Origin of the sequence: Sulfurospirillum diekertiae (genome assembly GCF_002162315.1) — a bacterium.
In the GTDB taxonomy this organism is placed as follows: Bacteria; Campylobacterota; Campylobacteria; order Campylobacterales; family Sulfurospirillaceae; genus Sulfurospirillum.
Map to the genome: position 1 here is coordinate 2,362,476 of NZ_CP021416.1, position 55,576 is coordinate 2,418,051.

The window sequence follows — 55,576 nt, forward strand, 5'->3', positions numbered from 1 at the left end:
CAAAATATGATCGCCTATGGAACCGATACATTTACGGTCAAAGAATTTATTAAGACGGGTATTCCACTTACGATTATCGCTTATGGCTTGATCTTGTTGCTCGCTGCAACGTATTGGAAATGGATTGGACTTGTTTGATAGACAAGAGATAGTTTTTAAAATTATTACAAAAATCTAAAAAATCTACGAACCACAAAATTTTTATACGAGTTGGTAGATTTTTGTTGTTTTAAAAATAATAGACTTTTAGATCATTAAAAAGGAGATACATGTTACCTAAAAAACTCATTCTTTTAGCACCGCTTATGCTGTGTGCTACCAACTGGCAAGATGCGGTCAACACGGCAGTTAGCGCTACTTCTACCCAAAAACAAGCCACAACCAGTAGCCCTACATCCACTCAAAGCAGTGCGACTTCCGGTGTGAAAGAAGCACTCAGTCTTGGAGCACAACAAGCCGTTTCGCTTTTGGGAAAAGAGGGAGGATTTTTAAACAACAGTGCTGTCAAAATTCCACTGCCTGCATCCATAAAACCCGTTGCGACTGCGGCGGAAAAACTAGGTGGTAAGAGCTATGTAGACGACTTTGTCAAAACGATGAACAGTGCTGCATCAAAATCAGTTCCAAAGACAGCTTCTATCTTTAGCGATACGATTTCATCCATGAGTATTGAAGATGCGAATGCCATCGTAAAGGGTAGTAACACCGCGGCAACCGATTACTTTAAAACTAAAGCGGGGACAAAACTTCTCAGTGCCATTATGCCGATCATCAAAGAGAGTATGAATGAGAGTCAAGTGATGAGCTCTTATCAAAGTCTTAAAGGTTTTGCAGGAGGTAGTAACCCAGTAGCAGGCGCTTCAAATAATGCTTTAATGGGACAAGCTTCATCTATTGCAAAAGGATTTGGTATGGGCGATGCAGTGCCTAGTGGTGATGAGAGTATTGAAGATTATATTGGTCGTAAAACACTGGATGGTCTTTTTTATATGATTGAGGAGAAAGAAAAAGCACTTCGTAGCAATCCACTCGCAAGTGGAAGTTCAATCATTCAACAAGTATTTGGAAAATAGTTATGCTTCGGGTAAGAGAGGGTGAGGAATACTTATCCTCTTTTCATCAAACGCCAATTTTACTTTTTCAAAAATATCGAAACTTACCACAGAATAGTCTTCCGTTTTAACCCATACACGCACAATGAGTTTCACACTGTTTTGCGCTAATTCACCAACAGCAACGAATGGGGAAGGTTCAGGAAGGACTCTTGGCTCATGATCAACAATCTCCTGCAATGTCACCTTAGCAAGGCGAAGATCATCTTCGTAACCAATATTAAAGGTCATATCAATACGTCTGGTTGCTTTAGCAGAAAAGTTGGTTATATTTTTACCAATCACAGCAGAGTTAGGAATGATAATCTGTTTATTATCCGCTGTTTTAAGAATGACGCTAAAGAGGTTCAACTCTTCAACTGTGCCATTTTCACCAGCGATTTGTACAGAATGTCCGATTTTGAAAGGACGAAAGAATACCAGTAAGATACCAGCACCCACATTAGAGAGTGTACCTTGCAGTGCTAAACCAATCGCAAGCCCTGCGGTACCAAGAACAGCAAGAAAAGAGGTGGTGTTAATGCCTAGGTTGCTTAGCGCTGCTAGGATTATCACCACCAAAAGACCAAAATAGATCACATTGGAAAAGAAGCTGGTAATCGTCTCATCAATCTTTGACTTGCGCATCCCTTTAACAACAACGGTTGTTAGAAGAGAAGCTATTTTTTTACCGATAAAAAAGATCAGTAAAGAAGCAAGTACTTTTACACCATAAAGCGTAACAAAATTGACAACAACGGTCCAGCTCAAATCCATATGCACACTATGATCCTAAATTATTTTTTGAAAACGGCGTCAACTCTTCTGTTTTCAGCACGTCCAGCGTCTGTGTCGTTTGTAGCAACAGGTTTACTCTCACCAAATGCTTCTGTTGTCACTTTAGCTGCTGAAACACCTAGACTTTCAAGTGCTTTTGCAACTGCTTTTGCACGTTGATCAGAAAGTTTCATGTTGTAAGCATCGCTACCTTTAGAGTCTGTGTGACCTTCAAGAACAACACTGTAACCTGGGTTTTGTTTCATAAAATCAGCTACTTTTTGAATCTCAGGCATAAACGCTGGTTTTACAGTTGATTTGTCAAAATCAAATTGTACATGTAAACGGATGATTTTTGGACAACCATCTGCATCAACAACGGTACCTTTTGGAGTATTTGGACATTTATCTTTATCATCGTATACACCATCATTATCACTATCAACTGGAGCTTTTACTACAACTGGAGCTGGTTTTGGCTCAGGTTTAGCCGCTGCAACTGGAGCAGATTTTGCACCAAAAGGAATCGTAAAGCCAAGGCTGTAGAACATGTTGTTATCGCCACCTTGGAATTTAATAGCATGACGAACTTCAGCTTTAAGCGCAAAATTATCAGTTACCCAATATTTTACACCACCACCGTATTGTGCAAACATGCTATCTCTGTTTTCAAGTTGCGCATTTGTTACATCTTCATAACCAAGACCGACTAAAGCATACAATGCAGCTTCTGGAGTAATTTTATACTCTTTAACCAAGTTAGCGTAGTAACGGTTAAAATCTGTACTGTCTGTTCTACCCGCTTTATAATCAACATTGTCAGATCTATCGTAACCAAGTTCAACTTGATTGATAATAGTATTGTCAAGGTTGATACCAAATCTTAAACCATAAGTCAATTGACTTTTAAGATCAAGATTGCCCTCTGGTAAAACACCACCAATGGTTGGTGTTACCTCGTAATTGTATGCAGTTGGTGCTGCAAATGCCAAAGATGCTAGTGCCGCTAATGAAAATAAAGTTTTTTTCATTTTTATTCCTTTAAACTAATATTTCTAAGATTTCATGTGTGAAGACCCGAATTATAACACAAGTTTTGGCAATTAAGTCTTAAATTTACGGTTTAATCCAATCAATGGTATTGTGCATAACCCCAATTATAGAGGTTGAGACAGGTGTGATCTCTTTATTCACCACTGTAATAGAATTGGGAATCACTAAAAAAAGGTAAGGATTATCTGCAACAATTTTAGCAAAAATTTCTCGATAAATGGCATCGAATTTTTCTTGATCAACGATCTGTTCCGCTTGTTTAATAAGCTGATCGACCTCGGTATTTTCATAGCCTATAAAATTGAATCCGCCTTTGCGCATAGATTCACTGTGCCAAATGCTGTAGGCGTCGGGTTTTAGCCCTAATGACCACCCCATCAAAACGGCTTCAAAATGACGCGGTGTGATGACCGTATTTAAAAACGCTTGCCACTCCATAATACGAAGTTTCATTACCACACCTGCTTTTTTGAGTTGATGCTGAAGAATTTGTGCAGAGTAACTACCACTACCATTGGCACTCGTGCTCAGTTCAAACTCAAAGGGATGCGCCTCATCATACCCTGCCTCCTTGAGAAGTGCTTTTGCTTTTGCAATATCAGGTTTTGGTGCATGGACTGCTTCATTAAAAGCTCCCGTTCCTGGTAAAAAAGGTCCTGTACACACTTTTCCATGGCTAAAATAGAGAATATCGACGAGCTCTTGACGATCAATGGCTAACGAAAGCGCTTCACGTACTCTGGGGTCTTTAAATTTCTCAGATTTTAAATTAAACCCCATATAGGAAAAATTATGAGCAATATCTTCATAAATACTGTAGTGGGCTTTAAAATCTTTATCAATTTGGCGTTCTAGCTGTAAAGGAGAGAGTGAACCAACGTCCAGTTTTTGGGACTTAAGCATTAAAAACTCAGAAGAAGGATCAGGTAAATAGTGAAAAATCATTGTGTCGAGAGTGGGCTTATGAACAAAATAGTTTGAATTAGCCGCTAACACAATATCTTTAGAGATGTTAAACTGCGCCAAAGTATAAGGGCCTGTACCAATGGGCGCTTGATTGAATTTGCTGGTCATTAAATCCGCTTCATTTTTAAGCAAATGCTCTGGCAATATCTCCATCATCCAGACTTCTAATGCTTTAAAATAAGGATATTTGTATTTTACTTCTACCGTAAACTCATCCAGCATCTTTACATGTAAAATGTGCATAAAGCCTGAAGAGTATGGTGTAAAGATTTTAGGAGAGATAATCGTCTCGTAAGTAAATAGCACATCTTTAGCCGTAAAGGGACTCCATCGCTCCATGTAACGTCTTTTTTTAAGTTCAAAAATGAGTGTTGTATCGTCCACAAAATGGTAACTTTGTGCAAGGTCTGGAATAATATTCGCATCTTTATCGTATTTGATGAGTCCATTAAAAATCCACTGTGCAACATCAGCGCTGGTTTTATCGGTTGAGACAATAGGATTCAGACGACTCGGATTTGCTGAAATAGAAAGATGTAGCGTACTGGCTAAGACATTACATGTAAAGAAAAAAAGAATGAGTAAAAGTGTTTTCATGGAATGATTATAACATAGTGAAGAAAAATAATTCTGATGACATGGTCGTCAAGCTTTTAAGAGAAACATCAGGCATTGCCCTTGTTTTGTGATTCAGTGGCGAACGTAGTAAAAAGAGTTTTGCATTTTTTGCGTGTTAAAATAAAATCAGCTTCCAGACCGGGCAATCTGGAAGCTGATTTTTAAAGTTGTTAAGTGATACACAAAAAGGAGGTAATTGTCTTGGTAGTGAAAGTATAGGGGAGTTATTTAAACGCTCTGTTAATCTTTCGTAAATAAAAAGTTAATAGGAGTTTTTTTCTCTCTTTTATACTGTTTTCTTTTCACTTTTAACGTTGATAGTATGAAACCAATGTTGCTTTCGCGATCGTATTGGCATTGAGCATAAAACCAACGAGTGCAGGTGACGCTTTTTCATCAAGGTCTAGTGTATCCACACTCAGAGCATGCACGGTAAAAATATACCGATGCGCTTTATCGCCTTTAGGCGGACATGCTCCACCAAATCCTGTCTTACCATAATCAGTGATGCTTTGAATGGCAACAATAGTCGCGGGTTTATTTACATTGCCAAAATCAGTCGGCAAAGCATTGATGGATGAAGGAATATTAAAAACAACCCAATGCCACCAGCCACTTCCCGTTGGAGCATCGGGGTCATAGACTGTCACGGCAAAACTCTTCGTACCTTTAGGGGCATTACTCCAATGCAGTTCGGGGGAAATATTGGCGCCATCGCATCCAAAACTTGAAGCCTCCTCTGTTTTAGAAAGTTGCCCAGAGAGGTCATTGCTATAAAGGGTAAAGCCTCCTGCTAAAAGTGTGCTTCCTGATAATATGAAGGCAACAATCCACTGTATGATTTTCATCTCTAATCCTTTTATCGAAATTTTAAAGATTATTTTACATGTAAACAGCGTCTTGGTGTTAGTCTCTAAGGTTTGACATTTTGCCTATAAGGTTTTTTGGAGAGTGCTCATGTTGTGCTTTAAAGAGACGCGTGAAATGAGACTGGCTTTTAAAGCCTGCCTTAAATGCCGCTTCGCCAATACCAAGGCTACCTTTTTCGATTAAAAAACGTGCACGCTCGACTCTCTTTTGAAGTATCCATTTCATAGGCGAGGTCTGAAACTGGGAGGCAAATTCTGCTTTAAATGCACTCAAGCTTCGTCCACTGCGCCTTGCAAACTCAGCAATACTCCAATCTTGCGTAAAATGCTCCTCCATAAAAACCTTAAGATCAATACCACGTGGAAGTAATGTTTGAAAGTATGAGATAAGTTTTGCTCCCTCAGAAGAGCCCAAAAGTAAGAGTAATAGCTCTTGCAATTTTAAGATCAAAATCGTGTCAACAAATGCTGGTTTTTGTTCGATAAAAGGCAAAAGGGAAAGCGCTGTACTTTTCATGATTGGAGTCAATTCTATCTTGCAAAAAGGCTCAGAAGTATGCTTGAGCATCTTTACATGTAAAGGTATTTTTTCTAAAATAGGCGATAACCAATTCCCAATGATCTTCTCATCAAAAAAGATGAGCAAACAGGTATAGTTTCCACCTTCACATACTTCGCTCATCACATATTCACCCCTCGAGAGGAAAAATGCCTCACCCGCTTTGACCTCAACATCACCTTTTTTCGTATGAAGCATTTTTTTGCCTTCCAAAATAATATTAAGAAGATTTTGCTCCATATACGCTTCGGCTCTGTAATGATCTTCTACCACAAAATAACGCGCTATTACCACGCCATTGGCTTCGATCGCATGCTCTTTATAATTTTTTTTAATGTATTCAAGTACGTGGATAGACATTGGCATTTCCTGTTCGTTAACTCTATTGCGTTACAATTTTAGCACATACCTCTTTGAGGAGAAGAAAAATGACACAAAACATTTCACGTTGTGGCTGGGTAAAACTGAGTGATGCTACTTACGTGGCATACCACGATGAAGAGTGGGGAAAACCTCTGCATGATGATCGAGCCCTCTTTGAACTTTTTTGCTTAGAAACTCAATCAGCTGGGCTTAGCTGGCTTACAATTTTAAAAAAACGTGATGGCTACCGCAATGCTTTTGCTAGTTTTGTTCTTGAGAAAGTGGCTCATATGGGGGAGATGGATGTTGAACGCATTTTAAGTGAAGGCGAAGTCATCAAAAGTCGCCCTAAAATCGAAGCCATCCTTCATAATGCCAAACTTTTTCAAGCCATTGCTCAAGAATTCGGTTCACTGGATACCTACTTTTGGAATTATGTAGGTGGCAAAACAATTGTCAACGATGTGAGCGATTACAAAACTGCCGCATGCACTTCGACCATTTCCGATACTTTAACCAAAGATCTTAAAAAACGAGGCTTCAAATTTGTCGGATCCACCACGATTTATGCGTTTATGCAAGCGTGTGGTATGGTAAATGACCATGAAAACAGTTGTAGGTGCAAATAAAATGACGTTTGAAATCCTCAATAACTACTGCCTCAGCCACATAGGTGCAATCAAAGAGTACCCCTTCGATAACACAACTGCCGTTTATAAAGTCGGCGATAAGATTTTTGCATTAATTGATGAAGCGAGCAATACTCCACGCATCAATCTCAAATGTGACCCATACTATGCAAGAGAACTCAGGGAAATGTACGAAAACGTCATTGCAGGCTATCATATGAACAAAAGACATTGGAATACAGTCATTTGTGAAGACGAAATAGACGAGACTTTAATTTTTGAGTGGATCGACGACTCATATGACCTTGTCTTTAATTCATTGCCTAAAAAATTACAAATTTTTATCCGCAATTCTTAACAGGAGTTTTCATGTTTATTATCGCTTTAACCTATCACAAATCCCTTGAAGAGGTCGATGCTCACTTAAGCGCTCACGTAGCATTTCTCAAAGAGCACTACGCGAAAGGCATCTTCTTAGCCTCAGGACGTAAAAATCCTCGCAATGGCGGTATTATCTTAGCCCTTGCACCCTCTAAAGCTGAAATTGAAGCGGTCATCGCGCTTGATCCTTTTTACATTCACGATGTTGCAACTTATGAGATCACCGAATTCACACCCTCGATGACTTCTCCTGAACTGGCTTTTTTAGCCAATCGCTAAAGGAATTTCATGACAGAGACACTGAACGCTTACCTTCAAAGCTCCTTCGTCATTGATTTTGAACACCCTTCGATTTTAGAGAAAGCAAAAGAATTAAGAGGAGATACCCAGAAGGATGTTGACATTGCCAAAAACTGTTTTACCTTTGTGCGCGATCATATTCGTCATACGGGAGATCATAGAGATGCCATCATTACATGTAAAGCCAGTGATGTCTTAGCCTTGCAAACAGGATGGTGCTATGCCAAAAGCCACCTCTTGGCAGCTTTGTGTCGTGCCAATAGCATTCCTACAGGCTTTTGTTACCAACGACTCAGCCTTTTGGGCAATGGTGACGAACCTTATACACTACATGGACTCAATGCCATTTATCTGAAAGACTTTGGCTGGTACCGCGTGGATGCCAGAGGCAATAAAGAAGGGGTCAATGCAGAGTTTTCTCCACCGCTCGAACAACTTGCCTTTAAAGTTAAGGCGTCGCATGAAATCGACTTTCAAGAGATCCTGAGTGAGCCTTTAAGCATCGTCATCACCGCCTTGCAAACGTATACAAGCTTTGAAGAGTCTTTGAAGCATTTACCCGATTGCACAGAAATAACGCGACTTTAGCCGTTACATGTAAAGATTTTGTGCAGGATTAGGCAAGAATTCTACGAAAATGTTCTATTGCATTTTCTCTCTTTCGCTCTATAATAAATACTACAAATCAAAGGAAAACACATGGTTAATTTTACCTATCAAAACCCCACAAAAATCGAATTTGGAAAAGGCAAAGAAGAACTCATCGGTACAGCTATCGCGGAAGACAACATCACAAAAGTGCTACTTTGCTACGGTAGTGAGCGCATTAAAAGTGATGGACTCTACGAAAAAGTGACTACCCGTTTAAAAGAAAAAGGCATCGCTTGGGTGGAACTCTCTGGCATCATCAGCAACCCCATTCTTTCCAAAGTACACGAAGGCATCACCATCGCCAAAGCAGAAAAGGTTGAAGCCGTCCTTGCCATTGGGGGTGGTTCTGTTTTGGACAGTGCTAAGAGTATCGCAGCAGGTGCTTTATACCATAGCGATGTTTGGGACTTTTTTATTGGCAAATCCGTCATTGAAAAAGCGCTGCCTGTTTATGCCATCATGACCTTAGCGGCAACGGGAAGTGAGATGAACGGTTTTGCTGTGATCACGAACGATACGATACAGCAAAAATACAATATCGCCTCCCTTCATGTCTATCCAAGGCTCTCGATTCTCAATCCTGAACTCACAAAAAGCGTGCCTAAAAATTACCTCGCCTACTCCGCGGTTGACATCATCGCGCATGTGATTGAGGGCTACTTAACGGCAAATGTTCAACCTCATTTTCAATCACGCATGGTGGAAGGCATCATTCAAACTGTCATGGAAACCACCGAAATTTTGCTTCAAAATCCTGAGGATTACAATGCAAGGGCTGAGTTTACTTGGGCAGCAACTCAAGCACTTAACGGTGTGACAACAGCGGGCACAAACCCATCTGTTTCCAAATCACATGATCGAACACTCACTCTCAGCACTGTTCAACATTGCTCACGGTGCGGGTTTAGCGATTGTGATTCCTGCGTGGATGACATGGTTTCATACTCAAAATCCCGCACAATTTAAACGTTTTGCAGAGAAGATTTTTGGGAAAAGCAGTGCGGAAGAAGGTATTGAAGCGCTTAAAAGTTGGTTTGCCAAAATTGGCGCACCGGTGAGTTTAAAAGAAGCGGGTATCGGTGCCGATTCTATTCCTGATATTGCAGCCAATGTGTTCTTAGCCGCTGAGAGACAAGGCGTACAGAAAGTTTACACTCCAAAAGTCATCGAAACGATTTTACATAACGCATAATCACCAAAAGCAAAAAGGGATTTACCCTTTTTGCCTCCAAAACGCTTCGGCTAAAGCCAATTCTTCTTCACTAAATACTGCAATGCCATTTTCTCGCAACAGTTTACATGTAATGCCAGAATCATTTACGCGTGTGCTTGTAAAGGTGCCATCGTAGATAACGTCTTTGCCGCATGAGGGGCTTCTGGCTTTTAAAATCGCCATGCACACGCCCTCTTCTTGAGCTATTTTCAAACTCTCACGTGCTCCTTTAGCAAATGCCTCACTAACATCTTCACCGCTCTTGCACACAACTGTATTTGTTCCTTCGAGCACTTCACACGGAGGTCTAGGAACACTGAGCCCTCCAAGCACTTCAGGGCACAACGGAACCAAAACACCCTGCTCTTTCCACGCTTCGAGCATCTTTACATGTAAAGCATTATTGCCACCATCATATTTGACATTTTCACCCATCAAACACGCACTGATGAGGATTTTTCGTTCTCTATTCAAAATCATCCTTTGCATTTTTAACTTGCCAGCGCAACCGTTTATAACGCAGGCGATTTCGAAGGCGTTTGACTTTATCAATATCTCGCATGTCAATGCTAATGGAGGTATCTTCAAGATCATTACCCTTTCCAATCGTGATATTATCCGCCTTTTTAAGAGCAAGTTTTTGTGACTGAAAGACGCTACGATGCCCTGTAATCAAAAAAGCAATGACGACACTGAGTGCCGCATAGTTTGCCATATGTACACCAAAAAGCTCCACCGCCATAATAATGGACGCTATGGGCGAGTTCGTTGTACCTGCCAAAACACTGACAAACCCAAGTGCAGCAAAAAGAGCTATATGTCCCCCTGTAATATGTCCAAAGACAACACCACTGGTCGCACCCACGTAAAAAACAGGCGTAATAATACCCCCACTTCCCCCTGAGCCTAATGTCATCGCCGTAAAAATGGTTTTTAAAATAAAATCGTACCAATGTACATTATTTGAAATTAACGCATTAGGGCTGAGTGCATCACGAATCGTTGCAAGCCCAAGCCCAAGGTAACTCTCAGAGAGAAAATAAGAGATCACGACCATGACTAAACCCGCGACAAACGCTTTTAAATAGCGATTGTAAGGAACCCTTTTAATCGCTGTTTCTATTTTATTGACTGCGGTAATAAAAAGGTCTGAGACAATTCCAAAAAAGACACCAGCGACAACGACTTGTCCAATCAGTCCCAGATCAAGGCTAAATGCACGATACATATTGATGTCATAATATTGATACGTCACACCCAAAAATTGCGCGGTGGTAAACGCGGCAAATCCTGCAATAAACGAAGGTAGCAGAACATCGTACATAATCACACCAATAATAAGCACTTCAATTCCAAAAATAGCACCCGCAATCGGTGTTCCAAACACCGAAGCAAAGCCTGCGCTAATACCGCAGATGACCAGTTTTTTACGATCAGACTTTGAAAATTTGAGTAATGTTGCCACAAAGGATGCCGCTCCTGCACCAATTTGTGCACCAGGACCTTCTTTACCCACAGAGCCACCTGAAAAGATTGTTAGTACTGTGGCAACGAGTTTGACAGGAATGACTTTAGCATTGATGTAACCGTCGCGTTTATGCACCGCTTCAATAACTTTTTCCGTCCCATGTCCTGTGGCATTTTGGTCAAACGTTCGTACGATCCATGTCGTCAGCATCAAAGCAAATGGAAGGGTGAAATAAAAGGGAAAAGGAAGAAGGCTTCTCGTCTGCTCAGCAGTTGTGAGAATTTTAATAAAGACGGACATCAGTCCGCCTATCATAATACCAACGGCTGAGGAGAGGAAGAGCCATTTGGAAACGCTAAAGAAAATCACCGTCTGTTCAACAACATGTTTATTCATAAAATCTCTTTAAGTTTGGGCTTATTTCATTATAGCCCGCTTTTATAAATTTTTTATAAATATTTATTTTAAAATTATTTTAGAGGTGAAATTAACCAACGATCGACGCAATAATCTCCTTAGCGCGCTTCTTTGCTGCTTCCACTTCATCCAAGACCAATGCAACAGCCATACGACGACCCACATGGCTCACGGGTTTACCAAAAATGCGCACATAGGAATTTTTAGAAAAAGCCGTTTCAGGAATCGTGAGTGTTGGCACATGCTCTTCATTTGAGCTTTTAAACGCGCCACTCGCACCCGAACCGTAAAAGGTAAAATCAAGCGGTAAGCCAAGAACCGCTCTTACATGTAACGCAAATTCGCTCTGAGATTGCGTGATCATCGTGACCATTCCCGTATCGTGTGGACGGGGGCTCAGTTCACTAAAATAGACCTCATCGTCTTTGACAAAAAATTCTACGCCAAAAAGACCACGACCACCCAAGCCATCGGTCACTGCTTTGGCCATCACTTGCGCTTTGGCTAAGACTTCGGGTTTCATCGGCACAGGCTGCCAACTAAGCACATAGTCACCGTTTTCTTGGATATGCCCGATCGGTTCACAAAAGACGGTTTCTTTGCCATTACGAACGGTTAAAAGCGTGATCTCATAGTCAAATGGCACAAACGCTTCAACGATGAGTTCACTCGCATCACCGCGTGCCTCTTTGGCGATCTCCCACGCTTTTTGGATGTCCGCCTCACTTTTGATGACGCTTTGTCCATGCCCTGAGGAGCTCATAACAGGTTTAACCACGCAAGGAATCCCAAGCTTTTGAGTCGCTTCTTGCAATGCTTCAAGTGTTTTTACAAAGACATAACCGCTGGTTTTAAGTCCTAATGTTTCTGCGGCAAACTCACGAATGTTTTTGCGGTTCATCGTCTTTTTGACCGCATCCGCGTTAGGAATGACGCAAAAGCCCTCTTTCTCTGCCTCTATCAGCGCTTCGATGCTCAAAGCTTCGACTTCGGGCAAGATGAACGTTGGCTTTTCACGACGAATAACCTCTAAAAGTTCCTCTTTGTTTTTCATATTGATGACATAACTTCGATTGGCGACCAAGTGCGCAGGTGCTTGTGGGTACGAATCCACCGCAACGGTTTCAATGCCCAAGCGAGAGGCTTCGATAACGACCTCTTTGCCCAGTTCACCGCTTCCGATCAACATAATTTTCGTGCTATTGCTTTTAAGGGGAGTTGTAAAGTGCATGATGTCCTCTTTGTGTTAGTTTCAATGATTTTACACAAAAACGGTTTAAGAAATCATGGTTGATGCATATTTTTCTTGCCAAGCAACCAAATACTAAGCAGCAACAAACCACCTCCTAGCCATTGCAATGCGCTTAAGCGTTCCTCTAACAATATCGCCGAGAGAACGACCGCAGTGAGCGGTTCAAGCAGCGTTGCGATGGTAAGTGCGGTGGGTTTAAGCCGTGCCGCACCCCAACTAAAGGCGAGCAAAGCAAGTGCGGCAGTGACCACGCCTAAGTACAAAAACCATACTTGTGGCGGTATAGCGCTAGGCCAAATCAAAGGCTGCGTAAACGCGAACAAACCCATGACCAGTGCGGCGACGATGCTTAAATAAGCGGTGGAGACGCCCGCACCCAATGCAATGGAGAGGCGCCCGCTAATCATAGAAAATCCCGCATACAAAAATGCCGAACCAATAGAAAAAGCGATGCCCAATAGCGTATTATACGCATCGACATTTTTTGCACTCCCGCCATGACTCGTAATGATCAAAACCGATCCAACAATAGCGCCAAAAAGCACCCAAAGAAGAGAGGCATTTGCTTTTTCATGCCCCCGAACAATCGCAACTATGGTCACGATCACAGGCGGCAAACACAGCGCAATCAACGTCGGAATGGAAGCGCCTATTTTTTCGATTCCGAAGAACCACAACAAGACATAACCTGCCATCGCGATGCCACTGAGCAAGACCGTTAACCACAGAGCCTTTAACCTCTGCCACACCATACGACGACCAAACACGATAGTTAAGATCACCGCGCCGATGACAAAACGCCAAAAAGAGATATTTTCAGGGCGGAAGCCGTGTTCCACAACCAGCACATTTACAACAAGTGCGCCTGTTCCCCACAACATTCCTGCACCGCATGCCGCCAACAGTGCCAGTTTGGATGAGCGATGGTGTGCTGATGTGTGCATCAAATGACTCGTATGGGAGGAGTTAAACGTGTTAGAAGTACCATAAAAACGCTCCAAGCTGATTTTAACCGTCATTCTACACAAAAGTGCTCGAAAAAGTCTAACGCTTGTCATTCATGATTGGTATACGGAAAATTCATTTTACATGTAAAGGTGCGTGATGGATTTTTTGGCTTAAACCACGCACAAAACAAAAGCCAAGCCCTCAAAAAAAAACGGCGAATCACCTCAAGCAAATCAACTTTGTTTTTCATTTTGATGACATAGCTTTTATTGGCAACCAAGTACGCAGGCGCTTTGGTTTAAGAGTCCATCACATCTTTTTCAATGTCACGCAAAAAAGCTTGCGAGGCAATCCGCCCTCTTCAAATTTTTCCACGTGAATCAATTCAAAGCCTTTGGTGAGGGATTGTACTTTTTCGGAAGAGAAAAAATGAACGATAAAACCACCCATTTCATACATCTCTTCGCCTCGGTGAATGCCTTGTTTGTAGTGAGAATCCTCCATATGGCGCACCGTGTAGATGTTATAGCCGCCCGGTTTCAAAATGCGACAGATCTCGCCATTGAGAAACTCCAAATCGGCCGTTGATAAAGGCATACAGTAGAGCATATGCGAAAAGCAGGCATCAAAGCTCGCATCTTCAAACGGAAGGGGTTTTCGTACATCGTGTTGGCACAACGAGAGAGAAAGGTTCAGATTTTTAGCCCTGTTTGCAATGGCATCTAGCCCTTTTTGTGTGTAATCAAGCGCGCTTACATGTAAACCATTATGCGCGAAAAAAAGCGTGTCGCGCCCTTGCCCAGCGCCCAACTCAAGAAGTGAGGAAACACCTTTTTCGTGAAACAAAGCCGTTGCGTAATATGCAGGATAACTAGCTTCTAAGCCAAACATTTCACTATTTTTACCAAACATCGTTTCCCAGTGATTTTGCTGGGCATCTAATACTGATTGCATCTCAAACTCCCTCAATATAGTGGTAACATTATAGAAGAAGAGAGATTAATCGTCCATTTAGCCCCGCAAATATCGCTCTAAGCCAAACGGAGATAAAATCTTCAACATAAATTATTTTAGATTCCAGTACAGCTGACTCTTTTTACATGTAAAGGTTTTTTGTGGAAAATTTTTTGAGCATTATCGCTATCATCATACTTCTTGGCTTACTATTTTTTGTACTCAGCCCCAAAAAACAGGCAAAAACAAAAAGCACAAAAACAAGAGGAAATACGAGAATTCTACCGACAGAAATTGAAAACAGAACTATCACACATTGAAAATGCCGATACACGCCAAAAGCAAAAACTGGTTTTACTTAAAGCCTTTGCGAAAGAGTTGGAGTTTAACCTTTTCTTTGATAAAGACGAAGTTAAAGTGTTGATTCAAGAATTGGCGAGTTATTAACGAAGTGCCGTTTCGTCTGCAATCCAATTTAAGTACGCCTCAAATCCTTGTTCTATGGGAATTTGAATCAATTGTGGTGTTGTGTAGGGATGATGCTTTAAAATTAACGCTTCGATCGTTTTAAACAATGAACTCCTCGTCTTAATCAGAAGTAATTGTTCATTTGATTCACATAGTTTGCCTTCCCAACGATAAAAACTCTGAACGGGCATCATCTGAACGCATGCGGCAAGTTTTTGCTCTAGCAAAAGATGAATGATGGTTTTTGCACTTTGTTCATCAGGGTATGTTGTGGTTATTAGGCAAAAAGTGTTCATCATTTTACTCCTAATGTAACGAAAGAAGTATTATAACGATTTTAAGTGAGGAAGTTTTAAAGAGGAGAAATGCAAGGGAAAATCCCTTGCATAAAGTACAAAAGTCTGAGCGACTTTTGCAAAGAAATCATTAACGTTTTCAAGGAAACGTTGAATGATTCCCTGAAGGAAATCATTAACGTTTTGAGAATTGTGGGCTACGACGTGCTTTTTTGCGACCGTATTTTTTACGCTCAACGATTCTTGAGTCACGAGTCAATAAACCATATGGTTTAAGGATTGCTCTAAAGTCAGCGTCCATTGCTGCAAGTGCTTTAGAGATACCATGACGAACGGCATCCGCTTGAGCTGAATAACCGCCACCTTGCGTAGAAGCTACGATATCAAAACTTGCTTCTTGTTTGGTAAGAGCAAGAGGTTGACGAACACGTTTTTTAATGGTCTCATGACCACCAAGCCACGCTTCAAAATCAACGCCATTAACTGTAATCGTACCTTTACCCGGTGCGCTTACCCATACTTTAGCGATAGCTGTTTTTCTTTTACCAGTTGCGTATACTTTTGCCATATTACTTTACCTCTGCTTTAACTTGCGCTGTATGTGGATGCTCACTACCGGCATATACTTTTAGCTTTTTGATCATCTCTTTAGCAAGATTTGTTTTAGGTAACATGCCTCTTACCGCAAGTCTGTACAATTTCGCTGGGTTGTTGTTCAAAAGATCACCCAATTTTTCAGTTTTAACGCCACCGAAATAGCCTGTGTGTCTGTGATACAATTTTGTGTCTAATTTTGTTCCACTAAACTCTACTTTTTCCGCATTGATGATGATAACGAAATCGCCACAATCAACATTTGGAGTAAAATAAGGTTTATGTTTGCCTCTGAGCAGTGTTGCTACTTCTGTAAGGACTTTACCAAATCTCTTACCAGCAGCATCCACTACGATCCAGTCGCGTTTGACTTCGCTTGGCTTAATCGCTTGTGTAGCTTTCATCTGTCATAACCTTTGACGTATTTATTTAACGAAGTGCAAGTGTAATCAAAATATACTTATATACAGCTTAAATTAAGTGTACTATAAGCTTTTGACAAGTTCAACGCCATCGTTTTGCAAATAGCAAATATACGCCTCCACCGGCAAATTATAAATCGTAGAAAGTGCATCTTGATAGAGCTTCACTTGTGTTTGGTGTTTGTCACTCTGCTTTTTCGAGCTTTTATAATCAATGACAACAATGCGATCGGGAAATTCTAGCAAAAGATCGATCTGCTTGCGCTCTTTTTGATAAATAAGCGGTTGTTCTTTATAGACTTTTGCCCCCTCTATCAACTCCAAGAAAGCTTTACATGTAATCAATTTTTCGCCCCGTTGATAGATCGCTTGCAAGGTTGGCTCATCCAAAAGCGGTGCAAAACGGTTTTGCAGTGCGATGTAAGCCCTCTTGAGCGAAGATGCATCAAAACTGTCTAACATCTCCAACAGATAGTGCTGTGCAATTCCAAAGGTTATGGAGGCAATCTCTGCACTCTCGCTCTCAACGTCTGGTGTATTTGCTACCTCTTGCGCACCATAGCGTTTAGGCTGATGGACATGCATCGTGCTTGGAATAAGCGGTGTCTCTTTGGTTGAAACACCAATCATACCTCGCTCTGTGGTGCTCAGTTCCAGCATCTCAAACGCACTGTTTTGTGCTTTAGCGCAGACAAACAGTGAACGCTTCGCTCGGGTAAATGCCACGTAAAGCGCATTGAGCCGATCTTCGTACATCAAGACACTCTCTTGCTCTTTGGCTTTGGCATAGATGACATCGACCGATTCTCTGCCACCCATAGTGAGGTAAAGCCCTTTGATGTCCACTTCATCGTAGCTAAATAAAATCGTATCGCTTCGATTGTTATCGCGGCTCAAACGATCACACACAATGACATGCTCAAACTCCAAGCCTTTGGATTTATGCACAGTTAAGACACGCAGGCCATCTACATCTTCGCTTTTGGCTTCATCGCTCAGCTCATCCAACGCAAATAAAAAGCTCTCGATCTCTTCGTAACGACTCACAACCTCTAAGAAACTGAGCAGATCCACACTGCCATCAAACAGACCGTAATTTTTGATGATCTTTTCAACCAAAACGAGTGGCGTCGCATCTAAATCCCAACCTTGTTTGGAAAGCGGTGTATCCCACGTCTTGCCGCACTGTGCAAGAAACGTTGCTTTGTAGAGCTCATCGCCAAAATAGAGGTATTTAAGCAAAGCAATAATGGCTTTGATAGAACGCACTTCAATGAGTTTCAAGGTCGCCTCAAGTCTTACATGTAAAGAGGGAAACTGTTCTTGCACCAGCGCTTTAAAGACTTTGGCATCTTTGTTCGTATGCACCAAAAGGGCAATGTCTTTGGGCTTAACACCCTCTTTAAGAAGCAAAGAAATCGCCTCTAAAACAGAAGGCTCAATCATCTCTTCAATGCGCACATTGATGTACCCCTCACCCGTGGCTTTGGCAACCTTTTGTGGCTCATACCCTTTGATTTTACATGTAAAGATTTCATTGACAAAATTCACGACCTGCTCGGTGCTTCGATAGTTGGTATCAAGCGCATTCACGTTTAAATGCAAACTCTTTTTAGCATACCCAAACAGCTCTTTAGCCCCACCGCGAAATCGGTAGATCGACTGCTTCACATCGCCCACGAAAAAGAGTGTTTTAAAATCTTTCACACCCTGCCCTGCACGTATTTCTTCAATAAGTGGCAGAAGAATCTGGTACTGCACGATGCTCGTGTCCTGAAACTCATCGATCAGCAGATGCTCTATCACCCCATCAAGGCGAAAATAGAGAAAATCTTTGCTGATCTCTTGGCGCAAAAGGGTATAAAGCAGATTGGTAACGTCATCAAAACGAAGTTCACCATACTCACCCATCAAAGCTCTGAGGCTCTCATCGTAAATGGCAAACAGTTTGCCCAGTTGCCCTAAAAAGTACGCCTCTTTGGCATTGACATGTTCGTTTAGCGCCTGTTTGAGCTCACGCAAAAGCGCATCCACTGTCTCATTGGCATACTTTTTATAGTCCCAATACCCAAAGTCTTCTCGCTCCAAATACTTCTTGGAAAGCAGATCGCTAAGTGTGTCCGCTTTGAGTGTTGCCAGTCCACGCGCGGAGAGTCCGCTTTGCTCAAAGTAGTCTCTAATGCGCTCTAAAATATCCAAGCACGGTTTTAAGGATGGGTAATGTCCTTCATCTAAGGTGCTAATGTCAAGCTCTGATTTTTTCTGGTACAGCATATCCAGCAGGCTAAAAAGATCATTTAGCTTCTTATCTTCGTTGATGCTAAAAGCTATCAGAGCATTGTAAAGATTTTTGCTTTTGCATCCTTTGATGAAACGCTCCACCAACTCCTCATCGAGCCCATTTTGTCCCACTTTAAAGTCGGGTTGTAAGCCTACATGTAATGCAAAATGGCGCAAAATCAAAGAGAAAAAAGAGTCCAGCGTCGAGATCTTGATATCGGCTTGTAGCAAGGTTTGCATGACACGCTCTTTCTCAAGGAGTAACGTCTCTTTTGACTTGCCCGTTTGCACGCAAATCGCTTCTAACTCGTCTTTCTCTTCTAAATGTTTCAGCGTCTCAAAGATGCGCGTTTTCATCTCTGCCGCAGACTTGTTGGTAAAGGTGAGTGCTACGATCTTTTGTGGATTCGCACCCATAAAGAGAAGTGAGAGGTAACGCACACTCAGCGCAAAGGTTTTTCCACTTCCAGCACTGGCTTCGAGTGCTAAATAAGGACTTAGATTCATATCTGCTCCTCCCGTCCGCAAAACTGCACGTAAGGACAAAGCCTGCAATGTTTGATCTCCTCGCATAACTCGTAGCCATTGATCGGTTTGGATAGCTCTTGTAGTTTTACATGTAAAAGGGCTTTCTTCTCTTCGAGGAAGTTTTCAGGGACTAAAACGCCCTCTTTGAGATCGTAATAATAAACGCCTCCAACAGTACCAAGTGAGCTTGCAATGTACGCGTAAAAGACCAGCTGAAAATCGGTAGTACTTTCTAGTGTTCGCTCACTCGTCGTTGGCACTTTGCCACTTTTATAGTCGATGACAAACAGCTCATCATCTTTTTGGTCTATGCGGTCAATCTGCCCTTCTAATATAAAACCCGCATACGGCACGGCATGCACAAACTCTTTTTTGAAAACGCGAAAGCCCTCATCAAAGCGACGGATCTCATTGTGCATAAACGGGCGAAGTTTTTGAAGCCACACATCGACAAAGTAACCCCAAACTTCATGGTGGTTGTTCTCTTTTAAAAGCGTTTCAAGTTTGGCATAAAGGCTCTTTTCATCCAATAATACTTCATTGCATATCGCATCTTCAAGCACTTTATGAAGTGTCAAGCCGATCACTTGCTCGTCTATTTTAGTGCTCGGCATTTTCGCCTCTTTGAGCCTTGCGATGTAACGAAAGTAAAACTGACGTTTACATGTAAGCAGTGTTTTGAGCTTTGTTGCCGAAAGGGGAAACGCTTTAAGATCGTAAGGTGCATCGATAAACGGCTGATCGTAAAGCGTTTTAGAAGCATTGAGCTCAAAGAGAAGCGGCTGAAGGGCTTTTTCATCCGCCATAACGGTTGTATTAAAGCCAAGCTCATCCAAAAAGCGTGAAGGCATACTTGTCTCATTTTTCACATAAGCTATGGCAATTTTCTGCGCACGCGAGAAAAGCTGATGGTAGTAATAGCGTTGTAAATTCTCACGATCTCTCTTAGTGGGAAGCCCTGCATGTGCTCTTACAGCCGAGGAGAGAAAAAGGTCTTTTTGACTGCGTTTGGGCACAAATTCATCGTTAAAATCAAGAACAATAACGCCTTTATAGGAGACACCTCTGGTTTCAAGGACACCGAGTACGGTGACCTTTCCACCTCTAACATCATCTTGCGTAAGGACGGCAAGGCGGTTTAACAGCAGTTTGGTGACTTGCTCAAAACGAAGAGCAGGTGCATGTTTTAAAAAGTGGGTAAAGGCAAAAAAAGCTTCTTGAAACAGAGGATGTTGATGCTCTTTGAGATCAAAGGCGAGGAGCTTTTCAAAGAAGTTCATTGCCGTCTCAGGAGAGACTTTTTGGTGCCAAATCTCTTTACATGTAACCATGATTTCGGGTTCTATTTTTAATCGCGCAATGCGGAGATGATCTTCGATCTCATCATTGCGCATTGCTTTTTCAATGGCGCTCAGTTTTTGATAAAACGAACTCTGCTTCAAGCTTATGCCCATTGCAAAGTTGAGATTGTGCCATGTATCAAAGGGGCGCAGCACTTCAGCGAAACGCTCATCGGGTAAAATGACCACAATCTCTTCGGGGTTTAAACCCTCTTCCACAAACTGAGCTATGGCACTTTGAACATAGCCCATTTGTGCAAGACGCGATGAAAAGCCATAAACGTGTGTATCTTGTTTGAAAGGGTTTTGCGGCTTTACATGTAAAATCTCTTTCGTGGAGAGATTGATCTCATAGGTGTTGTTTTGTTCTAAAATGATGCCAAGTTCGGCAAAAAGTGAAACCATTTTTTGATTGTAAGCACTGATGGTAACGTTTACATGTAAAGGAATCAGCACTGCTATTTGGGTAAGAAGTTCCACTTCAAAACGGCTCAAAAAACCCTCTAAATGAACACGTACAGCCCCTAAAGAGCGAATGTACGAGATATTAAGCTCATAGCATTCAGGAAGTGTGATGCGGTCATACAAGGCTTGTTTAGACAAAAGCGCTTTATAGTGTTTAAGAAGCGTTTGCAATACTTCTAAATGCTCTGCGTAATGCTCATACGTATCTGCACTCAACAACGCGTCAAGTGCCACCTTTTCATGACTAAGCTCTTCAAAAAACGAAACAGATAGGTGGAGTTTTTCAAAAAAGGTAAAAAACTCACGCTCAATATAGAGAAGTTCAAATTTGGTAAAGCGAGAGGCTTCTTGCATGAGAAGCACACGCATATCGTCATCAACCAAAGCGTGATGTGGCACAAGAACGGCTTTTTGCTCTAATTCAGCAATCGTGATGGCTTTGGGAAGAAGGGTGTTCGCATCCAAAAATGTGTCATAAAAAGAGCGTACCGCACGACTTGTTGCAAAAACTTCTAACATCTTCCCTCACTTTAATGTAATGGTCTATTATAACAAAGCAAAGATTTAAGATGGATTTTTATGTCAAAATGAAAGGAAACGGTAAGATCACACAACCGATCTTACCGCAGGTTATTAAGGGAGAAAGGGGAAACTACTGTGCTGCATAGGCCTCATTTTTATGATAGCCTTTAAATTCGCCTACGTTTATTTTACTCAAAATCTGCCATCGTCCTGGCTTGTTGATTTCAAAAGGGCCAAAGGTATAATTGCCATTTTCTACCTTAGACGGTAATAACTGCTTATTATCCTTATTGCTATCTGGACGAGAGAGCATCATGGTGATATTTGCATTATTCACAGCCACTCCACTTTTATCGGTGAGCTTTAGCGTAATGCTATTTTGTCCCATTTCAAATTTTTCTGTGGAATATGCAAGGTTGAATTGAGTATCAAATTTTCCCTGTAATTCTATAATTTCATTAATATTATTTTCAACTTTTTGATACTTTTCCATATAAAATGTATCCATCTCAACAGGATGGTCCATAGCAATTTTAACGGTAATAGCACATGCAATCACACATCCAATAATCATACCAACAACTACATGAGGATAGTAGGTACGCTCACTTTTCACTTTGTCCACGGCTTTTTATCCTTTTATAAATGATGAGTATTACAACAATCGCCATAAATCCATAAATCAGAAGTCTCACAATATTGATAGTGACTTTATTGGCACTGCCAATGGCACTCTCTAACTCTATTTTACGGTATGCTGCAATCTCTTCAACCAATTCTGCATAACCATTGAGCAATGCAGGTCCAACACTCACTTCATTTTTTTTAGAAGTTAAGAGTGGAATAATCGTACCATTCCATGGCAAAGGTGAGAGGAGTGCTTCACGATCAAACTCTTTCTCAAGCCCTGCTGATTGGTACACATCTACTTTTTTTTCTGCTTGAAAGAGCGTTAAAAGAACATACGGTGTGGTTAAATTTTTGGCAAAGTTTTGCTCATATGCGAGAATATTCTCTCCCTCGCCACTTTTTTTAGCAATCAAAATAACTTTTATACCACTTTTTGCGAAAAGTTCACTGCCCATCTCTTCAATTTTCTGAGCGGTTCTCTCTTCTAAGCTATCATCATAAATGACAAATTCCTTGGCAAAAATCAACACTGGGAAAAAGGCAAGAAAGCAAAGAAGCCATAGCTTCTTTGCCTTTACATGTAATAAATTCTTCATTAACCGATGAATAAATGGTGTGGTGTTAATACAGCCCATACCGACACTGCTGCTAGTATAACTAAACCTAAAACAATCACTTTATCCATAATTTCAGCCATGTTATACTCCTTATTTTGCTATAACTTTTTGATTTGCATTCGCAGCATCTCTCATTTGAAGTGCTTGCGGATCCGTAATCTTATAAGGTTTATCAGCAACTGCTTGTTGTGCCTTTAATCCAAAGAATGTTAATACCCCAAGAATGGAGAGCAACAATACTGTTGCTATCAACATTCCTGTAATACCATTAAGTCCAAAGACGTTTCGATTTGTATTTTCCATTGATGAGTCCTTATTTTGCTAAAGAGCTGACATAAGTGCCAACCGCTGTTTTTTGAACATTGGTTAAGCGTCCATCATTGAACTGTGGCATATTACCAATCGTTCCTTTTTTACCCAAACCAAGGACATTGACAACAAATTTAGCACTACCATATACACTAAGATCTGGCGCACTTCCAGCCATTCCCTTACCATCATCACCGTGACATGCCGCACATGTTGCCCAAAGTGCTTTGCCACTCTCAACCAGTGCTGGATTGCTGCTTTTTTTAACGACTGAAACTTCTTGCATCACGTACGCTGCAACCGCTTTGGCACTTTCAGCATCCAAAAGTCCTGCTGGCATCTCGCCAAGAGGATAATTTGAACCTTTAGCACCGCCAAGAATAGTTGCAACAATCGCTGCTTCATTTCCAAATTTGGTCAAGTTCATTGCTTTTCCATTCATGCCATCACCCGTTACACCATGGCATGGCGCGCATTGTACCAAAAAAACGCCTTCGCCCATTCCCATCAATGTTGCATTGTCAGGATTTGCGAATTTACTTTCAAAATGAGTGTTGTAGCTTTTTACTTCTTCGTTATATTCACCTATTTGTGAATAACTTGCAAGGGGGTATCCAGCAAGGAAATACCACAATCCCCATACAATAACTCCTACAAAGGAGAGTGCCCAACCAATAGGAGGTACATTTTTGTATTCTCCAATACCATCCCAATTCTCTTTTGCTAATTCTCCGCTACTTTTATCGGTTTTCATCTGTCTTATATATTTACCAACAACAAAAATAGTGAGAATTAAAATTGCTGCTGCACCAAGCAATGATAATACGTTTACATTGTCATTCAGCCAATTCATTTATTGCTCCTCTTTATTCTTTCTCTTTGTTTGATGGAGTACGGGTTTCAATTGGAGTATCATCAATATTGTCATGCAATGCGAGATCGCCATATTGCTCATAATTTCGTGTACCTTTTTTTTTTCAGCCTTGTAAAGGTGATACAAATAACTATACATCATTACGACCAAAAAAACTGTAGCTACAACGTAAGCATATGCTTGAATTTCTCTAATTGTTTCCATACTCACTGTGAACACCTTATTTTAAGCTATTGAGATAGGCAATGAGGGCCACAATCTCTTTGATCTCACCGCGTTTAAATGCCTCTTTAACCTCTTGGCTTTTCATATCTGCAACAATCAGTGCAGCTTCTTCCATGACAGCTTTTTTAGCCTCTTCATGGGTACCAAGTTTAGGCATATCAGGTTGATCGTAAGGTGTGTTGAAAACTTTTTTTACGGTCAATGCTTCTGCGTATGCGGTATCAATATCAGCACTGTTTTTAAACATATGTCTGTACGCTGGCATAATAGAACCTGGCACTACGCTGATAGGATCAGACATATGATACTCATGCCAGTCGCTTGTTCGATAGTTTCCAACCCTCATCAAATCTGGTCCAGTTCTTTTTGAACCCCATAAGAATGGTCTATCATAGGCATACTCACCACTAAGTGAGTACATACCATAACGGTCTGTCTCTGATTTAAATGGACGAACGAGTTGTGAATGACAAGCATTACAGTCATCTTTAATGTAGACTTGACGGCCTGCTAATTGAAGTACCGTGTAAGGTTTTGTACCTACCACAGGACGAGCTGTTTCCATAAAGTCAGGTAAAATTGTTACAACACCTGCATATGCAATCACCAAAAATACACCTACCGCAAAAAAGAATGGGTTTCTTTCTAACCAATGAAACATAATCCTATCCTCCTTTTACGCTGCCATAGGTGAAGCATTTTGAGGTTCAGCCTCAATTGCTTTACTTACAGTCATTGTTTTATACATATTGTAAGTGAATATGAAGAAACCGATAAGGTATAGTAAACCACCTGTTGCACGAATAGCATAGTAAGGAATAAGTACCGTTACTGTATCGATAAATGAATACGCAAGGTTACCGAATTGGTCTGTTGCTCTCCACATCATACCTTGAGTAATACCTGCAATCCACATACTTGAGAAGTACAAGACGATACCGGTTGTTTGAATCCAAAATTGTGCCTCGATCAATTTTTTACTGAAAATTTCACGTTGAAACATACGAGGAGCCATATGATACAGTGCTGCCATGATCATAAAACCAACCCAGCCCAATGTACCATCATGAACGTGTCCAGGAATCCAGTCTGTAAAGTGCGCAAGGGCATTAACAGATTTAATTGCTAAGATTGGACCTTCAAGTGTACTAAACATATAGAATGTTGAAGCAAAAATCATCAATTTAACCAATGGATTCTCTTTGAGTTGACCCCATTGTCCTTTCATCGTAAGGAGAATATTAATCGCACTACCCCAAGATGGAAGAATCAAAATAATTGAAAAAATTGAACCCATGGTTTGTACCCAATCTGGAACAGTTGAGTATAGTAAGTGGTGTCCACCTGCCCAAAGGTATACGAACATCAATCCCCAAAAAGAAAGAAGTGATAGTTTATAAGAGAAAACAGGTTGTCCAGACTCTTTTGGTAAGAAATAGTAGATCATTGCAATAATTGGCACGGTGAAAATAAATGCTACCGCATTGTGACCATACCACCATTGAACCATTGCATCATTTGAGCCTGCATACATTGAAACAGAGTGATACCATTTTCCTGTACCTGCAACAAAATAGGTTGGAACTTCCATGTTATTGAAAAGATACAACATTGCAACACCAAGAAATGTTGCGATAAAATACCACATAGAAATATAAAGCGTCTTTTCACGCCTAATACCAATAAGACCAAAAATATTTAATCCCCAGAGTACCCATACCACGACAACAAGAATATCCAATGGCCATTCAAGTTCTGCATACTCTTTAGAAGTAGAAATACCCATAAAAAGGGAAATAACAGCACATACCATTAAGATCATATAAAGCCAAAAATGAAGCTTTGATATGAACATCAAAAATTTTGATTCTGCAATCGAAACCTTGAGTACTCTTTGCCCAATGTAGTACCACGCTGCAAAGATTCCGCTTAGTAAGAATCCAAAAATTACTCCTGACGTATGTAATGGTCTTAAACGACTGAAAGTACCATATTCACCGGCCAAGTAATTCAACTCAGGGAAAGCCATTTGATAAGCGATAACCACGCCTATTAACATACCAACGATTCCAAAAAGGATCGCTGCGTAGGTAAAACATTTGGCTACTGAATAGTCATAGTTCAATGCATCTCTAGCCTGCATCAATTCCTCCTACTTGTGTTTTTATGTCACAAAAATATCACATAATGTAGGAATTATAGTGCACCAAATCTACAACGAAGCTTAAGAAGATTAAATTTGTGTTAAATAAAAAAAGTTAAGAAAAAATTTATAATTAGCAGTACAAGAACGATGGAATTATCGTTCTTGCGTATTGATTTTGTAGCCAAGCCCGGGGATATTCTTGATAAACTCTTTGTCTGTTTTTTCACGAACACGCTTAATAAAGGTACGTATGGCTGAATCTGTTACTTTTTTGTTTGTCCAAACATACTTCTTAATCTCCTCATGAAGAACAAATACACCTAAATTTTTGACGAGGACTGAGATAAAAAGTAACTCTTTTTTAGTTAAGAAAATTGTTTTACCCTCTTTGACTAAAACGCGCCTACTTTTATCAAATTGATAGCCAAACCCAAGTTCAACAATATCACTTTGATCTAGCATCTCTTTAGAAACAAATTTGAGCGTTGTTAAGAGCTCATCTGGATCAATCGGTTTAATTAAATACTTGTCAATACCAACGTCTATCGCTTCTAGAAGTCGCTCTTTTTCACTAAATGCACTTAAAATAATGATGGGGGTTTGTTTTGATATATGTTTAATCTCTTTTGCCATCATTAAACCGTCCATAACAGGCATCATAATATCTGTGACAACAATGTCAGGTTTATACTTTTTGAACTTTTTTAACCCATCGTCACCATCGCGTGCGACAATAAACTTAGCAAACTCATCCCCAATTGCACTCTCTAAGGCATTTCTGAGATCTTCTTCATCCTCAACAAACAAAACCGTCAATTTTGACAATCCACTCATAGCTCTTCCTTTTTACTCTTTGACTGAAGGAATAGTGATAGTGAAACAGACTCCATCATTGCAATTCTCTGCAACGATAAATCCTTGCATACTATTATTGATAATCATCTTACTCATATAAAGCCCCAAACCAGTGCCAGCACTCGCATGTTTTGTTGTAAAATAAGGCTCGAAAATCTTATCTAAAATAGTTGACTCAATCCCACCAGCATTATCGCAGACTTTAATTATAGCATCTCCAAGCCCTAATGTGTCAATTTCAATATAAATTAATCTATTTTTTATTTTGTTGTTGCAAAATGCGTCAATCGTATTATTGATTAAATTAATTAAGACCTGAGAAAATTCATTAAAATAACCTCTGATATTGGCATCTTTTTTTATATTAAGCTCGATTGTAACTTCATTTTTTTCTAAAGTACCTCGCATAATATCTATTGCTTCGTTAGCTACATGACTTAGCGCAAAAACTTCACTTTGACGATCAGGACTGAAAAAATGACGGAAATCTTCAAATCGTTTCGGACATTTTGGAGACAATCTTTTTGGCATGCGCGTAGCTGTCTTCAAACTCTATCCCTTTACCTTCATTTTGAAGTCGGTAGAGCTTATTCATTTTATAAAGCGTGATATTAAGCTCAGAAAGGGGTTGTCTCCATTGGTGTGCAATATTGGCGATCATTTCACCCATCGAAGCAAGACGTGATTGCTGAAATAAAATACGATCTTTTTCACGATTCTTTTCAACTTCTTCCCGCACACGTTCTTCTAACGTTTGATTGAGGATTGTTAAGGCTTTCGTCTGCTCTTTAACTCTCTCTTCAAGGGTCGTATTGAGTTCTTCAAGCTCTTCATCTTTGGCTATCAACGCCTCGCTTAAGCGAACACTTTCTGTCACATCATAACGAATAGCAATAAACTCTTCAATATCACCATTTTCATCGAGGATAGGAAAAACCGTTGTATTAACATAAAATGTACTGCCATCTTTGGCTAAATTTTTAACCGTTGATTTATACGTTTTTTTTGAAGTATGGTTTGCCAAAGTTGCTTAAACGTCGAGGCAGGGACATCAGGATGTCTTACGATATTATGGTTTTTCCCTACTAGCTCTTCTTTAGTATAACCCGAGATTTTGCAAAACTCATCATTAACAAAGGTGATAATACCGAAAATATCGGTTTTTGAGATAATATTACTGCTTTCGATAGCACTCTGATATTGTTCTAATTTCATAGAATTGCTGCACTGTAACCAAGATATGCCATATAAATTCCATATCCAATAATAATAAATGAAGCTATTTTAATCATAACTTCTCTAAATTCACTCCCTTTAAAATCCCACAATAAACCCAAGCCCTAACATTGCAGGCATAGTCGAAAGTCTAAAAATGGCCATCGTAAAGCCACCTAAAAGAAAAGAACCCGAAGTTGTTGCGGCAGCTAAAAAGAAATAGACCAAACCACAGGGCAAGAAACCATTTAAAAGACCTAGCCCATAAAAGCTTCCCATAGATTTCGAGTGAATAAGGTGTGAAAAAAGTGTTTTAATCAAAGGATTAAAAGCGATAGTCGCCTCTAATGAAGTTAAGAATTTTATTTTTCCCATCATCGATAATCCCATTAAAACCATAAGAATACCGATGACAAAATAGAAATAACCATTTATTTGGGCAGAAAAGGTAAAAATACTTCCCAATGCACCAAAAAACATACCAAGAAACGTATAGGCACTAATCCGTCCTAAATTATAAGTAAGATGTGCGAGAAATTGTCTTAACGAAGAAGTGGAAGAATCAATCTTAGCACTACTATATGCCATGACAAATCCTCCACACATACCGATGCAATGCCCTAAACTTCCTAGAAACGCAACACTAATGATTGCTGTAATATCGATGACGTTAATGGCATTGCTCCGTTATTTAAAGTCTATTGGCAAACTCTTGGAAAATGTATCGGCTCTCTTGCGGACCTGCACTCGCTTCAGGATGATGCTGTACAGAAAAAATGGGCGATTCATTGTATTCAAGCCCCTCAATCGTATTATCAAAAAGGTTCACATGCGTAATGCGAGCAACCTTACAAATATCATCAGGAACGTTGTAATTATGGTTTTGCGTTGTAATCTCGACAATATTACTTTTTATATTTTTGACAGGGTGATTACCACCATGTTGCCCAAATTTCAACTTATAGGTTGGATATCCATGGGCAATGGAAAGCAATTGATGTCCTAAACAGATAGCAAACATAGGTACTTTTGCTTCAATTAATTTTTGAATTTGTACCGCTTCATCTTTCAAAATGAGTGGGTCACCTGGTCCATTGGATAAAAAGAGTCCGTGGATTTCACCTTTTTTGTAGCGAGCGATGACATCATCGGCACTAAAATTATGAGGAATAACCTCAACATCGAGTCCAACTTCACAAAGTTCATTTAAGATATTGCGTTTAATACCTAAATCTACGGCAAGAATTTTCTTACCTAAACGTTTAGGTGTAGCATTGTACGCTTGAGCTTCCGCGTCCCAAACACCGTTGACATGGACATACGATTGAGGTGTGCTTACTTTTTCAATATAATTGACATCTTCAATGCGAGGGCTTGCTTCTAACATCGATTTGAGTTTTGCGGGATCGCTCACCTCTGTTGAAGCGATCATCATTTTAGGACCCGAATCTCGAATCATTTTGGTGAGATAGCGTGTATCAATGTCACAAATACCCATACTCTCATATTTTTTCAAAAACTCGGGTAAACTTTCCGTCGATCTAAAATTGGAAGGTGTCTCATTGAGACTGCGTACAAACATACCGCTCGCATAAATCGTAGAACTTTCCATATCATTCTCATTGCATCCCACAATACCAATTTCAGGCATTGTAAATACAACGAATTGTCCTGCATAGCTCGGATCACTCATGATTTCTTGGTAGCCACTCATAGAGGTATTAAAAACAATCTCTCCAGTTTTTGAACCATCAAAACCAAAACTTTTTGCTTCTAAAAAAACACCATTTTCAAGATAAATCCATACAGGTTTTAACATCATACTAACATTCCTCTTTTTCTAAGCTCTTCTTCATAGAGCTTTTCAAAAATCAAATCATACTCTTCAGAACCAGGAACTAAGGTTCGCTTGTAATTCGAAATTTTTTCAGCAACATCATCTTCAATCGCTTGAAAATTTGCAATATAGGTTTCAATCGCTGTATAAACAACATTCTTGACACGATTTTCTGTGACATTATAGTCAATCAAACCACTTTTCCAACAGATCTCTAATATTTGGTGTGCAATATCGTTATACCTATCTTCATAGGACAGAGTAACACCAAATTCGCGTGCAAGTTTTTTCTTAATTAACCAAAACATACTTCTTCGGTCAACTCGCTGAAACTCCATCTCATCTTCATTTTGATCCAAAATCTCTGTAACCCGCTCTTCAAGCGCCGTCTCTTGTTTAATATCCGCAACAATCAAATCCTCAGCGACTTTTACAATAGGCTCTAAGCCCTTAAGCATGGTAACAAATCCACAATTTAAAATATCGATCGCTATTTTATTGGCAATATAAGGGGCATGAGGCAATCTGATTTTCATCCATAAACCTTACTTCTGAATTTTCCACATTCTATCAAAAGTAAGGTAAATATCTGTTTAGAGAAAGAAAGAGGAAGGTTTCGTCACTCTTTTGTTTGATTATCTTCTACAAAAGGAGGACCTTTTTTAAGGCGTTGTGTAATATCAGAAGCAATTTGAGGATTCATCTTTGCTAAGATTTGCGATATTTTTTTAGGCGGCAATCCGAAAATAATAGCTGCACCCTCATGAATAGGGAGCTTTTCAACAATAGCTGCCGCTGCCGCATCTTTCATTTTAATATAGGTCTCATCTAGCTTATCATTTTTCTTCGATTCCACTTGCTCTAAAAGCTTTTTATTTTCAGCCAGCATTGCAGCAATCTGTTGCTCTTTGGCTTCGATCTCAGCTTTAGTTTTAGCCAGTGCATTTTCTTTCTCTTTAAGTGCATTTTTTTGTTTTTCAAAAAGTGCATTCGTTGCCGCTTGCAAAGCTTCAAAGGATTGTCGCGCTTCATCGATTTTTTCAACTTCATGCAAAAGTTCCCCTTTGCGCGTTTCAAAGACTTGCGTACAATCAATCGTTTCTGCATACACTAAAGAGCTTATCAATAAGATCCAAATACACTTCATTCTCGACCTTTTTTACTTATTTCACCCGCGAACAACATTGTTGATATTTCGTCCAAATAGAGCTGTTCTTCACGTTTGATCTTCTCCATCATCGTTTGAAGCTCTTGTTCTTCAAGATACTTAAATTTTTCATATTCAATATGTGCTTTTTTATACTCTGATTGTAGCTGTTTTGTATTCCGCTGAACAGCAATAAGTTCTTGCTCACAACGTTTTTTATCACGACTTAAGATGCTTTTTTGCTCACCAACCATGAGAAGGAGTGAAATCATACCCTCTTTAGGTATTTGAACCGCCGAAATTTCATCGTAAAGAGCCGCTATTTTATGGTTTAACATCCGCTCTTTATTTTGGCTTTTTAATAGTTCACGCTCGATTGCATCACGTTTTTGTTTTCGAATTTTAGCAATCTTGGAGAACTGGCTTTTCATAAATTACCTTTACATGTAAAGATGAAAGATCTTCTTGCAAAACGGCAAAATATTTTGCCCCGAAGAGGGAAACTATAGCATTCATCGCCTATATCAATGAACACTATAGCTTTGTCTTACAATATAATTGTGTCGTTTCTATCAGGACTTGTTGAGATAAGTCCAATTTTTGTGCCTGTCAAGACTTCAAGGCGTTTAAGATACGTTTTAGCAGCTTCAGGGAGATCTTCAAATTTACGACATCCCACAACACTCTTCCAACCTGGTAACTCTTCATAAATTGGTTTAACGTTATCCAAATCTTGTGGCAACGTTTCAACTCTTTGGCCGTTTACTTCATAAGCAACGCAGACTTTAACGGTTTCAAAACCATCTAATACATCGAGCTTCATGATGGCAAGATCATCACAGCCATTGATGCGACTGGCATATCGGCAGGCAACGGCATCGAACCAACCACAACGGCGTGCACGTCCTGTGGAAGTACCGTATTCATGCCCTTTTTCACGTAATTCATCGCCCTCTGCTCCAAAGTCTTCTGTAGGGAATGGTCCATTTCCTACACGGGTGCAGTACGCTTTGACAATACCTGTCACTTTGCCAATATCTTTAGGATTGAGTCCCAAGCCAACACATGCGCCCGCACTGATTGTGTTGGAGCTTGTTACGAAAGGATAGGTTCCATGATCCACATCGAGCATTGTACCTTGAGCACCCTCTAGTAATACTTTTTTATTTTCATCCAGACATTTCCAAACCATATGTGTCGTATCTGTTAAGAAAGGTAAAAGGGCTTTAGCATAGCCGTCTAACTCACTTTTAAGTGTCTCAAAATCAGGCGTTACAATACCGAGGGCATTAAAGAGCGCTCTGTTTTCATCGTAAAATTCAACCAAGGCACGTGCAAGTTTGTTCGTGTCTCTTAGTTCTCCTAAACGGTGTCCGCTACGCTCAATTTTACTACCGTAACTAGGTCCAATGCCTCGTCCTGTTGTACCAATCGCTTTAGCGCCACGAAGTTTTTCTTTGGCTTGGTCAATTAAAATATGATGATTAAGAATCATATGTGCTTTGTCACTGACAAACAAACGACCTGCAAGTTTTTCAAATTGTGCCATCTCTTTAATGAGTGCATCAGGACAAACAACGACTCCATTGCCAATGACATTGAGTGCTTTTGGATTTAAAATACCAGAAGGAATCAAGTGAAGTGCATAACGTACACCATCTACCCAGATCGTGTGACCTGCATTGTGACCGCCTTGATAACGGCACACGACATCATAGTGTTGTGCCATAAGGTCAACGATCTTACCCTTTCCTTCATCACCCCATTGAATTCCTACGATCATATCAGCTTTCATCTTATTGTCCATCTCTTTTAATTAATATTTCGATCAAATCATCCGTGTAAAGTCCAAAACCGCTTGAGCCAATACCCTCACAATCATAACTTCCACCTGAACCTAGTGTAAAATTTTTGTAGATAAATCTAAAAAATAGCGCATTATAATAGCGCATTTTCACATAGTAAAGCGGTGAAAAAACAATATTCTCACATGAAATATGCGCTGAGAGAACTTTCAGTTTTTCAAGTTCAGCTCTTAACTCATTTGGAACCTCATCAATAACCGCTTCTAATTCTTCCAATGTTTGCAGACAGGTTAATTTTGTCAGCCACGGAATATCAAGGGCTAAGAGCTTTTGAAGCTCTCCTTTTTCAAAGATTTTCAGATCCAAATTGAGCATCTGAGACAGCATTTTGGGAATGTTAATATTGCTTACATGTAAAAGTGGTTTGATTGAAAATTTTTCAAAAATAGACGCGCTTGTAGCAATACTCAAAGCCAAATTTTCTTCACCAATCAACTCCGCACCAATTTGGTGTATTTCATGGCTAGGATAACGAAACACCGGCTGGATATAAAACCATTTGGAGTGATTGGTCGTTCTATCGACTCTTTTTGTGATTAAACGGACCACGTCCATCGTACTATCAGCTCTTAGAGAGACAATATGGTTTTGTTCGTCTGAAAAACGTAACAACTCTTTTTCATCAATACTTTTGTGCTGATGGTATGAAAAGAAAGGTGTTACAATCTCTTCAAACCCTGCATCGTAAAAAAGTTCGCTTGCCACATTTTCAATCTTTCGCTTTAACTTGGCACTCTCTCCAAAATAAAGCTTACTCCCCGTGGGTATCTCGTGCTCATAAATCATTATTAACCTTGGTAAAATTCTTGGGTAAAGACCCTATTGGCAGTACCATCGTATGCTCGCTTGCCTAGTTCGGAAAGGGCAAGCTCGACAGCATTGAGTGTCCACGCAGTCTCATACACATTGACAAGACCCATGTGATTGATTCTAAACAGTGTCTCTTTAATGTGATCTTGTCCACCTGCCATATTGACACCATATTTACTTTTCAAAATTTTACGGATTTTGCTCGCATCGTCATGTAAAACGGCACTCATCGCTTTAGCAGGTACTTTTGGATAGATGTGCAATCCCAATGCTTGTAAAGCTTTATTGGTTGCAAGGGCTCTTTTTGCCGTATCAGCATAAAGTGCATCCAAACCGCCCTTAGAGTCTATGAGTTCAAACATAGCGACAAGCCCAATAACCAGTGTCGTTGCTGCTGTCCATGCCGTTGTGTTTTTTCGTTGATTTTTAAGTTCCGTTTTGAGGTTGAAATAATAACCCACGCCGCCATTTTCAATGATCTCTAACGCTTTAGCATTTAAACCAATAAACGCAAGCCCTGGAGGAAGCATCAATGCTTTTTGACTACCAGAAATAAGCGCATCAATGTTCGTTGTATCGACTTTTTCAACACCCACAGCCGTAATGCCATCGGCAATCACCATGATGTTAGGGCGAATCGCTTTCACTGCTTTGGCTACTGCTTCAACAGGATGACGAAGGCCACCTGCACTTTCACACACTTGCATACAGACAGCATCAATACTTTCATCATTTTTAACAAGCTCAACAATGGCATCCACACTCACAGAAGTATCCCATTCATTTTTAATTTCGACAAATGGCTTGTTGTAGGCGGCACAAATCTTGCCAAAACGCTCGCCAAATTTGCCCGAATTGACGACAATCGCTTTACTTTGGCACAAATGAAGCACACACGCTTCCATGGCGCCAGTTCCACTGCTTGCAAGCATCAAAACTTCTTCCATATCAAACAGTTGTTTTAAATAGCCTCTTGCTTTTTCAAAAATAGCCTCAAATTCAGGTGTTCTATGGTGAATGGTAGGTGTACCCATCGCCATACGAACCGCTTCAGGAACAGGAGTTGGTCCTGGTGTCAAAAGTAACATAAGAGATCCTCATCGTGTAGTTTTAGAAGCGATTGTAACAAAATATTGCTTGTTGTTTCTTTAGCACCTCCCATATTTACTAGCTTTACCTTTACATGTAAAAAGTCTTTTACGAATCGCTTTTCTATTTTAAACTTACATAATTAATGTAATTATGAAGAATTTTAGTGTCTCATTCGTACGTTTTACCATTTGTATAAAAATACCCCAAGGAGTAGAGTCATGTCATTTAAAGCCAAAATCATCCTGACAATTTCTGCGTTAATGTTTTTAAGCCTCAGTATCTTTTGTGCCATAAGCTATATTGATACGAAGAAAAATAGCGTTGTTCAAGTTGAATCAAGCCTAAAAATGGCATCACGTGCCTTAACAGACTACATTGATCTTTGGGTTGAATCGAAGAAAAAAGGCGTTGCGGGTTATGCAAGATCTTTAAGTAACAGTGCTACGATGGATGAAGTAGAACTTCAAGCAAAACTAAAAGACATGGCAAAAACATTTGATGCATTAGATGCATATGCAGGATTTGAAGATGGTCGAATGTTTTACGGTAGTGGAAAGAAAAAAGCAGAAGGATACGATCCCAAAGCAAGAGGCTGGTATAAGCAGGCAAAAGCAGAAGGTAAAGAAGGTATTACGGATGCTTATGTCGGTGCTACGGCGAAAGTATTGATGGTAACGGTGATGTCACCGATTGTGAAAAACAATACGATCATTGGTGTTTTTGGTATAGATCTTCCTTTGGAAACACTCACGAAAGCGGTTGGAGATGTTAATTTTAATGGCGGATATGGGATGCTTTTAGATACAAAAAAGATGATTCTAGCCCATCCTAAAAAAGAACTCCTTGGAACCGAGTCAACATTGAGCCAAGAGTTTAAAGATAAAAAAGAGGGATTTATTGAGTATACCTTTAATGGTGAAAACAAGATATTTGCTTTTAAAATTTCAGAACAAACAGGCTGGACTCCTGGAATTACATTTGATAAAGAGACTGCGTATGCCTTTTTAAAGGTGCAAGTTCAAAGCCTGATGATGGCAGGTTTTGTGATGTTAGTCCTCTCCATAGGCATCATGATTATACTCATTAAAACACTGCTTCGTCCACTTGATCATCTTAATGATGTTGTACAAGAACTCTCAAGCAGTGAGGGCGATCTTAGGCAAAGACTTGAATCATCTGCCAATGATGAATTTGCACATGTATCACAAAACATCAATAAATTTATTGAAAAACTGCATGAGATCGTGAAAAAATCTAAAACAATTAGTAATGAAAATGCTTCTATCTCAGAAGAGCTTTCACGTACTGCATCCGAAGTGGTACGCAATGTCGATACCGAATCTAAAATAGTTGAAAACACCAAAGAAGAAGGGATCGCTTTAGTTAAAAGCATTGAAAGTTCTGTTCTTAAAGCAAAAAATTCTCAACAAGCCCTCTCTAATACGCAAAAAGATATTTCAGATGTAAAAACCAAAGTCGAACAGCTCGAATATACGATGCAGGCCACAGCAGCCAAAGAACAAAACTTGGCAGAACGCCTTAATACCGTTAGTCAAAATGCCAATGAAGTGAAAGATGTTCTTGGTATTATTCGTGATATTGCCGATCAAACGAACCTTTTAGCCCTCAATGCTGCCATTGAAGCGGCACGTGCAGGAGAACATGGGCGTGGGTTTGCCGTAGTTGCCGATGAAGTGAGGAAGCTGGCTGAACGTACGCAAAAGAGCCTTGTTGAAATTGATGCAACAATCAATGTGGTCGTTCAATCTATCATGGATGCCAACACCGATATTGCTCAAAATGCCGGTGAGGTAAATGCTCTTGCTTCTATCTCAATCGAATTGCAAAATGGTATGCATAGCATCGATGCAACCATTCAGAAAACTATCGAAGGTGCACATGAAACTGTTAATAATTTTGTAAATACCGCAACGCAGATCAAAGGAATGGTTGAAGAGATTGAAAAGATTAATGTCATCTCTAAAGAGAATGTCACGAGCATCGACAATGTTTCACAAGCCTCTGAGCATCTTCATGCGATGACCGAAAATCTTAACAATGAATTAGGGAAATTTAAATCCTAAGGATTAAACCTCAGCGAGCAGTTTAATCACCTCGCTGGGTGTTTTGGCTAAATATTTTGCCCCATGCTCTTTGAGTTCATTTTCTTCTCGAAATCCCCACAATGCCCCTATGGCTATCATGCCAGCACTATTGGCTGTTTGCATATCAATCATCGTATCACCAAGATAATAACAGTCGTTTGGCTTTACATGTAAAAGCTCGCTTATCTCTAAAGCTCCTCTTGGATGGGGCTTTCTAGGGACTCCTTCACGTACACCATACACCACATCAAACTTCCATTGGCGCAAATATTTCATAGCACACATTTTGGTAAAGGAATCTGGTTTATTGGAGAGGATTGCCATTTTAAAATTTCGTTTTTGAAGGAAACTAAGCATTTTACTCACACCCTCATACAGCTTGGTATTTTGGTTAAACTGCTTTGTATAATGTGTTTCAAAAAGAGTAACAGCTTGTTGGATAAGCTCAGGAGTTTGAACATTAGAGGCGAAAATGTTTTCAAATAGTTTGAAAACACCCTCCCCTACAAAATAGCGGTATTTTGCACTCTCTTGCGGTTGAAATCCAAGTGAAACAAGTGCAAAATTAGCACTAATGGCAATATCTTCTAATGTATCAAGAAGCGTGCCATCAAGATCAAATACAATGTTTTTTTTCATTATCTCGTTCTAACTCTGCCTTTAGTGCATCGTAATCAAGACCTAAAAACTCACAGGCACTCTTGGTAGCTTTATGGGCAGTAAAGCCAAATTTGTCAAATAAAAGCTCTGCTGGACCACTTGCACCAAAACGCTCCATCGAAATTACTTTATCGGCATAACGATACCATTCCATCCCTGCACCTGCTTCGATGGCAATGACTTTGGTTTGTGGCTCAATAATCGTTTGAATATAGGTTTCATCTTGCTCGTTTAAAAGATCAAAACACGGAACGCTGACCATGTTGCTTGGGATTCCAAACATGGAAAGGTAACACGCTACTTCCAATGCCAGATAAACTTCACTGCCACTTGCCATGAGCGTGACTTGTGCATTTTCGCGTCTTTTTAGAAGGTAACCGCCATTTTCAACATCGCCGTATGCTCGATCGTCTTTGAGCGCTCGAAGTTTTTGACGAGAACAAACAAAGGCCGCAGGGGCTTGCATACTGAGAGCCTTCTTCCACGCTTTAACATTTTCTCTGCCATCGCATGGGCGATACACATAGAAGTTTGGAAGTGCTCTAAATTGGCTGAGTTGTTCAATCGGTTGATGCGTTGGACCATCTTCGCCTACACCAATGCTATCGTGTGTCCAGATGTAAAAATTTTTCAGTTTCATGAGTGCTGCTAAACGTACCGTTGGTTTCATGTAGTCACTAAAGATAAAAAACGTTGCACCAAAAGGAATAAACAGGCCATACAAAGCAAACGCGTTGATAATTGCACCCATTGCATGTTCACGAATACCAAAGTGAATGTTGCGGCCTAGTGGAAAATCGCCCATATCTTTCAATTCGCTTTTATTGGAAGGACTGAGATCTGCACTTCCCCCTAGAAAACCAGGAATTGCCTGTGCAATAGCATTCAAAATTTTACCGTTGCTATCACGCGTTGCCACATCGCTATCAAAATTTGGCCATTCAATTTTTGAAAAATCAGGCGTAAGCAATGCTTCTAAAAGGGCCTTTTTCTCACTACTTAACTCATTTTTAACCAGCGCATTCCACTTCGCTTCGGCAAGATCGCCTTTTTCAAGTGCACAGTTAAAACGTGCATAAACATCATCATCTACACTAAAGTTTTTCTCTGGATCAAATCCTGCTTTGATTTTAGAATTTTTAATCTCTTCACACCCCAAAGGTGCTCCATGAGCATGATGGCTTCCTTCCATCTCGCAAGCGCCTTTTGCAATCGTTGTATCAGCAATAATTAAATACGGTTTAGTTTGCTCTTTGGATTGCTCTAAAACATCATTAATTTCTTCATAGTCGTGACCATCAATCCGTGAAACTTCCCAACCTTGAGCTTCAAAACGATGTTTAACATCTTCACTCCAAGCAATTGACGTATCACCTTCAATGGTAATAGCATTGCAATCGTAAATAACCACTAAATTATCTAAACACAAATGCCCTGCTAAGGAACATGCTTCGTAACTGATACCTTCTTGAAGATCGCCATCACCACACAAACAGTATACTTTATGAGTAATCACTTCTGTTTTTGGCGTATTTAAAAGGGTAGCTGCATACTTAGCCGCCATTGCAAAACCAACGGCATTTGAAATACCTTGACCTAATGGACCTGTCGTCACTTCAACGCCTGGAACATCACCATATTCAGGATGGCCTGGCGTTTTACTGCCCAATTGCCTAAAATTTTTAAGATCCTCTAAACTAATGTCGTATCCGCTTAAATGTAAAAAAGAGTAAACCAATGCTGAAGCATGCCCACCACTAAACACTAAACGATCACGATTGAGCCACTTTGTATTTTTGGGATTATGCGTAATATGTCGTGCTAAAATTGTAACGATATCGGCAAGTCCCATAGGAGCACCAGGATGTCCACTGTTAGCACGTTGTACCATATCTGCCGCTAAAAATCGGATTGTATCAGCTTGTTTTTTTAACATTTTTTCATTTTCCATTGGGTCACTATCCTTTAAAATATTCATCTACAATGCTCTTTAGCCTTTTTGACAAAGCAGCATCAAGCTTACCTAGTTCAACATCTAATTCTCTTAACAGTTTGTGCTTCTCCTCTTTTGCGCCCTTTAATCCCAATAGGTTCACAAAAGAGTTCTTATGCCCATCATTCTGAGTGGGTTTCCCCGCCTCTTCGCTGGTCAGTGTTGCATCGATAATGTCATCTTGGACTTGAAATAAAAGTCCAAGTTTCAATCCAAACTGATAAAGTGCTTCTTGTGTCGCTTTATCCAACTCACAAATCACAGCCCCCATCAAGAGTGAAGCTGCGATCAATTTAGCTGTTTTGTGCAAATGTAAAAAAGTGAGTTCGTCCACATTTAAATGCTTATCTTCAAAAAAACAATCAATTGCTTGACCAAGCACCATACCATAAATGCCTGCATCACTTGAAAGAATGGAAACCAGTTTAATTTTAATCTCTGCACTTAAAGGAGCATTCGCTAACAGATAAAAAGCATGGGTATTTAAAGCATCTCCAACAAGCACAGCAGTCGTCTCATCATAACTTACATGTAAAGTGGGATGTCCTCGTCTAAGCGCTGCATTATCCATGCAGGGTAAATCATCATGGATGAGCGAATAGGTATGCATCATCTCCAATCCAAGCGCTACATGTAAAGCATTTTCAACCAAAAGCGGACGTGAACAGTGGACAACACTGAGCAATAAAAGCGGGCGAAATCGCTTCCCTCCTACATCAACCATTTCGCCAAAAGCATGACTAAAATGAGGATGAAAACTTTCTATGACGGGAAGCTTCTCTTTCAAAAAAAACTTCAAATTTTGATACTAACTCTTTAGAACTCAAAACAAACCTTTCAGCGTGGTAATGTTACAAAAAATTGGAAGTCATCACGATCAAATAATAGACTGACATCACGATTATGTATCTTTGCCAAATAAGCATCTGCATTTTGGATCTGTGAAACAGGAACCCCATCTACTTGCATTAAACGGTCTCCCACTTTTAAACCACTTTGCTCAGCAAAAGAACCATGCTTTACATATCCAATCTTAAGATTATTATCGAACGTAAATCCTTTGCTGTGTAAAACAGCCTCTTTTTTTGCTTCAGGGAGTGGCACTTTTTTTAGGATCGACTTTTTTACTGGCTGGTTTTGATGTTACAATAGTCTCGTCTATCCATGCATTATTACGTTGAATGTGAGCAATCATTTTGGCAGAATCTTTACCTGCTTTGAGAGCGTCAGCAAATTCGGCTATAGTGCTTACTTTTTTACCATTAAGCGATGTAATACTATCGCCAGCTTTTAGCTTTGCATCTTTAAAATTAGGATCCATAAAATCAACGATAACACTCTCATTGCCATCTATAATCCGAGCACCCAATTCTGGGAAAAAGGCTGATTTACCTGCTATAAAACGTTCTAACTCTTCTGAACTAATAAAAAACTTATCTCCAATTCCAAGTCCATACATTTCACAACATAATCCACCAACAAGACTATTGATTTCACCGATACCGCCAAATTCAAACAACTCATTACCACTTTTACCTATTTTGGAAGCATTAACCGCCACCAAAGAGTTATCGGTCATGCTGACAAGCCATTCGCCTAGCTTTAGCTCAGCGGTGGGTTTAAGTTTGACAGGAATCAGTGGTTTTGGAGAATCAAATAAATAGAGGTGAGAGAATGCATCGTATCTCGCAAAAGGTACACTTGGCTTTTCTTTAGAAAACGCAATTGCTTGTTTTTCACTAATGGCAATTGCACGCGTTTTACCAAAATAAACAACCGATTGCTTATTTTTTTCAAAACACTGTGAAAAATCAGGGTAGACGAACTCTGCTTTGCTAGCAGGAGCAGGGATAGGAATATCCGCCGCGAAAAGAGCTTGGAGTATTAAAAGAAGAGAAAGTCCTAGACGTTTCACATACGCTCCTTAATTTTTTGCGCCAAATCCACCAATGCCTGAGAGCATCTGAGATGTTGCTAGTTTTTTATTATCTTCTACCATTTTGGAAACATCATTAATGGCACTCATGAGTAAAATCTGTAACGATTCTTTATCACTTAAAAGCGAATCATCAAGCGTAACATCGACGACTTCGCCATTACCGTCCATGCTCACACTGACCATGCCACCACCGCTTTTAGCAGTAAATTGCTTATTTCTTGCGTCTTCTTGCATTTTTTGGGCTTGCTTTTGCGCTTCTTCAAGCATTGCACCCACTTTTGATAAATCAAAATTTTCAAACATTAGATGTAATCTCGTACTTCTACCAACGCGTTGGTTTCATCAACTAAAACAACCGTAGGTTTGAAAACTTCCATTTCAGCTCTCGTCATATGCGCATAAGCTATGATAATAATCTTATCACCAATATGTGCTTTTCGTGCAGCTGCGCCATTAAGACAAATATCTTTCCCACCTGCCTTACCTTCAATGACATAAGTTGTAAAACGCTCACCATTGTTAATATTCACCACTTCTACTTTTTGTCCCACGCTAAGATTAGAAGCCATTATTAACTCTTTATCGATTGTAATAGAACCAACATAGTTTAAATTGGCATCTGTAACAGTAGCTCTGTGAATTTTGCTATATAACATCTCAAGCGTCATCGCTTTTATACCTCTTTTAGATTAAGAAATTTGTTTATTTTATCCTATTTTTGCTTAGCCCATTGAGCGATAAGCTCCCTAACTACTTCTCTATCATCAAAAGGATATTTTTGACCTTGAATCTCTTGGTAAGTTTCATCCCCTTTACCAAGTATTAGAAGCACTTCGTTTTTACCTTGTAATTTCAGTGCTTTTTCAATCGCTTTGTGGCGATCTACTTCTACATGTAAATGCTCACGAGGATGCATTCCTGTTAAAATTTCAGTGATAATACTTTGTGGATCTTCCGAACGTGGGTTATCGCTGGTCACCACAATCTTTTTAGCATAGCGCTCAGCCATCGCTCCCATTTTGGGGCGCTTCGTTCGATCTCTGTCTCCTCCAGCACCAAAAACAACCACAAGATCGCGCTCTTTCATACTATCAAGCACTTTTTCCATACCATCAGGAGTGTGCGCAAAATCAACGATCACTAGAGGATCATTGCTCACTACCTCCATACGACCTTCCACGCCACCAAAATGCTCTACCGCTTCACAAATAGCCTCCATTGGTGCAACACCTAACATATCAACCGCACTAATCGCTGCAAGTATATTGTAAAGGTTAAAAAAGCCATGTAAAGGTGATTCAAAGTCATAAACTTTATCGATTTTAGCTACAGCGGCACTAATACCTTCTTTGAGTGAATAAGCTAAAATTTTATAGGTTGCGGGATGCTCAATGCCATAACTCATTGCATTGGTGCGATTAAAGCGAATTTTACTCTCATCTTTGTTGATGAGCTTCAAACTTTCATCTTCAAAAAAACGGCTTTTAACAGCAATATATTCATCAATCGTTTTATGAAAATCCAAATGATCTTGGGTGATATTTGTTAAAATCTTTAAAGCAAAAGGAAGCCCATCGATGCGATTTTGAACAATAGCATGAGAACTCACTTCCATGACAAAATACTCGCACCCTGCTTCTACTGCCAATTTGAGATTATGGATAGTCTGTAAAATGGGTGGCGTTGTAAGACTTTTATCTTCAATGCGATGATCGTTAATAAAACAGCCACGAGTCCCTTGTAATCCTGCTTTTTTACCCAAATCTAAGAGGATAGAGTAGATAGCTGCTGCTGTCGTTGTCTTACCATTGGTACCCGTTATGCCAATAATTTTGATCGCATTGGTAATAGCGAGAACATCTAAACACTCTTTGGATGAAATAATTTTAGTACATCCATGATCTCTTGCGCTCTGCTCATAAGTGGCATTGAGCTTTGTTGAAACAAAGATGCTTGAAGCATCACATTCATTTGAATTATCCGTTACATGTAAAAACGGCGCATGGTTTTTCAAATCTATTTTCAAGGTAACTCTCTATTTTTGTGCTTTTTTAATGAGCGATAATAGCTGCTCATCATTTGGGAAAAGAGTGATAGCACTCTCAAGGTAATTAAGAGACATTTCGATAAATCCATTATCAATCAATTTAGATAAAAAATCAACAAAATCTTCTTTTTTTGAGATAATGACTTTGGTAGAGAACATAATATCTTCAAAAGCCTCTTTAAAACTACCACGAGATTTGATTAAACTCATAAAGTCTTCATACTTGATACCATTTTCTGCATTTATGCGTGCTTCAAGATCATTCTCTGTAAATAAATGGGCAATTTTTTCGCTATGTTCTTCCACGGAATTAATAATTTCTTCCATTACATCTTCACAATCTTCAGCACCATTCTCTTTGGTTAAAATATAGTACTCAAAAAGAGCCATTGCTTGTTCTTCATTTTGAGCTGCCATATCACATAAAATAGCTCCAATTCGAGCTTCTTTAGATTTTGGGTCTTCACTCAAAGCCAATGCAAACTGTAGCATTGCCTCAGCAAAGTTCTTTGCGTAAAATTTTTCAATACCTTTTTTTATGTAAGCGTTCATTGCTCTCCTAATACTTCAAACTCATTCTCCGTGCCTGGTAAAATATTTACAACTTCTATTTCAGGGTGAATATCAATTCTAAGTTGGCGTTCAACGCCATATTTAAGTGTTTGCCCACTGGACGCACATCCTTGGCACGCACCTTGTAATTGAACAAAAACACGCCCACCTTTAATGCCAAGTAACGTTAGTCCGCCACCGTCTAATGCCAACATTGGCTTAATTTTTTCAAGTGATTTTTCAACAACTGGAAGTAACTCTTCGTCACTAAATGGTATCATAGATTCTCCTATAGCAAAAGTATCTAATTTAACAATAGTTTGAGTTAAAAGTGACTTAATTTTTTAGTGGAGGAGAAGTGTTTTGGGTTAAAAAAATTTAACGAAGATATGCCTTGAGAGTAAACGACTCCCAAGGCAAAAAAGTGAGATTTAAACGAGTTCTAAAAACGCCATAGGCGCTGCATCGCCTTTTCTAATACGTGTTTTTACAATACGGGTGTAACCACCATTTCTCTCAACATATTTAGGTGCGATCTCATTAACTAATTTTTTTGTACACTCTTTATCTTGAAGTGCAGCAAAAACTGTTTTGTGAGCATGATCGCCACCAACTCCAGCTTTCGTAATCAATTTTTCAACATATCCTCTAAGCTCTTTTGCTTTTGGAAGTGTTGTCTCGATTTTTTCATATTTAATGACAGCTATAGCCAAGTTCATCAACAATGCCGCTCTGTGTGATGAAGTACGACCAAGCTTTCTGTATCCGTGCTTATGTCTCATAAATTAACCCTCGTTGGCTTCAGATTTTAAATCTTCAATTTTTTTCTTGAGCAAACTTGCCGTATCGTCAGAGAAATTATATCCGACAGGATAACCACTCTCTTCCATAACTTGTCTGATCTCTTCTAACGATTTTTTACCTAGATTTTTAAGGTTTTTGAGTTCTAACTCACTCATCAGAGTAAGCTCACCAATATATTTAACCTCTGCTCTATCTAAGCAGTTGAAGCTACGAGCACTCAGATTTAACTCTTCAATACTCTGTAATAGCTTTCCGAGCTCTACACTCTCATTAGAACTCTCACTCTTTGGAGCCACTGCAATATCTAAAATGCCATTAAATACTGACATCTGTGCATACATCGCTTCAAGTGAATTTTTAAAAGCTTCGATTGGAGAAACAAGTCCATCTGTTTCGATTGTGAAAACAATTTTTTCGTAATTAGGATTGTCTTCAACCAAAACATTCTCAATATCGTAAACTGCTCTTTTTACGGGTGTAAAGAAAGCATCAAGTGCGATATAATCTTCTCCGACTAAACCTCTAATGTTCTCACTTGGAACATAGCCGATTCCTTTTTCGAGAATCAAAGAAAAGTTAAATTCTGCATCTTCATTAATTGTTGCCAAATATGCGTCTGGCGTAACAATCTCAATTTGTGCATTTGCTAAGTCACTTCCTTTAATCTCTTTTGGTCCAGTAAATGAGTAGTTAACCTCTACACGTTTCTCATCACCTTTGATTTTGAAACGAATATTTTTAAGATTAATGATGAAAAGAGCAACATCTTCAAGCATACCACGCATGCTATCGAATTCATGGGTTACGCCTTCAATCTTTACAGCCGTTGGTGCAGATCCTACTGTGCTACTTAAAAGCAATCTACGTAAAGGATGTGCTAATGTTACCGCAAAACCAGATTCAAATGGGTATGCACTAATTTGAACCTTATTTGCAGCAATATTTTCTACCTCAATTTCAGTTGGCATGTAAGCTGATGTATTGATTTTTTTCATATACTACCTACTTTATTATTTAGAGTATAGCTCAACGATTAATCTTTCTTCAACCGGAATAACTACTTCTTCTCTCTCTGGAATACGTGTAAAAATACCCATTGCTTTTTCTCTCTCAACATCAACCCATGGCGCAATACCAGTTTGTTGTGTTAGTTCAAGAGCTCTTTTCACTTGTGGGTTATTTTTAGATTTCTCACAAACTTCTACTTTGTCACCTGCACGTACTACAAATGAAGGAATGTCAACTCTGCTGCCATTTACCAAAATATGTCCATGTGTGACTAATTGACGTGCAAATCTTCTTGTTGTTGCAAAACCCATACGGTAAACAACGTTATCAAGTCTTCTTTCAATAAGGAGTACAAGGTTAATACCTGTATTTCCTTCTCTTCTTGCTGCTTCGTCAAAAATACGTCTGAATTGTTTTTCAGAAACTCCATACATAAATTTAGCTTTTTGTTTCTCTCTTAATTGGAGTCCATACTCACTAATTTTTGATCTTCTTTGTCCATGCTGACCTGGTGCATATGGTCGCTTATCTAATGCGCTTTTACCAGCAAGTCTGCGCTCACCTTTAAGGGCTAAGCTAACACCGAGTCTTCTCTCGAGCTTTTCGACTGGTCCTCTATATCTCGCCATTTTTTCTCCTAATCTATTGCGTAAACGAAAAAATTATTTTGTTTCTCTATAAAGAAGTTATATTCTAAAGATTAGAAATTAAACTCTTCTTCTTTTTGGAGGTCTACAGCCATTGTGTGGAAGAGGCGTAATATCTTTTAGGAAAGACACTTTAATACCTTCTGTTGTACCAGCACTTTTTACCGCTGTCTCGCGACCACTTCCAGGTCCTTGAACTTTAATACCGATTTCTTTGAGTCCATGCTCTTTTGCTTTAGTCAATGCATCTTCTACGGCTTGTTGTGCTGCATAAGGAGTAGATTTTTTACTACCCTTAAAGCCCAAGCTACCGGCACTGCTCCAAGCAATAACATTCCCCATCTCATCAGTTACAGTTACGACAGTGTTATTAAATGTTGCAGAGATATAAATAATACCTTTAGCAATATTTTTCTTAACAACTTTTTTACGTACTACTTTTCTTTTTGCCATCTGTTTCCCTTTGAGACTTCGTTATTTAGCTTTTGCGCCAACGGTACGTTTTTTACCTTTTCGGGTACGCGCATTCGTTTTTGTTTTCTGACCACGAACTGGTAAGCCTTTTCTGTGTCTAAGACCTCTATAGCTTCCCATATCCATTAAAGCTTTAATATCCATAGCCACTTTTTTACGAAGGTCACCTTCTACTTGGAAATCTGCTTGGATCTCTTTACGAATGGCAGCAACTTCATCTTCACTTAGCTCATGTACTCTTTTATCAAACGAAATCCCAGTAGCTGTTAAAATAGCTCTAGAACTTGTCAAACCTATACCGTAGATGTATGTTAAACCATACTCTACTCTCTTTTTCATTGGAAGGTCTACACCTGCAATCCTTGCCATGCTTATCCTTGTCTCTGTTTGTGTTTTGGATTTACGCAAATGACTCTAACGATACCTTTTCGTTTAATCACTTTGCACTTATCGCACATCTTCTTTACAGAAGGTCGTACTTTCATTCGTGACTCCTGAACTTTATTTCCACTGGAATTTTGAGTTAAACTGTCACAGGTTTGATGATGTATCTCAAACCAACAATCGAAAAAACAGTGGTTTCTTTTTCGATTATTCTTCACACAGCTTTACAAAAGGGGTAAATTATACATAAATTAAGCTAATAATTTACTTATACCTGTAGGTTATACGCCCTTTATCTAAACTATACGGTGTTAACTCAACCTTGACGGTATCTCCTGGCATTATTTTAATATAATGCATTCTCATCTTTCCTGCAATATGACATAAAATCACATGGCTATTTTGTACTTCAACTTTAAAGGTTGCATTGGGAAGTGCTTCGATCACTTTACCGTCTATTTCAATCACATCATCTTTTGCCATTTTACCTCCTATAATCTCAAGATAGAGACAAAATTTCTACTTTACCATCTACGATAGCAACCGTGTGCTCATAGTGGCTTCCTCTTAACCCATCGGCAGAAACTACGCCCCATTTATCTTCTAAAATCTTTGGTGTACCATCTTTATAGCAGATCATTGGCTCAATACAGAATACCATACCATTTTTGATTTTAGGGCCACTCTTAGGATTAATCCCTTCTAAATAATTAGGAAGTTCTGGCTCTTCATGCGCTTTTCTACCAATACCATGTCCACAAAATCCACGCAAAGGAACATATCCTTTTTGTAGAATAAATTGCTCAATAGCATAGCTCAACTCTTTAAAGCGCATTTCCGGCTCAATAATATCAATGGCATAGTAAAGCGCATCTTTAGCACATGCGATTAAAGATTCATCACTCTTTGAAATTTCACCGACTCCTACTGTTACAGCAGAATCTCCATACCAGCCATCAATTTCAGTGCCAATATCAAGACCGATGATATCCCCTTCCTGAAGACGATACTCTGTCGGAATTCCATGAATAATTACTTCATTAACAGACGTGCAGACCCCCGCAGGAAATCCATAAAGGCCTTTAAAGGCAGCACGAGCTCCCATACTTTTAATGTAAGACTCACCCATGGCATTCAGTTCTTTCAAACTGATTCCTGGATGAATATTACATGTAAGATAGTCTAATGTTTTTGCAACAATTTGGTTTGCAACCGAGAGCTTTTTGATCTCTTGCGGTTTTTTAATAGTAATTGCCATACTCGTTAAAGTCCTACTGCACTCAATGTTTCATATTTATTCATGTACATTTGTGCCTCAATTTTACGCATTGTATCAAGTGCTACTTGCACAACAATCAAAACTGCTGTTCCACCAAAATAAAAAGGAACACCCATGAATTTTACTAAGACCCAAGGAAGTGTTGAAATTAGACCTAAATAAATAGAGCCCCAAAAAGTTAGCCTACTTGCTACCTCATTTAAGAAAAGTGCCGTACTCTCACCTGGACGAACACCTGGGATAAAGCCACCTTGCTTTTTAAGATTTTCTGAGATATCTTTTGCATTAAAAACAATGGATGCATAAAAATAAGCAAAGAAAATAATAAATAAGAATGTTAATACATTAAATACATAACTATTTGGATTCAAAAAATCATGGATCGATTGAATAATAGGATTTGTACTTGCTTGCATAATTGTTGATGGAAACATCAAAATTGCACTCGCAAAAATAGGAGGAATAACACCACTTAGGTTCATTTTAATAGGAACATAATTCATAATACGTTTATGTTGATTTTGAAGCACTACTTTGCGTGAATATGATATAGGAACACGTCGTTCACCCATTTCAACATAAATAATTGAGCCAACTGTCGCTAAAATAACGGCTAAAATTCCAATAACAACAAGAAAATTCAATTCACCTGTATTTACAAGGTTAATGGTTCCTCCAATTGCATGAGGGATACCTGAAACGATACCTGCAAAAATAATCAAACTGATACCATTACCAATACCACGTTGCGTAATCTGTTCACCAATCCACATGAGTAGCATGGTTCCAGTAAGCATACTTGCAGCCGCAATGGCTGTAAAGGTAGTCATATCGATCATAATAGCACTCTCGCCCGCTCGACCACTAAGCCCTCCAAGACCAACGGAAACACCAATGGCTTGTACAACCGTAATAACAATCGATGCATATCGAATGATCTGCATATATTTGACCATACCATCGCGTTCTTTTTTCATTTTACCAAGTGTTGGAAAAGTTGCTGCAAGAAGTTCCATAATAATGGATGCGGTGATATAAGGCATAATACCTAGCGATATAATACTAAGGCGTTGCGCAGCGTTACCGCTGAACATATTAAACATTCCAAGTGCGTTGGAACTATTGGAGTCGAAGAATTCTTTAATTACTTCTAGGTTAACACCAGGCACTGGCACATATGCCAGTATCCTGTATGCTAATATAAAACCTAATGTAACTAAGATCTTCTTCGTAAGATCTTGGCTCATTTACTCATTCCAGTAAAAATGACATTTTCGTCTTTGATTTTAGCAGCAAGTTCTTTTGCATTCGCTCCAATCAATTTTACTTTCACAACTGTACTAGCAATTTTATGTACTGTACGAATTGCATCAACAGTAATTTCAGCAAGTTCTGCAACTGCTTTAATTCTATCGATATTAATAACATAAGGTTTTTCAATTTTAGAAGTAAAACCAACTTTTGGTAATCTTCTTTGAAGTGGTTGCTGACCACCTTCAAAACCTCTTTTACGTTTATAACCCGTACGAGATTTTTGACCGTTATTACCACGGCTCGCAGTTTTACCCATACCACTACCTTGACCACGACCTACGCGTTTGATCTCTTTGGTAGAGTTTTCTGCTGGTGTAAGATTATCTAATGCCATTTTGAATCCTTCTCCACTTAGCTTTTAATCATACTAAGAGCTTTAATTGTCGCTCTTACCACGTTAGAAGCATTGTTTGAACCTAATGACTTTGTCAAAATATCTTTAATACCTGCAAGCTCAACAACAGGGCGAGTTGCACCACCAGCGATTACGCCGGTACCGTCACTTGCTGGTTTAAGAATAATACGACTTGCATTAAATTTAACTTCAACATCATGAGCGATTGTTGAACCTTTGATATTCACTTTGACAATGTTTTTAAATGCATCATCAACTGCTTTTCTAATAGCATCAGGAACCTCTTTAGCTTTACCAAAACCAAAGCCAACAAGACCTTTTTTATTTCCAACAACAACGAGTGCTGTAAATCTAAAACGTCTACCGCCTTTAACAACTTTTGTTACGCGGCCAATGTTAACGATGACTTCTTCAAACTCTTCTCTGTTGTATTTTTCCATTGAATAGTTTTCCTCTTCTTTTTCTTATAGCACTATGCCGTTTGCTCTAAGGCCATCTGCAAAAGCAGCAACTACACCATGATACAAATAACCATTTCTATCATAGACAACTTTAGTCAAATTCTTAGCCTTGAGCGTCTCTGCAAAAGCTTTTGCAACTTCTGTTGCACTTGCTTTGCTAGCATTGAAACCTAATTTTTTGCCATCTACACTTGCCAAAGTAACACCACTTATATCATCAATCGCTTGCGCATAGATAAATCTGTTTGATTTAAAGAAAGAGATTCTTGGTCTCTCAGCTGTGCCAGAAATATCTGCTCTTACTCTTTTTTTACGCTTAACTCTTAATGCAAGCTTTCGTTTTAAAATATTTGCTCTCATCTCTTACCCTTACTTCTTGGAAGTTTTTCCGGCTTTACGGATAATAGTTTCATCAGAATATTTAACACCTTTACCTTTGTAAGGCTCTGGAGCTCTAAAACTTCTAATTTCGGCAGCAATCTGACCAACTACTTGCTTGTCATCACCTTGAATAGTTACCACGTTTTTTTCAACTACAATGTGAATATCTTTTGGAAATTCATAATTGATTGGATGAGAAAATCCAAGTTGAAGTTCAAGAACATTACCACTAACGGCAGCTCTATAACCAACGCCGTTAATCTCAAGTTGCTTTTTAAAACCTTCAGTTAAACCTGTGACAATATTTTGACCAAGGGCACGGTATGTTCCCCAAAAAGCGCTACTCTGACGATCAGCACCTTTTGAAATAAATACAAGCTCACCATCTTGAACATTTACGTCAACATTTCCTTTAGTATCCAATACTTTTTGAACACTACCTTTTTTAAACTCAACGAGATTACCATTCACTGACACATCAATGCCAGCAGGTATCTTGACAGGTTTTTTACCAATACGAGACATTTTATTTCCTTTTACTTGTCTACGATAAGCTTACAATCTTAGAATGGATATCGAATACCATAAAAGAACAGCTAATTACCAAATACTACAGATAACTTCGCCACCAAGACCTGCTTTGTGAGCGTCATCATTACTGAGAACACCTTTTGATGTACTAACGACAATCGTACCATAACCATTTTTGAAGCGTTTAATCTCATCGCGACCTTTATAGACTCTACGTCCAGGTTTTGAGATTTTTTTCACTTCGTTAATAACTTGGGTGCCTCTTGCGTCATACTTCAAAACAACATTGATAAATTTTTTAGGACCTTCTTCAACAACGTTAAAACTTTCGATATAACCTTTGTTTTGGAAAATAACTAAAATCGCTTCAACCAGTTTTGAATGCATTAACTTTGTGACATCAAGTTTTCTCATTGATGCATTTCTGATTCTTGTTAAAGAATCTGCTACTAGATCATTAATCATAGTCTATTTCCTTACCAGCTTGCTTTTTTGAGGCCTGGAATAAGACCCTCATTTGCCATTTTACGAAGACAAATTCTGCAGATACCAAAATCTCTGTAAACAGAGTGTGGACGTCCACAAATTTGACATCGTGTGTATGCTCTTACTTGAAACTTAGGCTTTCTCGCAGCCTTTGCAATCATCGATTTTTTAGCCATATTATTTACCTTTTGCGAACGGCAAACCAATGAGTTCAAGAAGTTTAAATGCCTCTTTATCATTGCTAGCAGTTGTTACGACTGTAATATTCATTCCGTGAGTTTTCATGATGTTATCATACTCAACTTCAGGGAACATCAATTGTTCATTAAGACCAAAGTTATAGTTTGCACGTCCGTCAAACCCTACTCTTGGAAGACCTCTAAAATCTTTTACTCTAGGAAGTGCTACAGAGATAAGTTTGTCCAAAAATACATACATATTCTCTTTACGAAGTGTTACTTTAACACCAACTGGATAACCAGCACGTACTTTAAAACCAGCAACTGATTTTTTAGCATTCGCAACAACCGCTTTTTGTCCAGCGATTAAAGAGATAGTATCAACGATATTTTGCAATAACTTCGTATCTTTACCTTCTTCACCAGCACCAACGCTAATAACGATTTTTTCGATTTTAGGTGACAACATAGGATTAGCAATGTTAAACTCTTTAACTAATGCTGGTTGAACTTCAGCATTAAATTTCTCTTGCAATCTGTTCATTATTTACCCTCTACTTTAGCTACGTTAGAGACATGAATTGGTTTCTCAATATTTGAAAAACCACCCTTAGGATTGCTCTCACTTGGCTTAATGGCTTTTTTTACTACTTTGCAACCTTCAACAACGACTTGTGAAGTTTTTGGCAATACTTGAACAACTTTTGCCTCTTTACCTTTATCGTCGCCTGCGATTACTTTTACAGTATCGCCTTTTTTAATTTTCATCTTAGTTGCCATTATAGTACCTCCGGTGCCAAAGATACGATTTTCATAAAGTTAGCATAACGAACTTCACGACCAACTGGTCCGAAAATCCTTGTACCGATTGGCTCTCTTTTATTATCAAGAATAACAGCAGCATTTTCATCAAAACGAATCAATGAACCATTTTCTCTTTGAATCTCTTTTTTTGTTCTTACGATAACCGCTTTGACAACTTGTCCTTTTTTCACTTTACCGCTTGGTAAAGCTTTTTTGACAGAAGCGATGATAACATCACCTACCGTTGCATAACGACGTTTACTACCACCAAGAACTTTAATACACATGATTTCTTTAGCACCACTGTTATCAGCAACAGCTAATCTTGTAAAACTTTGTATCATTATTCAACTCCCACTTTAACAACTGCGCTTAGTCTAAAAGACTTTCTTTTTGAAAGTGGTCTGCACTCGATAGCGCTTACTGTGTCGCCGATTTTTACTTGGTTGCTCTCGTCATGGACTAGGTATTTTTTGAAACGTTTAACGAACTTGCGATATCTTGGGTGCATTACACGTCTCTCTACCAAAACGGTGATAGTTTTATCACCAGTTTTCTGAACAACTACGCCTTGAATCTCTCGTTTTAAAGCCATTAGTTACCCCTACTTGTTTTGAGCAGAAATTGCCGTATTAATACGCGCGATATCTCTTCTAACTTCTTTAATCTCATTTGGATTAGTAAGTTGCATTGTTTTTAACTTTTGTCTTAATGTAAACAAAAGAACCTTTTTCTCTTTTAACAACTCTAAAAGCTCTGACGCGCTTTTGCCGTTTAAATCAATATACTTCATTTTCGCTCTCTCGAGTTACAATCTTGGTTTTAAAAGGCAATTTGTGCATTGCAAGAGTTAATGCTTCACGCGCCAACTCTTCAGGTACACCTGCCATTTCAAAAATAATTCTACCAGGCTTAACATTCATAACCCACTTATCAACAGAACCTTTACCTTTACCCATACGTGTTTCAATCGGTTTAGCGGTTAATGGTTTGTCTGGGAATACACGAATCCAAGTCTTTGCTTGACGTTTAACATGTCTTGTATACGCAATCCTCGCAGCCTCAATTTGGCGTGAATCAATACGTCCAGCTTCAACAGCTTTGAGACCGATTTCACCAAAAGAGATTGAAGCACCACTATGGGCTTCACCGCGATTGCGGCCTTTCATCTGCTTTTTATATTTCGTTCTTTTAGGCATTAACATTAGTTTTTACCTCTCTCTTTACGCGCTCTTGGCTTGCGTGAATTCTCTTTTTCAGATGCTTCTTCTTTTTCTGGAACGATACCTTTAACAAGTACCTCGCCTTTGAAGATCCATACTTTAACACCAATCACACCGTATGTTGTGTGTGCTTCAGCAAAACCGTAATCGATTTTTGCACGAAGGGTATGAAGTGGAACGCGTCCTTCAAGATACCATTCAGTTCTTGCCATCTCAGCACCACCAAGACGTCCAGAAACAGAAATTTTAATACCTTTAGCACCTGATTTTTGTGCACCTTGAATTACTTTTTTCATTGCTCTTCTAAAGGCTACACGACGCTCAAGTTGCATTGCAACATTTTCTGCACAAAGTTGTGCTGAAGCTTGAGGACGTCTCTCTTCTTTAATGTTGACATTAACGTCTTTATCAATCAATTTAGTAAGTTTTACTCTTAATTTTTCAATATCAGAGCCTTTTTTACCAATAATGATACCAGGACGTGCAGCAACAACTGTAACTCTAAGCTTTTTAGCAGTACGTTCGATCAAAATTTGACTGACACCTGCATAGTAAAGCTCTTTTTTCAAAAATGTTCTAATTTTGTAATCTTCACCAATGCTTGTCGCTAAGGTTTGCTTACCTGGAAACCAACGTGAATCCCAGTTTCTATTAATACCAAGTCTTAAACCAATCGGATTTACTTTTTGACCCATCTTAGTCTTCCTTCTTTGCAGCTTTTGCTACTTCAACAAATACATGAGAAGTTGGTTTTCTAATGCCACTCGCACTACCTCTTGCTCTTGGCAGAAAACGTTTAAGTACCGGACCTGCGTCAACACGGCAAGAAGCGACAATGACTTCTTGTGGTTCAAATCCGCCATTAGAAACAGCAGAAGCGATCACTTTAGAGATGATTTTTGCG

The 55,576-nt window shown here is 39.3% G+C and carries 70 protein-coding genes and 4 pseudogenes (2 of these 74 only partly in view); 9 read left to right on the top strand and 65 right to left on the bottom strand.

Features of this window, described 5'->3' with window-relative positions; genetic code table 11:
* Together Sdiek1_RS11990 and Sdiek1_RS11995 are read left to right on the top strand one after the other, a co-directional pair.
* Positions 1–138, top strand: partial view of an SLC13 family permease gene (locus Sdiek1_RS11990; RefSeq protein ID WP_087439328.1) — the 3' end only. It extends 1,368 nt beyond the left edge of the window; the window shows 138 of its 1,506 coding nt (coding positions 1,369–1,506); its start codon lies beyond the left edge, outside the window; its stop codon occupies positions 136–138.
* Positions 139–269: 131 nt separating this feature from the next.
* Entirely contained in the window at positions 270–1,073 is an 804-nt protein-coding gene (locus tag Sdiek1_RS11995; protein ID WP_087439329.1) for a DUF4197 domain-containing protein, read from the top strand.
* On the opposite strand, the gene Sdiek1_RS12000 is transcribed toward Sdiek1_RS11995, so the two are convergent.
* The 5 genes from Sdiek1_RS12000 to Sdiek1_RS12020 all read right to left on the bottom strand — a co-directional run bounded on the left by Sdiek1_RS12000 (position 1,074) and on the right by Sdiek1_RS12020 (position 6,287).
* Positions 1,074–1,868, bottom strand: coding sequence for a mechanosensitive ion channel family protein (locus tag Sdiek1_RS12000; RefSeq protein WP_087439897.1), 795 nt, complete (start codon positions 1,866–1,868; stop codon positions 1,074–1,076).
* A 20-nt stretch (positions 1,869–1,888) separates the two neighbouring features.
* The gene (locus tag Sdiek1_RS12005) at positions 1,889–2,899 is read right to left on the bottom strand and encodes an OmpA family protein (RefSeq protein WP_087439330.1); all 1,011 of its coding nucleotides are present in this window, start codon (positions 2,897–2,899) and stop codon (positions 1,889–1,891) included.
* A gap of 85 nt (positions 2,900–2,984) precedes the next feature.
* Complete coding sequence (locus tag Sdiek1_RS12010) at positions 2,985–4,484, bottom strand: peptide-binding protein (protein ID WP_087439331.1); 1,500 nt, start codon at positions 4,482–4,484, stop codon at positions 2,985–2,987.
* A gap of 329 nt (positions 4,485–4,813) precedes the next feature.
* Positions 4,814–5,353 carry a YbhB/YbcL family Raf kinase inhibitor-like protein gene (locus Sdiek1_RS12015; protein ID WP_087439332.1) on the bottom strand — a complete coding sequence of 180 codons (540 nt, stop codon included), beginning with the start codon at positions 5,351–5,353 and terminating at the stop codon, positions 4,814–4,816.
* A gap of 58 nt (positions 5,354–5,411) precedes the next feature.
* On the bottom strand, positions 5,412–6,287 hold the full coding sequence (locus Sdiek1_RS12020) for a helix-turn-helix domain-containing protein (RefSeq protein ID WP_439951345.1): 876 nt from the start codon (positions 6,285–6,287) through the stop codon (positions 5,412–5,414).
* A 74-nt stretch (positions 6,288–6,361) separates the two neighbouring features.
* Between Sdiek1_RS12020 and Sdiek1_RS12025 the strand changes: the two genes are divergently transcribed.
* The 5 genes and pseudogenes from Sdiek1_RS12025 to Sdiek1_RS12045 all read left to right on the top strand — a co-directional run bounded on the left by Sdiek1_RS12025 (position 6,362) and on the right by Sdiek1_RS12045 (position 9,449).
* Entirely contained in the window at positions 6,362–6,925 is a 564-nt protein-coding gene (locus Sdiek1_RS12025; protein ID WP_087439334.1) for a DNA-3-methyladenine glycosylase I, read from the top strand.
* Complete coding sequence (locus Sdiek1_RS12030) at positions 6,900–7,283, top strand: MmcQ/YjbR family DNA-binding protein (protein ID WP_238098981.1); 384 nt, start codon at positions 6,900–6,902, stop codon at positions 7,281–7,283. Before Sdiek1_RS12025 ends, Sdiek1_RS12030 begins: the two co-directional genes overlap by 26 nt.
* Before the next feature lie 11 nt (positions 7,284–7,294).
* On the top strand, positions 7,295–7,585 hold the full coding sequence (locus tag Sdiek1_RS12035) for a YciI family protein (RefSeq protein ID WP_087439335.1): 291 nt from the start codon (positions 7,295–7,297) through the stop codon (positions 7,583–7,585).
* A 9-nt stretch (positions 7,586–7,594) separates the two neighbouring features.
* A complete protein-coding gene (locus Sdiek1_RS12040; RefSeq protein ID WP_238098983.1) occupies positions 7,595–8,194 on the top strand; it encodes a transglutaminase-like domain-containing protein in 600 nt (199 codons plus the stop codon).
* Positions 8,195–8,305: 111 nt separating this feature from the next.
* Positions 8,306–9,449, top strand: a pseudogene (locus Sdiek1_RS12045) (iron-containing alcohol dehydrogenase).
* Between the two features lie 21 nt (positions 9,450–9,470).
* Here the strand turns inward: Sdiek1_RS12045 and Sdiek1_RS12050 are convergent.
* The 5 genes from Sdiek1_RS12050 to Sdiek1_RS12070 form a co-directional block, all read right to left on the bottom strand.
* Positions 9,471–9,944 (bottom strand): 2-thiouracil desulfurase family protein, encoded by a 474-nt coding sequence (locus Sdiek1_RS12050; RefSeq protein ID WP_238098985.1) that lies wholly within the window; start codon positions 9,942–9,944, stop codon positions 9,471–9,473.
* Positions 9,937–11,334 carry a chloride channel protein gene (locus Sdiek1_RS12055; protein WP_087439337.1) on the bottom strand — a complete coding sequence of 466 codons (1,398 nt, stop codon included), beginning with the start codon at positions 11,332–11,334 and terminating at the stop codon, positions 9,937–9,939. Before Sdiek1_RS12055 ends, Sdiek1_RS12050 begins: the two co-directional genes overlap by 8 nt.
* Positions 11,335–11,425: 91 nt before the next feature.
* Positions 11,426–12,586 (bottom strand): formate-dependent phosphoribosylglycinamide formyltransferase, encoded by a 1,161-nt coding sequence (gene purT, locus Sdiek1_RS12060; protein WP_087439338.1) that lies wholly within the window; start codon positions 12,584–12,586, stop codon positions 11,426–11,428.
* A 53-nt stretch (positions 12,587–12,639) separates the two neighbouring features.
* Positions 12,640–13,665 carry a DMT family transporter gene (locus Sdiek1_RS12065; protein ID WP_202819561.1) on the bottom strand — a complete coding sequence of 342 codons (1,026 nt, stop codon included), beginning with the start codon at positions 13,663–13,665 and terminating at the stop codon, positions 12,640–12,642.
* A 199-nt stretch (positions 13,666–13,864) separates the two neighbouring features.
* On the bottom strand, positions 13,865–14,509 hold the full coding sequence (locus Sdiek1_RS12070; RefSeq protein WP_087439339.1) for a class I SAM-dependent methyltransferase: 645 nt from the start codon (positions 14,507–14,509) through the stop codon (positions 13,865–13,867).
* Between the two features lie 294 nt (positions 14,510–14,803).
* Here Sdiek1_RS12070 and Sdiek1_RS15300 point away from each other — a divergent pair, with 294 nt between their 5' ends.
* On the top strand, positions 14,804–14,956 hold the full coding sequence (locus tag Sdiek1_RS15300; RefSeq protein WP_193433041.1) for a hypothetical protein: 153 nt from the start codon (positions 14,804–14,806) through the stop codon (positions 14,954–14,956).
* Here Sdiek1_RS15300 and cutA read toward each other — a convergent pair.
* The 22 genes and pseudogenes from cutA to Sdiek1_RS12185 form a co-directional block, all read right to left on the bottom strand.
* Positions 14,953–15,276 carry a divalent-cation tolerance protein CutA gene (cutA, locus tag Sdiek1_RS12080; RefSeq protein WP_087439341.1) on the bottom strand — a complete coding sequence of 108 codons (324 nt, stop codon included), beginning with the start codon at positions 15,274–15,276 and terminating at the stop codon, positions 14,953–14,955. The two genes, Sdiek1_RS15300 and cutA, sit on opposite strands and share 4 nt — an antisense overlap.
* Before the next feature lie 172 nt (positions 15,277–15,448).
* A complete protein-coding gene (gene rpsI / locus Sdiek1_RS12085) occupies positions 15,449–15,841 on the bottom strand; it encodes a 30S ribosomal protein S9 (protein WP_087439342.1) in 393 nt (130 codons plus the stop codon).
* A 1-nt stretch (position 15,842) separates the two neighbouring features.
* Positions 15,843–16,271, bottom strand: coding sequence for a 50S ribosomal protein L13 (gene rplM, locus Sdiek1_RS12090; RefSeq protein WP_087439343.1), 429 nt, complete (start codon positions 16,269–16,271; stop codon positions 15,843–15,845).
* Positions 16,272–16,352: 81 nt separating this feature from the next.
* On the bottom strand, positions 16,353–19,076 hold the full coding sequence (locus tag Sdiek1_RS12095) for a RecB-like helicase (RefSeq protein ID WP_087439344.1): 2,724 nt from the start codon (positions 19,074–19,076) through the stop codon (positions 16,353–16,355).
* The gene (locus Sdiek1_RS12100) at positions 19,073–21,421 is read right to left on the bottom strand and encodes a PD-(D/E)XK nuclease family protein (RefSeq protein WP_087439345.1); all 2,349 of its coding nucleotides are present in this window, start codon (positions 21,419–21,421) and stop codon (positions 19,073–19,075) included. Before Sdiek1_RS12100 ends, Sdiek1_RS12095 begins: the two co-directional genes overlap by 4 nt.
* 133 nt (positions 21,422–21,554) lie before the next feature.
* A complete protein-coding gene (locus Sdiek1_RS12105; protein ID WP_087439346.1) occupies positions 21,555–22,049 on the bottom strand; it encodes a FixH family protein in 495 nt (164 codons plus the stop codon).
* On the bottom strand, positions 22,030–22,650 hold the full coding sequence (locus Sdiek1_RS12110) for a hypothetical protein (protein ID WP_087439347.1): 621 nt from the start codon (positions 22,648–22,650) through the stop codon (positions 22,030–22,032). Before Sdiek1_RS12110 ends, Sdiek1_RS12105 begins: the two co-directional genes overlap by 20 nt.
* Positions 22,651–22,761: 111 nt before the next feature.
* Positions 22,762–22,974, bottom strand: a complete 213-nt coding sequence (locus tag Sdiek1_RS12115; RefSeq protein WP_087439348.1) for a DUF4006 family protein — start codon at positions 22,972–22,974, stop codon at positions 22,762–22,764.
* A gap of 10 nt (positions 22,975–22,984) precedes the next feature.
* Positions 22,985–23,833 carry a c-type cytochrome gene (locus Sdiek1_RS12120; protein WP_087439349.1) on the bottom strand — a complete coding sequence of 283 codons (849 nt, stop codon included), beginning with the start codon at positions 23,831–23,833 and terminating at the stop codon, positions 22,985–22,987.
* Between the two features lie 13 nt (positions 23,834–23,846).
* A pseudogene (locus Sdiek1_RS12125) lies at positions 23,847–24,058 on the bottom strand (cytochrome c oxidase, cbb3-type, CcoQ subunit).
* 16 nt (positions 24,059–24,074) lie between these two features.
* Positions 24,075–24,740 (bottom strand): cytochrome-c oxidase, cbb3-type subunit II, encoded by a 666-nt coding sequence (gene ccoO, locus Sdiek1_RS12130; protein ID WP_087439350.1) that lies wholly within the window; start codon positions 24,738–24,740, stop codon positions 24,075–24,077.
* A gap of 15 nt (positions 24,741–24,755) precedes the next feature.
* Positions 24,756–26,222 (bottom strand): cytochrome-c oxidase, cbb3-type subunit I, encoded by a 1,467-nt coding sequence (gene ccoN, locus Sdiek1_RS12135; protein ID WP_087439351.1) that lies wholly within the window; start codon positions 26,220–26,222, stop codon positions 24,756–24,758.
* A gap of 156 nt (positions 26,223–26,378) precedes the next feature.
* Complete coding sequence (locus Sdiek1_RS12140; RefSeq protein ID WP_087439352.1) at positions 26,379–27,059, bottom strand: response regulator transcription factor; 681 nt, start codon at positions 27,057–27,059, stop codon at positions 26,379–26,381.
* Between the two features lie 12 nt (positions 27,060–27,071).
* Positions 27,072–28,295: pseudogene (locus Sdiek1_RS15700) on the bottom strand (PAS domain-containing sensor histidine kinase).
* Positions 28,296–28,394: 99 nt separating this feature from the next.
* Positions 28,395–28,901: a sulfite exporter TauE/SafE family protein gene (locus Sdiek1_RS12150; protein ID WP_369688468.1), complete on the bottom strand. Its 507-nt coding sequence runs from the start codon at positions 28,899–28,901 to the stop codon at positions 28,395–28,397.
* Between the two features lie 85 nt (positions 28,902–28,986).
* On the bottom strand, positions 28,987–30,117 hold the full coding sequence (gene carA / locus Sdiek1_RS12155; protein WP_087439353.1) for a glutamine-hydrolyzing carbamoyl-phosphate synthase small subunit: 1,131 nt from the start codon (positions 30,115–30,117) through the stop codon (positions 28,987–28,989).
* The gene (locus Sdiek1_RS12160; protein ID WP_087439354.1) at positions 30,114–30,668 is read right to left on the bottom strand and encodes a DUF507 family protein; all 555 of its coding nucleotides are present in this window, start codon (positions 30,666–30,668) and stop codon (positions 30,114–30,116) included. Before Sdiek1_RS12160 ends, carA begins: the two co-directional genes overlap by 4 nt.
* A gap of 83 nt (positions 30,669–30,751) precedes the next feature.
* The gene (locus tag Sdiek1_RS12165; protein WP_087439355.1) at positions 30,752–31,279 is read right to left on the bottom strand and encodes a MotE family protein; all 528 of its coding nucleotides are present in this window, start codon (positions 31,277–31,279) and stop codon (positions 30,752–30,754) included.
* Complete coding sequence (locus tag Sdiek1_RS12170; RefSeq protein WP_087439356.1) at positions 31,276–31,710, bottom strand: flagellar export protein FliJ; 435 nt, start codon at positions 31,708–31,710, stop codon at positions 31,276–31,278. The genes Sdiek1_RS12165 and Sdiek1_RS12170 overlap by 4 nt, the downstream gene beginning before the upstream one ends.
* A 116-nt stretch (positions 31,711–31,826) precedes the next feature.
* Entirely contained in the window at positions 31,827–33,074 is a 1,248-nt protein-coding gene (locus Sdiek1_RS12175) for an adenylosuccinate synthase (protein ID WP_087439357.1), read from the bottom strand.
* A gap of 1 nt (position 33,075) precedes the next feature.
* Positions 33,076–33,930, bottom strand: coding sequence for an ATP phosphoribosyltransferase regulatory subunit (locus Sdiek1_RS12180; RefSeq protein WP_087439358.1), 855 nt, complete (start codon positions 33,928–33,930; stop codon positions 33,076–33,078).
* Positions 33,931–33,932: 2 nt separating this feature from the next.
* On the bottom strand, positions 33,933–35,042 hold the full coding sequence (locus Sdiek1_RS12185; protein ID WP_087439359.1) for a pyridoxal-phosphate-dependent aminotransferase family protein: 1,110 nt from the start codon (positions 35,040–35,042) through the stop codon (positions 33,933–33,935).
* A 222-nt stretch (positions 35,043–35,264) separates the two neighbouring features.
* Between Sdiek1_RS12185 and Sdiek1_RS12190 the strand changes: the two genes are divergently transcribed.
* Positions 35,265–37,130 carry a methyl-accepting chemotaxis protein gene (locus tag Sdiek1_RS12190; protein WP_087439360.1) on the top strand — a complete coding sequence of 622 codons (1,866 nt, stop codon included), beginning with the start codon at positions 35,265–35,267 and terminating at the stop codon, positions 37,128–37,130.
* Between the two features lie 3 nt (positions 37,131–37,133).
* On the opposite strand, the gene Sdiek1_RS12195 is transcribed toward Sdiek1_RS12190, so the two are convergent.
* From Sdiek1_RS12195 to rplV, 33 genes and pseudogenes are all read right to left on the bottom strand, one after another.
* On the bottom strand, positions 37,134–37,790 hold the full coding sequence (locus Sdiek1_RS12195) for an HAD family hydrolase (RefSeq protein ID WP_087439361.1): 657 nt from the start codon (positions 37,788–37,790) through the stop codon (positions 37,134–37,136).
* Positions 37,768–39,747, bottom strand: a complete 1,980-nt coding sequence (gene tkt / locus Sdiek1_RS12200; RefSeq protein ID WP_087439901.1) for a transketolase — start codon at positions 39,745–39,747, stop codon at positions 37,768–37,770. The genes Sdiek1_RS12195 and tkt overlap by 23 nt, the downstream gene beginning before the upstream one ends.
* Positions 39,748–39,769: 22 nt before the next feature.
* Positions 39,770–40,603, bottom strand: coding sequence for a polyprenyl synthetase family protein (locus tag Sdiek1_RS12205; protein ID WP_121495806.1), 834 nt, complete (start codon positions 40,601–40,603; stop codon positions 39,770–39,772).
* Between the two features lie 38 nt (positions 40,604–40,641).
* A complete protein-coding gene (locus Sdiek1_RS15320) occupies positions 40,642–40,908 on the bottom strand; it encodes a PDZ domain-containing protein (RefSeq protein ID WP_238098992.1) in 267 nt (88 codons plus the stop codon).
* The gene (locus Sdiek1_RS12210) at positions 40,895–41,719 is read right to left on the bottom strand and encodes a DUF7488 domain-containing protein (protein ID WP_238098994.1); all 825 of its coding nucleotides are present in this window, start codon (positions 41,717–41,719) and stop codon (positions 40,895–40,897) included. The genes Sdiek1_RS15320 and Sdiek1_RS12210 overlap by 14 nt, the downstream gene beginning before the upstream one ends.
* A gap of 9 nt (positions 41,720–41,728) precedes the next feature.
* On the bottom strand, positions 41,729–42,046 hold the full coding sequence (locus tag Sdiek1_RS12215; RefSeq protein ID WP_087439362.1) for a YbaB/EbfC family nucleoid-associated protein: 318 nt from the start codon (positions 42,044–42,046) through the stop codon (positions 41,729–41,731).
* Complete coding sequence (gene panD / locus Sdiek1_RS12220; RefSeq protein ID WP_087439363.1) at positions 42,046–42,411, bottom strand: aspartate 1-decarboxylase; 366 nt, start codon at positions 42,409–42,411, stop codon at positions 42,046–42,048. The genes Sdiek1_RS12215 and panD overlap by 1 nt, the downstream gene beginning before the upstream one ends.
* A 44-nt stretch (positions 42,412–42,455) precedes the next feature.
* The gene (locus Sdiek1_RS12225; RefSeq protein WP_087439364.1) at positions 42,456–43,769 is read right to left on the bottom strand and encodes a UDP-N-acetylmuramoyl-L-alanyl-D-glutamate--2,6-diaminopimelate ligase; all 1,314 of its coding nucleotides are present in this window, start codon (positions 43,767–43,769) and stop codon (positions 42,456–42,458) included.
* Positions 43,770–43,778: 9 nt separating this feature from the next.
* The gene (locus Sdiek1_RS12230) at positions 43,779–44,342 is read right to left on the bottom strand and encodes a tetratricopeptide repeat protein (RefSeq protein ID WP_087439365.1); all 564 of its coding nucleotides are present in this window, start codon (positions 44,340–44,342) and stop codon (positions 43,779–43,781) included.
* Positions 44,339–44,623, bottom strand: a complete 285-nt coding sequence (locus tag Sdiek1_RS12235; RefSeq protein WP_087439366.1) for a NifU family protein — start codon at positions 44,621–44,623, stop codon at positions 44,339–44,341. Before Sdiek1_RS12235 ends, Sdiek1_RS12230 begins: the two co-directional genes overlap by 4 nt.
* A 150-nt stretch (positions 44,624–44,773) precedes the next feature.
* Positions 44,774–45,124 carry a 50S ribosomal protein L17 gene (gene rplQ / locus Sdiek1_RS12240; protein WP_087439367.1) on the bottom strand — a complete coding sequence of 117 codons (351 nt, stop codon included), beginning with the start codon at positions 45,122–45,124 and terminating at the stop codon, positions 44,774–44,776.
* A 3-nt stretch (positions 45,125–45,127) separates the two neighbouring features.
* Complete coding sequence (locus Sdiek1_RS12245) at positions 45,128–46,141, bottom strand: DNA-directed RNA polymerase subunit alpha (protein ID WP_087439368.1); 1,014 nt, start codon at positions 46,139–46,141, stop codon at positions 45,128–45,130.
* Between the two features lie 15 nt (positions 46,142–46,156).
* Positions 46,157–46,783, bottom strand: a complete 627-nt coding sequence (gene rpsD, locus Sdiek1_RS12250) for a 30S ribosomal protein S4 (RefSeq protein ID WP_087439369.1) — start codon at positions 46,781–46,783, stop codon at positions 46,157–46,159.
* 78 nt (positions 46,784–46,861) lie between these two features.
* Positions 46,862–47,254: a 30S ribosomal protein S11 gene (gene rpsK / locus Sdiek1_RS12255; RefSeq protein ID WP_014770213.1), complete on the bottom strand. Its 393-nt coding sequence runs from the start codon at positions 47,252–47,254 to the stop codon at positions 46,862–46,864.
* 21 nt (positions 47,255–47,275) lie between these two features.
* Entirely contained in the window at positions 47,276–47,644 is a 369-nt protein-coding gene (gene rpsM, locus Sdiek1_RS12260) for a 30S ribosomal protein S13 (RefSeq protein ID WP_069478756.1), read from the bottom strand.
* A 2-nt stretch (positions 47,645–47,646) separates the two neighbouring features.
* Positions 47,647–47,760 (bottom strand): 50S ribosomal protein L36, encoded by a 114-nt coding sequence (gene rpmJ, locus Sdiek1_RS12265; protein WP_038533455.1) that lies wholly within the window; start codon positions 47,758–47,760, stop codon positions 47,647–47,649.
* 163 nt (positions 47,761–47,923) lie between these two features.
* The gene (gene infA / locus Sdiek1_RS12270; protein WP_012857710.1) at positions 47,924–48,142 is read right to left on the bottom strand and encodes a translation initiation factor IF-1; all 219 of its coding nucleotides are present in this window, start codon (positions 48,140–48,142) and stop codon (positions 47,924–47,926) included.
* A 16-nt stretch (positions 48,143–48,158) separates the two neighbouring features.
* Entirely contained in the window at positions 48,159–48,917 is a 759-nt protein-coding gene (map, locus tag Sdiek1_RS12275; RefSeq protein WP_087439370.1) for a type I methionyl aminopeptidase, read from the bottom strand.
* A gap of 5 nt (positions 48,918–48,922) precedes the next feature.
* Complete coding sequence (gene secY / locus Sdiek1_RS12280; protein ID WP_087439371.1) at positions 48,923–50,185, bottom strand: preprotein translocase subunit SecY; 1,263 nt, start codon at positions 50,183–50,185, stop codon at positions 48,923–48,925.
* Positions 50,182–50,586 (bottom strand): 50S ribosomal protein L15, encoded by a 405-nt coding sequence (rplO, locus tag Sdiek1_RS12285; protein ID WP_087439372.1) that lies wholly within the window; start codon positions 50,584–50,586, stop codon positions 50,182–50,184. The genes secY and rplO overlap by 4 nt, the downstream gene beginning before the upstream one ends.
* A 17-nt stretch (positions 50,587–50,603) precedes the next feature.
* Positions 50,604–51,047, bottom strand: a complete 444-nt coding sequence (gene rpsE / locus Sdiek1_RS12290) for a 30S ribosomal protein S5 (RefSeq protein WP_012857714.1) — start codon at positions 51,045–51,047, stop codon at positions 50,604–50,606.
* A gap of 24 nt (positions 51,048–51,071) precedes the next feature.
* Positions 51,072–51,428, bottom strand: a complete 357-nt coding sequence (gene rplR / locus Sdiek1_RS12295) for a 50S ribosomal protein L18 (RefSeq protein ID WP_087439373.1) — start codon at positions 51,426–51,428, stop codon at positions 51,072–51,074.
* A gap of 9 nt (positions 51,429–51,437) precedes the next feature.
* Entirely contained in the window at positions 51,438–51,974 is a 537-nt protein-coding gene (rplF, locus tag Sdiek1_RS12300) for a 50S ribosomal protein L6 (protein WP_087439374.1), read from the bottom strand.
* A gap of 75 nt (positions 51,975–52,049) precedes the next feature.
* Positions 52,050–52,445, bottom strand: a complete 396-nt coding sequence (rpsH, locus tag Sdiek1_RS12305; protein ID WP_025345767.1) for a 30S ribosomal protein S8 — start codon at positions 52,443–52,445, stop codon at positions 52,050–52,052.
* An 11-nt stretch (positions 52,446–52,456) separates the two neighbouring features.
* Complete coding sequence (locus Sdiek1_RS12310) at positions 52,457–52,642, bottom strand: type Z 30S ribosomal protein S14 (RefSeq protein WP_012857718.1); 186 nt, start codon at positions 52,640–52,642, stop codon at positions 52,457–52,459.
* A 1-nt stretch (position 52,643) separates the two neighbouring features.
* A complete protein-coding gene (rplE, locus tag Sdiek1_RS12315) occupies positions 52,644–53,189 on the bottom strand; it encodes a 50S ribosomal protein L5 (RefSeq protein WP_087439375.1) in 546 nt (181 codons plus the stop codon).
* Complete coding sequence (gene rplX, locus Sdiek1_RS12320; RefSeq protein WP_087439376.1) at positions 53,189–53,425, bottom strand: 50S ribosomal protein L24; 237 nt, start codon at positions 53,423–53,425, stop codon at positions 53,189–53,191. Before rplX ends, rplE begins: the two co-directional genes overlap by 1 nt.
* Positions 53,425–53,793: a 50S ribosomal protein L14 gene (gene rplN / locus Sdiek1_RS12325; RefSeq protein WP_012857721.1), complete on the bottom strand. Its 369-nt coding sequence runs from the start codon at positions 53,791–53,793 to the stop codon at positions 53,425–53,427. The genes rplX and rplN overlap by 1 nt, the downstream gene beginning before the upstream one ends.
* On the bottom strand, positions 53,793–54,044 hold the full coding sequence (rpsQ, locus tag Sdiek1_RS12330; RefSeq protein WP_069478761.1) for a 30S ribosomal protein S17: 252 nt from the start codon (positions 54,042–54,044) through the stop codon (positions 53,793–53,795). Before rpsQ ends, rplN begins: the two co-directional genes overlap by 1 nt.
* Before the next feature lie 9 nt (positions 54,045–54,053).
* Complete coding sequence (rpmC, locus tag Sdiek1_RS12335; protein ID WP_037960715.1) at positions 54,054–54,242, bottom strand: 50S ribosomal protein L29; 189 nt, start codon at positions 54,240–54,242, stop codon at positions 54,054–54,056.
* Positions 54,229–54,654 (bottom strand): 50S ribosomal protein L16, encoded by a 426-nt coding sequence (gene rplP / locus Sdiek1_RS12340; protein WP_087439377.1) that lies wholly within the window; start codon positions 54,652–54,654, stop codon positions 54,229–54,231. The genes rpmC and rplP overlap by 14 nt, the downstream gene beginning before the upstream one ends.
* A complete protein-coding gene (gene rpsC / locus Sdiek1_RS12345) occupies positions 54,654–55,367 on the bottom strand; it encodes a 30S ribosomal protein S3 (RefSeq protein WP_087439378.1) in 714 nt (237 codons plus the stop codon). The genes rplP and rpsC overlap by 1 nt, the downstream gene beginning before the upstream one ends.
* A gap of 4 nt (positions 55,368–55,371) precedes the next feature.
* A pseudogene (rplV, locus tag Sdiek1_RS12350) lies at positions 55,372–55,576 on the bottom strand (50S ribosomal protein L22) (its annotated part continues 125 nt past the right edge of the window); the annotation flags it as partial.

Coding starts and splice junctions, on each gene's coding strand:
- Sdiek1_RS11995 (WP_087439329.1), top strand. CDS start 270: ATGTTACCTAAAAAACTCATTCTTTTAGCACCGCTTATGCTGTGTGCT.
- Sdiek1_RS12000 (WP_087439897.1), bottom strand. CDS start 1,868: ATGGATTTGAGCTGGACCGTTGTTGTCAATTTTGTTACGCTTTATGGT.
- Sdiek1_RS12005 (WP_087439330.1), bottom strand. CDS start 2,899: ATGAAAAAAACTTTATTTTCATTAGCGGCACTAGCATCTTTGGCATTT.
- Sdiek1_RS12010 (WP_087439331.1), bottom strand. CDS start 4,484: ATGAAAACACTTTTACTCATTCTTTTTTTCTTTACATGTAATGTCTTA.
- Sdiek1_RS12015 (WP_087439332.1), bottom strand. CDS start 5,353: ATGAAAATCATACAGTGGATTGTTGCCTTCATATTATCAGGAAGCACA.
- Sdiek1_RS12025 (WP_087439334.1), top strand. CDS start 6,362: ATGACACAAAACATTTCACGTTGTGGCTGGGTAAAACTGAGTGATGCT.
- Sdiek1_RS12030 (WP_238098981.1), top strand. CDS start 6,900: ATGAAAACAGTTGTAGGTGCAAATAAAATGACGTTTGAAATCCTCAAT.
- Sdiek1_RS12035 (WP_087439335.1), top strand. CDS start 7,295: ATGTTTATTATCGCTTTAACCTATCACAAATCCCTTGAAGAGGTCGAT.
- Sdiek1_RS12040 (WP_238098983.1), top strand. CDS start 7,595: ATGACAGAGACACTGAACGCTTACCTTCAAAGCTCCTTCGTCATTGAT.
- Sdiek1_RS12055 (WP_087439337.1), bottom strand. CDS start 11,334: ATGAATAAACATGTTGTTGAACAGACGGTGATTTTCTTTAGCGTTTCC.
- purT (WP_087439338.1), bottom strand. CDS start 12,586: ATGCACTTTACAACTCCCCTTAAAAGCAATAGCACGAAAATTATGTTG.
- Sdiek1_RS12065 (WP_202819561.1), bottom strand. CDS start 13,665: ATGACAAGCGTTAGACTTTTTCGAGCACTTTTGTGTAGAATGACGGTT.
- Sdiek1_RS12070 (WP_087439339.1), bottom strand. CDS start 14,509: ATGCAATCAGTATTAGATGCCCAGCAAAATCACTGGGAAACGATGTTT.
- cutA (WP_087439341.1), bottom strand. CDS start 15,276: ATGATGAACACTTTTTGCCTAATAACCACAACATACCCTGATGAACAA.
- rpsI (WP_087439342.1), bottom strand. CDS start 15,841: ATGGCAAAAGTATACGCAACTGGTAAAAGAAAAACAGCTATCGCTAAA.
- rplM (WP_087439343.1), bottom strand. CDS start 16,271: ATGAAAGCTACACAAGCGATTAAGCCAAGCGAAGTCAAACGCGACTGG.
- Sdiek1_RS12095 (WP_087439344.1), bottom strand. CDS start 19,076: ATGAATCTAAGTCCTTATTTAGCACTCGAAGCCAGTGCTGGAAGTGGA.
- Sdiek1_RS12100 (WP_087439345.1), bottom strand. CDS start 21,421: ATGTTAGAAGTTTTTGCAACAAGTCGTGCGGTACGCTCTTTTTATGAC.
- Sdiek1_RS12110 (WP_087439347.1), bottom strand. CDS start 22,650: ATGAAGAATTTATTACATGTAAAGGCAAAGAAGCTATGGCTTCTTTGC.
- Sdiek1_RS12115 (WP_087439348.1), bottom strand. CDS start 22,974: ATGGAAAATACAAATCGAAACGTCTTTGGACTTAATGGTATTACAGGA.
- Sdiek1_RS12120 (WP_087439349.1), bottom strand. CDS start 23,833: ATGAATTGGCTGAATGACAATGTAAACGTATTATCATTGCTTGGTGCA.
- ccoO (WP_087439350.1), bottom strand. CDS start 24,740: ATGTTTCATTGGTTAGAAAGAAACCCATTCTTTTTTGCGGTAGGTGTA.
- ccoN (WP_087439351.1), bottom strand. CDS start 26,222: ATGCAGGCTAGAGATGCATTGAACTATGACTATTCAGTAGCCAAATGT.
- Sdiek1_RS12140 (WP_087439352.1), bottom strand. CDS start 27,059: ATGAGTGGATTGTCAAAATTGACGGTTTTGTTTGTTGAGGATGAAGAA.
- Sdiek1_RS12150 (WP_369688468.1), bottom strand. CDS start 28,901: ATGTGTGGAGGATTTGTCATGGCATATAGTAGTGCTAAGATTGATTCT.
- carA (WP_087439353.1), bottom strand. CDS start 30,117: ATGATGTTAAAACCTGTATGGATTTATCTTGAAAATGGTGTTTTTTTA.
- Sdiek1_RS12160 (WP_087439354.1), bottom strand. CDS start 30,668: ATGAAAATCAGATTGCCTCATGCCCCTTATATTGCCAATAAAATAGCG.
- Sdiek1_RS12165 (WP_087439355.1), bottom strand. CDS start 31,279: ATGAAGTGTATTTGGATCTTATTGATAAGCTCTTTAGTGTATGCAGAA.
- Sdiek1_RS12170 (WP_087439356.1), bottom strand. CDS start 31,710: ATGAAAAGCCAGTTCTCCAAGATTGCTAAAATTCGAAAACAAAAACGT.
- Sdiek1_RS12175 (WP_087439357.1), bottom strand. CDS start 33,074: ATGAAAGCTGATATGATCGTAGGAATTCAATGGGGTGATGAAGGAAAG.
- Sdiek1_RS12180 (WP_087439358.1), bottom strand. CDS start 33,930: ATGATTTATGAGCACGAGATACCCACGGGGAGTAAGCTTTATTTTGGA.
- Sdiek1_RS12185 (WP_087439359.1), bottom strand. CDS start 35,042: ATGTTACTTTTGACACCAGGACCAACTCCTGTTCCTGAAGCGGTTCGT.
- Sdiek1_RS12190 (WP_087439360.1), top strand. CDS start 35,265: ATGTCATTTAAAGCCAAAATCATCCTGACAATTTCTGCGTTAATGTTT.
- Sdiek1_RS12195 (WP_087439361.1), bottom strand. CDS start 37,790: ATGAAAAAAAACATTGTATTTGATCTTGATGGCACGCTTCTTGATACA.
- tkt (WP_087439901.1), bottom strand. CDS start 39,747: ATGTTAAAAAAACAAGCTGATACAATCCGATTTTTAGCGGCAGATATG.
- Sdiek1_RS12215 (WP_087439362.1), bottom strand. CDS start 42,046: ATGTTTGAAAATTTTGATTTATCAAAAGTGGGTGCAATGCTTGAAGAA.
- panD (WP_087439363.1), bottom strand. CDS start 42,411: ATGACGCTTGAGATGTTATATAGCAAAATTCACAGAGCTACTGTTACA.
- Sdiek1_RS12230 (WP_087439365.1), bottom strand. CDS start 44,342: ATGAACGCTTACATAAAAAAAGGTATTGAAAAATTTTACGCAAAGAAC.
- Sdiek1_RS12235 (WP_087439366.1), bottom strand. CDS start 44,623: ATGATACCATTTAGTGACGAAGAGTTACTTCCAGTTGTTGAAAAATCA.
- rplQ (WP_087439367.1), bottom strand. CDS start 45,124: ATGAGACATAAGCACGGATACAGAAAGCTTGGTCGTACTTCATCACAC.
- Sdiek1_RS12245 (WP_087439368.1), bottom strand. CDS start 46,141: ATGAAAAAAATCAATACATCAGCTTACATGCCAACTGAAATTGAGGTA.
- rpsD (WP_087439369.1), bottom strand. CDS start 46,783: ATGGCGAGATATAGAGGACCAGTCGAAAAGCTCGAGAGAAGACTCGGT.
- rpsK (WP_014770213.1), bottom strand. CDS start 47,254: ATGGCAAAAAGAAAAGTAGTACGTAAAAAAGTTGTTAAGAAAAATATT.
- rpsM (WP_069478756.1), bottom strand. CDS start 47,644: ATGGCAAGGATTGCAGGTGTAGACCTTCCAATGAAAAAGAGAGTAGAG.
- rpmJ (WP_038533455.1), bottom strand. CDS start 47,760: ATGAAAGTACGACCTTCTGTAAAGAAGATGTGCGATAAGTGCAAAGTG.
- infA (WP_012857710.1), bottom strand. CDS start 48,142: ATGGCAAAAGATGATGTGATTGAAATAGACGGTAAAGTGATCGAAGCA.
- map (WP_087439370.1), bottom strand. CDS start 48,917: ATGGCAATTACTATTAAAAAACCGCAAGAGATCAAAAAGCTCTCGGTT.
- secY (WP_087439371.1), bottom strand. CDS start 50,185: ATGAGCCAAGATCTTACGAAGAAGATCTTAGTTACATTAGGTTTTATA.
- rplO (WP_087439372.1), bottom strand. CDS start 50,586: ATGGCATTAGATAATCTTACACCAGCAGAAAACTCTACCAAAGAGATC.
- rpsE (WP_012857714.1), bottom strand. CDS start 51,047: ATGGAAAAATACAACAGAGAAGAGTTTGAAGAAGTCATCGTTAACATT.
- rplR (WP_087439373.1), bottom strand. CDS start 51,428: ATGAGAGCAAATATTTTAAAACGAAAGCTTGCATTAAGAGTTAAGCGT.
- rplF (WP_087439374.1), bottom strand. CDS start 51,974: ATGTCTCGTATTGGTAAAAAACCTGTCAAGATACCTGCTGGCATTGAT.
- rpsH (WP_025345767.1), bottom strand. CDS start 52,445: ATGATTAATGATCTAGTAGCAGATTCTTTAACAAGAATCAGAAATGCA.
- Sdiek1_RS12310 (WP_012857718.1), bottom strand. CDS start 52,642: ATGGCTAAAAAATCGATGATTGCAAAGGCTGCGAGAAAGCCTAAGTTT.
- rplE (WP_087439375.1), bottom strand. CDS start 53,189: ATGAACAGATTGCAAGAGAAATTTAATGCTGAAGTTCAACCAGCATTA.
- rplX (WP_087439376.1), bottom strand. CDS start 53,425: ATGGCAACTAAGATGAAAATTAAAAAAGGCGATACTGTAAAAGTAATC.
- rplN (WP_012857721.1), bottom strand. CDS start 53,793: ATGATACAAAGTTTTACAAGATTAGCTGTTGCTGATAACAGTGGTGCT.
- rpsQ (WP_069478761.1), bottom strand. CDS start 54,044: ATGGCTTTAAAACGAGAGATTCAAGGCGTAGTTGTTCAGAAAACTGGT.
- rpmC (WP_037960715.1), bottom strand. CDS start 54,242: ATGAAGTATATTGATTTAAACGGCAAAAGCGCGTCAGAGCTTTTAGAG.
- rplP (WP_087439377.1), bottom strand. CDS start 54,654: ATGTTAATGCCTAAAAGAACGAAATATAAAAAGCAGATGAAAGGCCGC.
- rpsC (WP_087439378.1), bottom strand. CDS start 55,367: ATGGGTCAAAAAGTAAATCCGATTGGTTTAAGACTTGGTATTAATAGA.